This window comes from Bradyrhizobium manausense (assembly GCF_018131105.1).
Lineage (GTDB): Bacteria > Pseudomonadota > Alphaproteobacteria > Rhizobiales > Xanthobacteraceae > Bradyrhizobium > Bradyrhizobium manausense_B.
In genome coordinates this window covers 168,702-210,798 of sequence record NZ_JAFCJI010000005.1, presented here as the reverse complement: position 1 = coordinate 210,798, position 42,097 = coordinate 168,702, and the positions used below count along the sequence as shown (strand labels likewise).

At 59.7% G+C, this 42,097-nt stretch carries 34 protein-coding genes (1 of these 34 running past the window's edge); 19 read left to right on the top strand and 15 right to left on the bottom strand.

Translation table 11 applies throughout. The features are described from left to right. Positions 1–1,510 precede the first annotated feature (1,510 nt). Genes JQ631_RS30060 through JQ631_RS30050 form a run of 3 tightly spaced genes read left to right on the top strand, consistent with a single transcriptional unit; the run spans position 1,511 to position 8,792 of the window. Positions 1,511–3,607 carry a DUF8426 domain-containing protein gene (locus JQ631_RS30060; protein ID WP_249161253.1) on the top strand — a complete coding sequence of 699 codons (2,097 nt, stop codon included), beginning with the start codon at positions 1,511–1,513 and terminating at the stop codon, positions 3,605–3,607. After that, the gene (locus tag JQ631_RS30055; protein WP_212333129.1) at positions 3,604–4,893 is read left to right on the top strand and encodes an McrC family protein; all 1,290 of its coding nucleotides are present in this window, start codon (positions 3,604–3,606) and stop codon (positions 4,891–4,893) included. The genes JQ631_RS30060 and JQ631_RS30055 overlap by 4 nt, the downstream gene beginning before the upstream one ends. A 26-nt stretch (positions 4,894–4,919) precedes the next feature. After that, positions 4,920–8,792 carry a hypothetical protein gene (locus JQ631_RS30050; protein WP_212333127.1) on the top strand — a complete coding sequence of 1,291 codons (3,873 nt, stop codon included), beginning with the start codon at positions 4,920–4,922 and terminating at the stop codon, positions 8,790–8,792. 42 nt (positions 8,793–8,834) lie between these two features. Here JQ631_RS30050 and JQ631_RS30045 read toward each other — a convergent pair whose 3' ends face one another. The 3 genes from JQ631_RS30045 to JQ631_RS30035 all read right to left on the bottom strand — a co-directional run bounded on the left by JQ631_RS30045 (position 8,835) and on the right by JQ631_RS30035 (position 12,078). Next, positions 8,835–9,269 carry a DUF6641 family protein gene (locus tag JQ631_RS30045; protein WP_249161251.1) on the bottom strand — a complete coding sequence of 145 codons (435 nt, stop codon included), beginning with the start codon at positions 9,267–9,269 and terminating at the stop codon, positions 8,835–8,837. Positions 9,270–9,495: 226 nt separating this feature from the next. Next, the gene (locus JQ631_RS30040) at positions 9,496–11,385 is read right to left on the bottom strand and encodes a recombinase family protein (protein ID WP_283841834.1); all 1,890 of its coding nucleotides are present in this window, start codon (positions 11,383–11,385) and stop codon (positions 9,496–9,498) included. Between the two features lie 330 nt (positions 11,386–11,715). Beyond that, a complete protein-coding gene (locus JQ631_RS30035) occupies positions 11,716–12,078 on the bottom strand; it encodes a hypothetical protein (RefSeq protein WP_212333123.1) in 363 nt (120 codons plus the stop codon). 273 nt (positions 12,079–12,351) lie between these two features. Here JQ631_RS30035 and JQ631_RS30030 point away from each other — a divergent pair, with 273 nt between their 5' ends. Continuing rightward, positions 12,352–12,768, top strand: a complete 417-nt coding sequence (locus JQ631_RS30030; RefSeq protein ID WP_212333121.1) for a hypothetical protein — start codon at positions 12,352–12,354, stop codon at positions 12,766–12,768. Positions 12,769–12,802: 34 nt separating this feature from the next. Continuing rightward, complete coding sequence (locus JQ631_RS30025; RefSeq protein ID WP_212333119.1) at positions 12,803–13,864, top strand: hypothetical protein; 1,062 nt, start codon at positions 12,803–12,805, stop codon at positions 13,862–13,864. Between the two features lie 330 nt (positions 13,865–14,194). Here the strand turns inward: JQ631_RS30025 and JQ631_RS32650 are convergent, their stop codons facing one another. From JQ631_RS32650 to JQ631_RS30005, 5 genes are all read right to left on the bottom strand, one after another. Next, positions 14,195–14,695, bottom strand: a complete 501-nt coding sequence (locus JQ631_RS32650) for a rolling circle replication-associated protein (RefSeq protein ID WP_433995535.1) — start codon at positions 14,693–14,695, stop codon at positions 14,195–14,197. Between the two features lie 222 nt (positions 14,696–14,917). Further along, on the bottom strand, positions 14,918–15,979 hold the full coding sequence (locus JQ631_RS30020) for a hypothetical protein (protein WP_212333117.1): 1,062 nt from the start codon (positions 15,977–15,979) through the stop codon (positions 14,918–14,920). Then, complete coding sequence (locus JQ631_RS30015; RefSeq protein WP_212333115.1) at positions 15,969–16,268, bottom strand: hypothetical protein; 300 nt, start codon at positions 16,266–16,268, stop codon at positions 15,969–15,971. The genes JQ631_RS30020 and JQ631_RS30015 overlap by 11 nt, the downstream gene beginning before the upstream one ends. 1,732 nt (positions 16,269–18,000) lie before the next feature. Next, positions 18,001–18,336, bottom strand: a complete 336-nt coding sequence (locus JQ631_RS30010) for a GYD domain-containing protein (RefSeq protein ID WP_212333113.1) — start codon at positions 18,334–18,336, stop codon at positions 18,001–18,003. Positions 18,337–18,609: 273 nt separating this feature from the next. After that, positions 18,610–19,044: a MarR family winged helix-turn-helix transcriptional regulator gene (locus JQ631_RS30005; protein WP_212333110.1), complete on the bottom strand. Its 435-nt coding sequence runs from the start codon at positions 19,042–19,044 to the stop codon at positions 18,610–18,612. A gap of 179 nt (positions 19,045–19,223) precedes the next feature. On the opposite strand from JQ631_RS30005, the gene JQ631_RS30000 reads away from it, so the two are divergent. The 7 genes from JQ631_RS30000 (at position 19,224) to JQ631_RS29970 (ending at position 26,777) form a co-directional block, all read left to right on the top strand. Beyond that, positions 19,224–20,408 (top strand): substrate-binding domain-containing protein, encoded by a 1,185-nt coding sequence (locus tag JQ631_RS30000; protein ID WP_212333108.1) that lies wholly within the window; start codon positions 19,224–19,226, stop codon positions 20,406–20,408. A 152-nt stretch (positions 20,409–20,560) separates the two neighbouring features. Next, complete coding sequence (locus JQ631_RS29995) at positions 20,561–22,075, top strand: amidase (RefSeq protein ID WP_212333106.1); 1,515 nt, start codon at positions 20,561–20,563, stop codon at positions 22,073–22,075. 99 nt (positions 22,076–22,174) lie between these two features. After that, complete coding sequence (locus JQ631_RS29990) at positions 22,175–23,032, top strand: branched-chain amino acid ABC transporter permease (RefSeq protein ID WP_212333104.1); 858 nt, start codon at positions 22,175–22,177, stop codon at positions 23,030–23,032. Between the two features lie 4 nt (positions 23,033–23,036). Next, positions 23,037–24,254 carry a substrate-binding protein gene (locus tag JQ631_RS29985; RefSeq protein ID WP_212333103.1) on the top strand — a complete coding sequence of 406 codons (1,218 nt, stop codon included), beginning with the start codon at positions 23,037–23,039 and terminating at the stop codon, positions 24,252–24,254. 19 nt (positions 24,255–24,273) lie between these two features. Next, positions 24,274–25,368: a branched-chain amino acid ABC transporter permease gene (locus JQ631_RS29980; RefSeq protein WP_212333101.1), complete on the top strand. Its 1,095-nt coding sequence runs from the start codon at positions 24,274–24,276 to the stop codon at positions 25,366–25,368. Continuing rightward, a complete protein-coding gene (locus JQ631_RS29975) occupies positions 25,355–26,089 on the top strand; it encodes an ABC transporter ATP-binding protein (protein WP_212333099.1) in 735 nt (244 codons plus the stop codon). Before JQ631_RS29980 ends, JQ631_RS29975 begins: the two co-directional genes overlap by 14 nt. Beyond that, positions 26,082–26,777 carry a branched-chain amino acid ABC transporter ATP-binding protein gene (locus tag JQ631_RS29970; protein ID WP_212333097.1) on the top strand — a complete coding sequence of 232 codons (696 nt, stop codon included), beginning with the start codon at positions 26,082–26,084 and terminating at the stop codon, positions 26,775–26,777. The genes JQ631_RS29975 and JQ631_RS29970 overlap by 8 nt, the downstream gene beginning before the upstream one ends. Before the next feature lie 22 nt (positions 26,778–26,799). On the opposite strand, the gene JQ631_RS29965 is transcribed toward JQ631_RS29970, so the two are convergent. The 4 genes from JQ631_RS29965 to JQ631_RS29950 all read right to left on the bottom strand — a co-directional run bounded on the left by JQ631_RS29965 (position 26,800) and on the right by JQ631_RS29950 (position 31,060). After that, positions 26,800–28,320, bottom strand: coding sequence for a L,D-transpeptidase family protein (locus tag JQ631_RS29965; RefSeq protein ID WP_249161247.1), 1,521 nt, complete (start codon positions 28,318–28,320; stop codon positions 26,800–26,802). Between the two features lie 367 nt (positions 28,321–28,687). Continuing rightward, positions 28,688–29,650: an acetyl-CoA carboxylase carboxyltransferase subunit alpha gene (locus JQ631_RS29960; protein ID WP_212333094.1), complete on the bottom strand. Its 963-nt coding sequence runs from the start codon at positions 29,648–29,650 to the stop codon at positions 28,688–28,690. A 277-nt stretch (positions 29,651–29,927) separates the two neighbouring features. Continuing rightward, the gene (xerD, locus tag JQ631_RS29955; protein ID WP_212333093.1) at positions 29,928–30,896 is read right to left on the bottom strand and encodes a site-specific tyrosine recombinase XerD; all 969 of its coding nucleotides are present in this window, start codon (positions 30,894–30,896) and stop codon (positions 29,928–29,930) included. A 17-nt stretch (positions 30,897–30,913) separates the two neighbouring features. Continuing rightward, complete coding sequence (locus JQ631_RS29950; protein WP_057747440.1) at positions 30,914–31,060, bottom strand: hypothetical protein; 147 nt, start codon at positions 31,058–31,060, stop codon at positions 30,914–30,916. A 170-nt stretch (positions 31,061–31,230) separates the two neighbouring features. Here JQ631_RS29950 and JQ631_RS29945 point away from each other — a divergent pair, with 170 nt between their 5' ends. The 3 genes from JQ631_RS29945 to JQ631_RS29935 all read left to right on the top strand — a co-directional run bounded on the left by JQ631_RS29945 (position 31,231) and on the right by JQ631_RS29935 (position 34,385). Further along, a complete protein-coding gene (locus JQ631_RS29945; protein ID WP_212333148.1) occupies positions 31,231–31,854 on the top strand; it encodes a shikimate kinase in 624 nt (207 codons plus the stop codon). After that, on the top strand, positions 31,851–32,999 hold the full coding sequence (aroB, locus tag JQ631_RS29940) for a 3-dehydroquinate synthase (RefSeq protein ID WP_212333092.1): 1,149 nt from the start codon (positions 31,851–31,853) through the stop codon (positions 32,997–32,999). The genes JQ631_RS29945 and aroB overlap by 4 nt, the downstream gene beginning before the upstream one ends. Positions 33,000–33,080: 81 nt before the next feature. After that, the gene (locus JQ631_RS29935) at positions 33,081–34,385 is read left to right on the top strand and encodes an HlyC/CorC family transporter (protein WP_212333091.1); all 1,305 of its coding nucleotides are present in this window, start codon (positions 33,081–33,083) and stop codon (positions 34,383–34,385) included. 202 nt (positions 34,386–34,587) lie between these two features. Here JQ631_RS29935 and JQ631_RS29930 read toward each other — a convergent pair whose 3' ends face one another. Next, entirely contained in the window at positions 34,588–34,857 is a 270-nt protein-coding gene (locus JQ631_RS29930) for a BolA family protein (protein ID WP_212333090.1), read from the bottom strand. 105 nt (positions 34,858–34,962) lie between these two features. Between JQ631_RS29930 and JQ631_RS29925 the strand changes: the two genes are divergently transcribed. Further along, positions 34,963–35,601, top strand: a complete 639-nt coding sequence (locus JQ631_RS29925) for a J domain-containing protein (RefSeq protein WP_212333089.1) — start codon at positions 34,963–34,965, stop codon at positions 35,599–35,601. Positions 35,602–35,808: 207 nt separating this feature from the next. On the opposite strand, the gene JQ631_RS29920 is transcribed toward JQ631_RS29925, so the two are convergent. Continuing rightward, on the bottom strand, positions 35,809–36,903 hold the full coding sequence (locus tag JQ631_RS29920; RefSeq protein WP_212333087.1) for a citrate synthase/methylcitrate synthase: 1,095 nt from the start codon (positions 36,901–36,903) through the stop codon (positions 35,809–35,811). 82 nt (positions 36,904–36,985) lie between these two features. Here JQ631_RS29920 and JQ631_RS29915 point away from each other — a divergent pair, with 82 nt between their 5' ends. Next, entirely contained in the window at positions 36,986–38,203 is a 1,218-nt protein-coding gene (locus JQ631_RS29915; RefSeq protein WP_212333085.1) for a citrate/2-methylcitrate synthase, read from the top strand. Positions 38,204–38,208: 5 nt separating this feature from the next. Here JQ631_RS29915 and JQ631_RS29910 read toward each other — a convergent pair whose 3' ends face one another. Further along, on the bottom strand, positions 38,209–38,868 hold the full coding sequence (locus JQ631_RS29910) for a DedA family protein (RefSeq protein ID WP_212333083.1): 660 nt from the start codon (positions 38,866–38,868) through the stop codon (positions 38,209–38,211). A 297-nt stretch (positions 38,869–39,165) separates the two neighbouring features. Here JQ631_RS29910 and cobS point away from each other — a divergent pair, with 297 nt between their 5' ends. Continuing rightward, a complete protein-coding gene (gene cobS / locus JQ631_RS29905) occupies positions 39,166–40,164 on the top strand; it encodes a cobaltochelatase subunit CobS (protein ID WP_212333081.1) in 999 nt (332 codons plus the stop codon). Between the two features lie 142 nt (positions 40,165–40,306). After that, positions 40,307–42,097, top strand: partial view of a cobaltochelatase subunit CobT gene (cobT, locus tag JQ631_RS29900; RefSeq protein WP_212333079.1) — the 5' portion only. It continues 111 nt past the right edge of the window; 1,791 of the gene's 1,902 nt are visible here — the first part of the coding sequence; its start codon is at positions 40,307–40,309; its stop codon lies off the right edge, out of view.

The window sequence follows — 42,097 nt, the reverse complement described above, 5'->3', positions numbered from 1 at the left end:
GCGTACCGCCCGTGGCAGTGCTTGAACTTCCAACGGAAGTAAAATTGCGGAGTAGTTTCAACAGCCTGCAGTCCTGCCACGGGCGCTGTCAATCTTTTGTCGAGAACCCTGCGCCTTCTTCTGTGCATCTTGGGCTGATGGAGTGCCCTTGCTCTCCCAGAGTCTCTGATGCGTTTCGGATTGGCCCCAGTGTCTCGGACCCCGCAGCTAGCTCGAACACATCGTCGGGCTTCGTCTTGGGTGCGGGGTAGCTTTAGCGTTTTGGGGTGCGGGTAGCGACCGGGAGTTTCACCGGGGAAATTGGGGCAGCCCTTCAGTGGTGCGTACGATCATACTTGCCGCCTGAGGTCGTTGCTATGGTCGCTCGGACGGTGATGAGGCCGAAAGCCCATTAGAAAAATGGCTGGCTTGATGGCGTTCTATACATGCAGACCTGCATGGCAAGACTGTTCGTCTGCAGTGCCGAGCAGGACTAAATAGCAGCGACAATCCCGGTAGCCCTACAACCTGGCTGCCCAGCATCGGCATCTCAACCGGTGCACCATCACTCGCATTATCGACTTGGCGTGGTCTATCTCGACGCCCTGTTACGTCTGGCGTGAGACGGAATACAGAATGTTCGGCGAGAACAAACCCAAGCAACAACTCAAAGCAAAGGCCTTGGCCCGAGCACGATGAGGGCAACGCAACGCTGCGACCCTCGAGGATGTAGACGTCGACCAATTGGCTCTACAGACTAGCGTTGGAACTGAACGTAAACGGGAGATCGCTCAACCGCCCCGTACCAGCAATGGTGATTCAAATTGGTGTGTGACGGGGCTATATGCAAGCTTCTCGATCGTGCTTTGGCCGTCGTCGGCTGAAGTGTGATTGAAGGCAACTGCAAGATAGACCACGGTACTTGATCATAGATTTAGATTCCAACATCAAAGCCACGAACGTAGTGAGTATCGTCCGTAGGACGATTGTTGACGGTTAGATGATGGTGACGGTGATGGTGACCGATGTTGCTTCGGTCGCCGAGGTGAACGACCGGCCGCCAATTACACAGAAGCCAATAAGAGCTTCGCAGCGGCTTCGCCGCTTACACCATGGTGATGGTTCGGCTGAACGATTGATTGAAGGTCTACCGCAGGATTGTACCTTGGCACTTGGGTCTTGATGACTCGTCGTTCCAATTAGAACACCTGGCCCTAGCGGCCCCGAACGCAGCGAGCATCGCCCGGAAGGACGATCTGGTTTGGATCGGTCGCTTCCATTGGCGATAGAGCCTGGTGCAACGCGGTGTGACACCCGTCGCACCGAGCGGGTTAGTTGGCTGCCGGCCTGGAGGCGGGATATGGATAAGTGTCATCACAGCTTCTAAGTGCACTCAGGTTTTGAGTCTGACTGCCGCCCTCCAGCGCCCGATACTTTAGTTGCATTGCGAGTATAGCGCTCGAAACGATTGAAGATCGCACACGAATCAAGCGAGTTTAGAGCAACAAGCGCCAGATTGTGGTTACAGCAAATGCTCAATCAAATTCTCTATGGCCCGCCAGGAACAGGCAAGACATTTGCCGTCATTGAGCTAGCGCTCGACATCTTGGATCCGGCCTACCTGGAAGCAAATCGGTCCAATCGGACCGCCTTGAAGAGGCGATTTGACGAATTGTCATCAGACGGAGAGGTTCGCTTCGTTACCTTCCATCAAAGCTTTAGCTACGAAGATTTCGTTGAGGGTCTTCGGGCTGATCATGATGCTGACGGGCAGATTCGATATGCCGTGGAGGACGGCATATTCAAAATACTCTGTGACACCGCTGCTGCCAAGGTAACACAGCAGGCAACGGCCCCTGTGTCCATCGAGGGGCGCCGCATATGGAAAATGTCATTGGGCAACACTCTGGCGAGCGATGCGTACATCTACGATGAATGCGTCGAGAATAACTACATTCTTCTAGGGTATGGAGGTGATACAGATTTCACCGGCTGCAAAAGTCGAGACGAGGTATTTGATCGCTCACAGAAGGCGGGAAAATCTGACGAAGCGGATTCCTATGCTATTACAGCTGTGACCAATTTTCTGCTCAAGATGAAGAAGGGCGACCTCGTGGTCGTCTCCGACGGCAATACAAAGTTCAGAGCCATAGCCGAGGTAACTGGCGACTACCGCCAAATAGCACGAGAACCTCAAGGAGATGGTGATGACAAGTATGGGCAATGCCGCAATGTAAAATGGCTGCGGGTCTATTCACCGTCCCTACCGTACGAACAGCTTATGCAAAATCAATTCAGTCAAATGACTCTGTATGAGCTGAAGTCACACTCGATCGACAGAACGAAGCTCGCCGGCCTCCTGAGCAACACCGGCAATCACGCTTCTACGATCGCTAGTGCGGCTCAGGCATTCCGCATCGGAGACACGTTTGGCAGTGGGTACGAAGTTGTTTATGCGTCCAGAGACGTTCTCGAGCTGATCAAGCCAAACAAAAAGCGCCTCCCCATCGGAATGAGCTTGATTCGAGACCTAGCTGACTGTGTGAGAGACGGAAAGCTTACTGTTGCAAACATTCGGCAAAAGGAAGTGTTCGAGAAGATGCCGGGTTCTCTGTTAGAGCCGTACCTCGTCAATGGGTATGAAAACATACTATCGGTTCTTGTAGAGCGCTATCTTGGCTTCGCAAGTCCCACATCGGTCGATGCACCCGCAGTCAGTCGTCCGAAGGTGCTGATCATTGATGAAATCAATCGTGGGAATGTCTCAAAGATATTCGGAGAGCTCATTACACTAATTGAGCCGTCGAAGCGAAAGGATGCGGAAGAAGCGCTGGAGGTGATTCTTCCTTACTCTAAGTCACGATTCAGCGTGCCCGCCAACGTTCACATCATCGGGACGATGAACACCGCTGATAGGTCTCTAACCAGCTTAGACATTGCATTGCGAAGACGGTTTCATTTCAGAGAGATGCTCCCTCGCCCAGACCTATTAAGAGAAATCGAGCTGCAAGGGCTCAATGTAGGGCAAATGCTGTCGGTCATGAACGAGCGGATCGAGGTGCTGTTGGACCGAGATCATCGCCTTGGCCACGCATACTTCCTCCCCCTGCGTGAGGACAAAAGTATCGAGTTGCTCGGCTCTATATTCCGCCAGCAGATTATCCCTCTGCTGCAAGAGTATTTTTTCGACGACTGGGAGCGCATTCAGATCGTGCTAAATGATTCTCGGAAGGCGCCTGAGAACCGGTTCCTACACAAGCCAGACGTTAATATCTCAGCGCTCTTTGGGGACGACGTGTCTGTCGCCGAGCGAACTAGCCGCTGGATGATCAACGACCTCGCCTTCGGTCGGATCGAAGCTTACCTTGGCATAGTCGATCATCAGCTAAAGCCTGTGGCGTTGACGACAGAACGGGAGGCCACTCACGGCCCTTATACGATAAGGCAGCTGTCCAGCGGCACGATCGAAGTGTGGAATAGCGGCCAAAAGGAAGAAGTTGCGAAGAAGCCCCTGCTCGACATTGCGAGAAAATTGGGAATACCCATGACATGGACGACGGGTGCGACCATGAATACTCGGCACTTGGGAAAGAAGGTCATTGAGGCGCTTGGGAAAGCCAATCGGTGACCACTCTCATCACGGTTCGTGAGTATGCCCGGCTGACATCCAGTATGCTGGCCGAGCCATCGCTCGATCGACAGCAAGTGTCTCAGTCTGCATTCGATTGGCTTTGCAAGTTGAGTTCCAAGCTCAGCAAATCGGGCGCCTCGCTTATTGAGTTGGAGGACCGGAAGTGGCTACGTCTCGACAACTACGTAGGCGTGATTGAGACGCCCTGCGGGACTCGTATTGAGATCCTCCCAAAGCATCTTGAGGAGGGTGAAAGCCTCGACACAGCGAGATCTCTCCTCGTTAAAATGCTAAGCACGGTGCTCGATCTGCCTGTAAGGGAGGTTGGAGTGTCGAGTTTGCAGAAATTCGATGCTCCTCTCAATGAATGGATCATGAGGCAATTCCTAGTCTCGCTAGACCGCCTAGTTAAGCGAGGAATTAGGTGCGAGTATCAGTTGGTGGAAGAGGAGCAGCGCTTCCTCCGTGGTCAATTGAGCCGTGCTAAGCAGATGAGGCAGCGGCTGGATCGCCAACACTTCTTCCACATTCGACACGACGTGTTCTCCGCCAATCGATCCGAGAACCGATTGCTCAAGCTTGCGGTCGAGCAAGTCTGCCGAGCAGCTCAAGTGCCTTCAAATTGGAGGCTCGCTCATGAACTAAGGGAGTGTCTATCTGACGTTGATGCCAGCCGGAACGTCGCTGATGATTTCGAAAGATGGCAAGACGACAGATTGATGGCGCATTACAAAGATATCAAGCCCTGGTGCGAGCTAGTCCTCGGCAAAGAGATGCCCACATCTGTGGTTGGGGCTTGGGAAGGTGTTAGCCTTCTCCTCCCCATGGAAAAGCTCTTTGAGAGGTACGTAGCAAGATGTCTGGGGCGAGCGCTGCGGCCCGATACGAGACTGCGCACGCAACCTAAGCAACATTTCCTTTGCGAGCACGACGATCGCCGCTTGTTTTGTCTTCAACCCGACATCGTCATTGACTGCGGAACAGCCAGATGGGTGCTCGATACTAAGTGGAAACTAGTCGATGCCGCCAACTCACAAGACAACTACAACCTCAAACAAGCAGATTTCTATCAGCTACTGGCCTATGGCAAAACGTACTTGCGAGAATCGACACAGGGCGTCCTTGTGCTGGTCTACCCACAGCGGCAAGCGTTCAAATCGGCGCTCCAAAAGTTCACGTTGGCAGACAAGCTCGACCTGTGGGTACTTCCGTTCGACTTGAATAGCGGCACCTTGATTAACACGGAATTATGCGATCTTCCGGTGAGTATTCGTCATTTTTAGGAATTTAGAACGACATTGCAACCCCAATGATATTCGACGTTTCGCCATCTCAAATTGAAAGTCTTGACCAGAACGAGCTTGTCCAATTGCTCGGAAGACTTCTGCATGCGGAAGCGCAGAATGCAGGTATCGCCTTGCGTGGAATTACTGTGCCTATGCAGATCACGGTCGCTGACGGCGGCGAGGATGGCCGTATCAGCTGGAGTGGAGGGCTCCCTAGAACGGACTATATCCCAAGTAGATTTGCGGTATTCCAATCGAAGGCCACCGACCCGGGCGCAGCTGGTTGGAAGAAAGAAGCCTGGACAAAGGCTACACAGAAAAAGGGGGCAGTTCGGAAGCTCAATGCCGCCCTGACGAAGGCGATTCGTGAGCGAGGATCGTATTTAGGATTTACATCAGCTGCTTTAGTGGGCGAAAAGCTCGACCAAAGAATCGAAGCAATTCGAGCTGGCATTTCAGAGACCGGTGCCGATCCTGATCGTTTGGCAGTATTGGACATCTATGACGCGAACAAGATCGCTGAATGGTCGTCCCGACATCCCGCTGTCGCGGTCTGGCTAAATGAGCATCGATCAGGGCTAACTCTTGGTGGCTTCCAAACGGTGGACAGTTTCGGAAAGCTGGCTGAGGTTGGCTCAATACAGTATGTTCCAGATACAGATCTGCGATACTCACTTGGGTCTGCACAGGATGCCGACGGTAGGGCGACCAAAGCTATCGACGGCAATACGCTAACGTCGGATCAGGCTAAAGAACGAATCTACGACCACCTATGCGAGCCGCGGCGCTCTGTCCGGCTTATAGGTCCATCAGGACTCGGCAAGACACGGTTTGTGTTTGAACTACTCCGAGACATATCCACCATCGTGAAGCAGTCACGATCCGTATCTGCACTATTTTGCGACTATCGTACGTTGGGTCAACAATTGCTGCCCGTCGTGCAACGGATGGCCGAACGAGGAAGTCCTACCCTTCTTGTCGTGGACGAATGCAGCCGAGAATCCGCTCTGCAGCTTAGCGCAATCGTGTCGAACGCCGGTAGCGTTCTGCGGCTTCTGACCATCGATATAGATGATCGCCCCCTGCAGCATGAATACTGCTTGAACATCTCTTTAAAACCAAGCGGTTCGAACCTGGTGGAAGGCATCATAAAGCAGCGCCTTCCCCAGGCCAGCGCAGTAGAGGTATCCTATATAAGCAATCTTTGCGGCGGGTTCCCCAAAATAGCTGTGCTGGCGACGCACAATTACGCACAGAACACACCAGTCTTGAGATCAATCGAAGATGTGGTGAGCCGGGTGCTGTCCGGAGCGGGAATACGAGATCGAAATCAGGTCAAGGCAATAGAATGCCTAGCGCTCTTTGAGCGACTTGGAAGCGATGATGATTTCGCGGAGGAGTTTGATCTGATCGCCAACGCTCTTTGTTCGCTAGCTGGGGACGAGATGCATGAGCATCTCGCAAGAGCGGCTTCGCACGACATTGTAGACCGGCGCGGACGTTTCTTTTCTGCGCAACCAATTCCGATAGCGGCCTATCTAGGTGCCCGCCGATTGGAAGTCCTTCGTGTGAAAACACTTTTGTCTTTTATATCGACTGCCTCCCCTTCCGCACTGACATCGTTCTTCGCACAGTGGCGGTACTTTGATACGAGTAAAACTGCAAGGGAAGTCGCACGGCGACTGCTCGGCCCTGGGGGAATGTTCGCCTCCCTTGAAACGCTGAACACAGAGCATGGTTCGAAATGCTTTGACGCTTTGGTCCATGTTGATCCTGACGCTGCGACAGATGCACTGAAGCACGTACTCGGCGATTTGTCGCTTGACGATCTTAAGCGGTTACGTGACGGAAGGAGACATATCGTCTGGGCTTTGGAAAAGCTCGTCTTTCGTCACGAATCATTCGCGATCGCCGCTCGGCTATTGATGCGGCTGGGCGCTGCCGAGACGGAACGCTTCTCAAATAACGCCTCCGGGCTGTTCATACAACTTTTTCAGCTCCATTTGAGCGGTACTGAAGCAGAGCCAGCAGAACGCTTTGCAGTGTTGGACGAAGGCTTAGCGAGCAACGATGAGCAAATGGTCGACCTGTGCATCGGTGCACTGGAGAAGACGCTTAGACAAAGTCATTTTACCCGATCGGGGTCCGCTCAACAAATCGGCACTCGCCCGCCGTTGAGCGATTGGCACGCCAAGATTTGGGGCGAGGTATTCGACTTTCATAGAAACGGCATGAACCGTCTTCTAGCTCTCCGATCTCGGAAGGAGCTCTCAACGAGATGCGAACGCATAGTTGCGAGTCACCTCCGAGAGCTGATGGGCGAAAATCTATTCTCAGATATTGAAGCCGCCGTTAAGACGGTGGCGAGTGAGAAAGGCCTGTGGTTGGAAGCATTAGAGTCGCTCGGTGATTGGCTCTACTACGATAGGCGAGCTGCGCCAGAAGAGTTGGCTAGAAAGGTGAGAGAGCTATACAACCTACTTCTTCCAACTGATTTGGTAGACCTCGCACTGCTCTATACAAAGTTCTGGGCCGCGGACATTCGAGATCCGGATCTAAACTACGACTACAATGCCAGCAGTACTAAAGATTTCGAGTACTCTACTCGCATGGCGCAAGCCATAGCTCGTGAAATCGCTAGAACCCCAGAAGCCGTTCGCCGAGCCATCCAGGTGATGGCGATTGAAGAATTGCACAACGGCTTTCCATTCGCTCGGGAGCTAGCTCAATATGTTGGTGATCCTATAATTCACTTCAAAGAGGCCGTTTCAATTTACGAGAGATCTGAAGAACGCCATGGGGCGCAATTTATTCGAGGCTTCTTGAATGGGGTTGACGGTAGGAGCGTAGAGCTGGGAGATCAGTGTGTAGCAATTGCACTTGGTTCGAGCGCACTTAGTAAGCAGGCAATAAACGTGTACACCGCGGTTGGCGTGACGCCTGAACGATTAGACGATGTTATTGCGAGCCTCCGTCGTAACGAAATTTCGGCCCGGGATTGTGCCTATCTGTCTTATGGTAGGGGAATCGACCATCTCCCTCCGCCGGTAATCTTGCCACTACTTAGCGAACTTGCCACCAATCATGGCGCTGAGGGAAATTGGACTTCTCTTGAAATCATATCGATGTATCAGCACAGCCGTGCTGAACTAGACGCTTCTCTGGCTGAAATGATAGAGACTTTGCTGACCTCGCCGAAGCTGCTCGAAAAAGTTGGCAGCAACAACCGAGATTCCTATCTTTTTGAGCAAAGTGCTGACCTGCTGGTTCGTTCGGGGAGAGCAGGATCACACTTTATTTCGGCGATGGGGGACCAACTTTCACGTATTTGCCAGTCGAGCGACTCGGACGTGATTTTTGCACTGGACGGACCAATCAGGAAAACAGTCAAGAAGCTTCTGGCGATTGACGCATCGGCAATGTGGACATCAGTCTCTCGGTTTTACGAGATCGCCACTGCCACCGAGCGGTACTGGCTCGAACGTATCGTGGGCCCTCCGAACTACAGATTTGACGGCGAGGGACACAATGAAGAAGGCATTCTATTCGCAGTTCCCCACGCGGAATTGGAATCGTGGGCGAAGATAGATCCAACAAATAGGGCAGCATTCCTCTGCGACTTCTACCCAATAATCAAAGGGAACGGATGGCATCCTGCGTTTGACTCGCTGGCCAGCAAGTTTGGTGATATTCGCGAATTCCGTGACGCCCTTAGCCGGCGGCTGTACCCCACTTCCTGGTCCGGCTCAATGGTTCCTCTTTTAGAGGTCTATCTCTCACCATTGCAGTCCTGGTTTGGCCATCCAATTCCAAAGCTTGCGCTCTGGGCAAGAGAATCCCACCGCTCGCTTGAGAAAAGGATAGCTGCGGAACGTCGGGATGACGAGGAAGAGTAGCCTACGGAAGCGCCATCAGTCATTGACGCTTCCGTAGTGCAGTCAAGCGATCTTCCGAGTGGGCACCGATCTCGGTCCCTTGCCTTCGCTCAGCTGAGGGTCAAGCTCGCCCGCCCGCACGGCCTTGATGAGCGAATCGATCACCGCAGGCAGCTTCTCCAGCGAGCCTACAGCGATGGCCGCCTTACCCTTCTCGAACTCGATGCGCTTCGAGCCGACCTTCATTGTCATGACCACGCTGCCGCTCGGGTCCTGTTGCCACCACTTGCTCGCACGGAGCGGCTTCTCGACGAGCACCTTCTCCCCGTCTTCCCTCTTTTCCCAACGCTTGATACGCCGCTGGTAGGTCGGATCGGCGAGCAGCTTCTTTTGATCTTCCAAGCGGGAAACCATGCGTTCCCGCTTGATAATCAATGGGTCAGAAATGACCTTGGGCTGCGGGACGAACGTGAGCGACTTGAGGATTGAGGTCGACATAGCGGGCTCCTGGCTGTTGGATTGCACTAACGCCAATCCGACATACAGCCTTCGATCGAACGGTCGAGCCAGAAAAGGCAGTCGGCAGCAAGCTGGTTGCCCAGATACAAGAGAAGCTTTGCTCTAGCACACGCAGGCATTTCTTTTGCTACTCTAAAGTGTGAGGAGTGCCTGCTGGTTGCTTTCGGGCCGGCTTTGGAGCCATCGGAGACGTCCGAACGAGCAACTAACTTGTCTTCTCTGACATTTCTTGGAGCGGCAAACCAAAACGAACAAGCTTGCCCTTTAAGGCGACTATGCCCGCAAGCCGGTACGCTTCCCGGAGCGAACCGAAATGGTTGATGACGCAATCTGCCGAAGGCAGTGACGGCTCCGCATTAATCAGAAGAGCCGAAATCACTCCTTTCTTCTGCACCAAGGATTTTAGGCCGGCCAGAATATCATCCGACCGGTAGTGAAGTCCGATGCGTTGATCTGGATGACGGCGTCGCCTCCCAATAGTTGGCTTGCCATCTCGCTTCCTCTTGCAAGCAGCCAACATGCGCTCCGAATGGGTTGGGACCGGTATGTCGGCAAACCTCCTTGCGTTATCGAGAGAGCCAAATCGTTTGCAGTAATAGTCAGCACTGGGTGCGGCTTCATTTTGATTAATCACATTTGCAGTTAAATACCCAGCCTTTCTGTGCAGTTTGCGCAGGGCCCGGGCCAACTCCTCCTTTGTCCAACGAACTCCTTGATAGAGTTCATCGCATCCTGCCGCCCTTCGCTGCTTCCACGCACGCTTTTGCGTTTGGCTATGAGGAACAATGGGCAAACCGGCTCGCCGGGTCGCTTCAGACAGAGTACCGAACCGTCTCCTAACAAACGCCGCGGATGGCAGATAGGCACAGCTGTCGATTAGGCGGTTCGAAACAAATCCATTGGCTGCATGAATCTTTTGCAAGCCGGCAAAGAGCGCCTTTTCGCCCCAGAACTTTCCGTTCATCCCAAACTGCTGTTTAAACTCGGGCACGTAGCCGATCGCAGCATAAGCAGCGTCGAGTGATCCATAATGATTCACCACCGTTTCGTGACACGGTGCGTTCTCCGATTGATTGATTATTAGTTCAGTAAGACGACCTTTCTCAGCAAGTAGGGTCCGCAAGGAAGCCGCTATCGATTGCTTATCCCATCGCACCGGGAGCTGAGCGAGTCGCTGTTGAGCTTTTTTGAATTGCCTGATCGAAACAACGGGCTTGAAAGCCGCGAACCTCGCCCACAGCTCCTCAGGGTTCTTCTTAGAGGGAGCCTGCAATCGCGTCGTTGTCACATTGTAGGTCATTTGACCAATGCAAAGTTCGCAAGAAAGAATATGCCGGACAGCCTGATGGCCCAATGGTTTTCCTCCGTAGCCGGGTATTCCTTTCTTAGACAGCCTCCTCGCAATCTCGGCAACCGATAGCTTTTGCTGCACAAACAGTCTGAATATCCGCCGTATTACGGCGAGCTCTTCGGATGGTCCGGGGACAATAACCACCTTGTCTGAGCTAAGGGCTTTCCTTTGTCCTGCATTTAGGATCTGTCGGGGATTACGAGAAGCGTCGACAAGAAGCCTACGAAATCCATACGTGAGGCTTCCACCTTGGCGAAAGCCTAGCAAGGCTTGCTGACGGTGAGCACGGCAGACCTTTGCAGACAGCTCACGGCTATATTCGCTGGCCATCACCCGCTTCAAATGCTTCACAATGGTGGTGGCGGGTACGACGTCGTTTTCGAATGGCTCACCGCAATAGATTACGGGAACGCCAGCTTGCCGGCAGAGAAACTCATAGTGACCGGCCTGATCTGGATTCTGAAACCGTCCCCATCGGCTAACATCGAGGACCAGAATAGCATCAAAGGGACGTCGCGGTGAAAGCGCATCGGAAAGCAGTTGCCGTAAAGCTTCCCTACCTTTTAGCGAAAGACCGCTCTTTCCAGCATCTCTGTACGATGCCACGATCTTATAACCATGCTTCTGAGCGTACTCGGCAATGGCGTTCTGCTGGTTTTCGGTAGAATAGCGTTGGACGTCGGAAGACATGCGCAGATACTGCGCCGCTCTTGTGAGATCCGGGACCTCTGGTCTATTGGTCATTGAAGGGCGCATGCGGGCATGATTTGCCGCCAACACAAGTCTAAGTAGACTACGCCCGATCGGCCAAGGCGTCTAGCAACTCTAAGCGAGCTTCTGCTCAAGCCCGGGCCTGGGGGGACCGCCTGCCTTGTGAAGCCGACCTCAAAGATTGTCGAACCTGGCTACTCCGCCGGGTGAGCCATCGTCTCAAATCATAGCGACGAAGCTGGAACTCCGAGGATCGGAGAACTCCAGGGATGGAACTTACGGCTCCAGCTGTCCCTCAAGCGCCATCAACTCACCTGCCAAACAGGCCATTCGACTGAAATGTTGGCGGAAGTCGCTGGGGGTCTAGGTGAATATCTTGTGCTCCAATTTGTCCCGTGCAGCTGTTCTAATGAATGTTACGTCGCTGGTCTCTGTCGCCAAAAAGCGGGAGTGAATAATGTTCTGTCGATGTGGGTCATTCTGGCCTCTAACACGCTTCAGCAGCTTTTGCGTAGCGTCGAGGTTGTCCTTCGAAAAGTTGGCATCGATGGCGGCAAGCACTAGAGCCACCTTCTTAGCAAAATCGAGTGTGCTGGTAACTACGGCAGCTGTCGTGCCATCAATGCCTAGCACCTTCGCTACACAGGAGTTGAGAGCTCCCTCTATGTTGGCGAAATGGAACTGAAACTCGCCCACGAGGGCAAAGGCGTTTTCACAGCCCGGCATCGATCTCGTCCTCCGAAAGTACTTCGAACTCCCCACTGAACTCTAACTCAATGCCGACCAAGACTGATAACTTCCGGCTCGCCGGCGGAAAGTCACTTCACGGATACACGTTGTTGATTTCAGCTGGGGGCGCCATGGATCAACCACATCAGTGGGCTGCGGTAGTACAGCCGAATGAACAGCACACTTCACCGTGATCCACACAGCCTGCCCGATTTTAAATGAGCGCTAAATAGTCTCGTAAGCGGCACTCCGCCGCTATGGAGACTCAAAATGAAATATGAAAGAACGGCATGGCCCGAAGAGGTGCCGGCGGCAATCAAGCTGCCGGCTATCGCCAATAAGGCCATATCCAAGCGCAGCAACCACAAACCGGTTTTCCCAACTGACCAGGACATTATCCTTTGGCTTAGCAAGAATGCACCTTCGAACTTCGACGAGCTTATCGAGATCCGCTACTCGCTCTATCACCGATGCAATGGGGGCGGATACCGTGTGAAGAGATTGGACGACGAGGAGCTCAGGATCGCAGGGCGCAATGGCTCGTTGCACATCATTAGCAATCAGGCCCGGCGATTCTTGCTTACTAAGCTGCGAGAGCTAGCAAAGGAAAGTGGATGGCGAGGCGCCTTGCCAAAGATCCGCCCCGCAAGGACAGTGCTTCAGCCTAAACCAACCAATATCTGCTAGTCTCGGTTTTATGGATGCAACCCGGGATGATTCGATGTTCAGGGGAAAAACCGCCTTTGTGATCGGTGCAGGTGCCGGCGTAGACATTTCGATGCCAACTGGTAAGGCGTTGATTGAAGAGATTGAGAAGCGGCTCACGTTCGGGCGAGCCGAGCAAGGGAGTAGGCGAGGGCTGAACGGCGAGCGTCTAAATGATGCGATACTTAGAGCATCTGCAATGCGAAAGATCGATACCAAGCAGCTTTTTGGTGCCGCTGCATCAATCGCCCAAGGGGCCCACCACATGGGCTCTATCGATACTTATATCCATGCACACGGTCATAATGAGCTAATCAAGCTCGTTGGTAAAATGGCTATCGTGGACGTGATTTTGGACTATGAGAGGAAGTGTGACGTCTTTATCGATTGGACAAAGCATCCGTTCAATTTCAAGAACGAGGAGAAGGTGCGCAAGTCCTGGCTGGCCACCTTCATGAACAGCCTGGTCCAGGGTGTGACTGTGCAAGGAAGCCTTGACAGCATTTTCAACAGCATCGCCATCATCAATTTCAACTACGACCGATGTGTCGAACAGTACCTATGGAAGTCGCTTCAACGGAGCTTCGGTGTGCCTGAGGAGAGAGCATCCGAGCTTATGTCGAAGCTGGTGATCCACCACCCTTATGGCGCAATCGCCGACTTAAAATGGAAGGGCGTCGCAAACGGGTTGCATCTTGGTGGCGATCCTCATGACGAGTACTGCGTCGATATCGACCTGCTATCGCAGGGCATCAAGACCTTTAACGAGGAAGTATCGGGTGGCGGTGCGATAGAAGAAGTGCGAACGTTCCTGGAAGAAGCCAAGCACGTCGTATTCCTTGGCTTCCACTTTCATCGGCAAAATGTTGAGCTTATTGCGCCGAAATCTCACGGCAGGAAGATCGGAGTGAAGCACGCTTACGCTTCGACATACGGACGAAGTGCCCCCGAAAAAGCTGTCATCGAGAGCCAAGTCAACGCAATGTTCCACGAGACGGCGCAGGAGGTATGGTCACATCTCGACATTCTCGAATGCGGCAAGCTATTGGCCGACTACGGCACCACATTCGCCGCATAATTTGGTAGCCGCTTTTGGCCGCCTAAACTCATCAATCGACGTCTACCGAAGTTCACCTAACGACGGTCGTCATCATCAATGGATGGCAACTTAGGTGTCCTAGTCAACAAGGCGCCAAGAAGCATTCGCTCACGGCGCTCGCTCATGTTCACTGCCGTTCACGGAATCCGTGTTTACACCACTTTGGTAAGCAGCCATTGGGCCATCAGTATCCTGTGGATACGATGGCCGTGGCCAGTCATGATGTCTACGGAAGTCATGGACCATCAATAAAGCCGAACGGCTGCTCGGCCTTTTGATGGCGACGAAACGAACGGTCCGAGGGAGCGACTAAGCGCTTGCAATCGGGTTGTGGAGTGCCTCGACGTCCAGGCAGTCCAGGAAATCCTCAAAAACTTCCTTAGTTCGAAATTTGGTCATGTAGGGGAGCCAACCGCTATCGGCCTGGGCGCAAACATGGCCATGACCATAGCCAAGTGGAGTTTGCTCCCATTGCTTTACTGCCCGTTCGGCTAGGGATTCCCCGTCCATAAACTCGGGTGGTTCGATTGCAACGTGATAATGCCATCGGCCCGATGCAGGGTGCTCCAAGATGGGAATGATTCGGAGACGTTTCTTATGATGCCGATGTGCGGCTCCGTAGACCTCCCTATTTAGAGAGTTGCAGAACCGCTTGAACGTCTTCTTGCAAGCCTGTTCGTCGACAAGAGCGAAACCGCCATTTGGCGTAGGCACTGACTGCTTCAGATTCAACGTTAGTGCGACGACCGCCCGCCAGTGCGTGGTGTCGCATACAGCCGTCAAGGCTTGTTGTTTCTCTCTGCTCTTCATTCTGCCTTGTCGGTCTTGACTTGCCATATTTATGCGGAACGGCTGCTTGCCGGCGCCGCATAAAACAGCCCTACGCACAAGCGAAGATGAAGGAGTACTCAAAGCCGATCTTTTGGGACAGACGAGCTTCAGAAGGCATCGGTTGGCCAACTCTCTGCTACCCATGATCGAACCGCCGAATGGTGCCAAGGCTCGTACCGATATTGTACTACCACGAGCTCATTAAATCGAGCTTTCGTCCTTATCACCCGACTGCTCCACAACACCCTCCGTCTCAGCAGTGCTCGGAGGATCTTCGGCAGGAGAACGTTCGCCGCTCTCGTCAGGAATGCCGTAGACATCAAATGCGGCTGCTCGGATCAACTCGAATTCCTTTTCCCGCCCGATATGTGCAAGCACGCTTTGCACCCGTTCGATGTCAGCGCTGTGGTCGATCCAGATGTCCCCAAAGGCGGCTGCAGGGTTCTTCTTGAGATAGGAGGGAGTCTCGCCGCTGTATGATTTCAGCTTCTGCCGCTTTTGGCTGACGAAATGATCAACGACCTTTCTGCCCTCCTCCCGGATGTGCTGCAGAGCGTGCTCTCGATCGGTCATGTATTTGTCCGTTGGAAACACGACTTCCATGCTGAATTCGGCGCCCATCATCTTCAGCCTGTTCCGAAACTCTTCCTCCACCTCTTTGTCGAGCGGCAAAACTGAGAGGGGCTTAAGAGCTGCGGCAAACGCTCTCGGCAGCTTTGAGACCTTCGGCTTGCCTATCTTCGGCTCTCTACGAACCTTAATCCACTGCTCCAATTCGCTCCGTCGCAATCCGCACCTCAAGATGCCGTCCTGGACAACTGCAGCAAAGTCGTCCTGGCTCAATTGCGACAGCAGATACAGTACCGTGAACTTCGGCGGGAGCTTATTGCGAATGTTTGGATCGTGGAGCCGGCAGTCCTGCCCAATCCTCACGTACTTCGAGAAACTTGGTGGCCGAAAAGGAAGATCCTTCAACAGCGCCTGTTTCTGGGCAGGGTCGAGCTGTGTCTCTGCCTTCAGACAAGCCGTTGCGGTTTCCATTATAGGTCCCAATCCGCCATTGTAAGCAGCAAATATTGCTGCTCGGTGATTGGGCACGGTGAATGATGACCAGAAGTCGTCTTCATCGCTGGTTCGATGCAACTCTCCTTCCGGTTCTGCCCCTGGCGCCACGCCACTTGGCCCGACTGCTTGAGCGGCCGTAGCGTCGACGTTTTCCTGACCCCTCTCAGCGATGCCTCGGGACTGATCCTCAGAGTACATCTTCACCGTACTCCTTCATGACTTGCACCCTCGCTCTATTTAGATCGCCAGCCTTTCCAGCCAGCTTGAGAAGGCCCTCGACCGTCTCAGGGGCGATATGTGCGACGACTTTCAGTCCGTAGAACATGCCACCTGCTTCAGTTTCCTTCAGCAGGAGCCTTTTGGCTTGTTTCTCGATCTCACAAATGCCTTGCTTCTTGGAGCGGGAGATCGAACGTTGCTGCACCTTCGATCCGCTCTCTTGAGTAGCCACAGCTCCGCCGTGGCCAGAATCGTTACCTCTGGTCATGTCAGTCCTCTGATCCGGTTGAATTGTGGTGTTGCGTCCTAACAATCACAGTGGACGATCACCATCGCCGACGAAAAGGATAAGGCGTCTCACGTAATCCGCAACCGGCCGATAGTTCGGCAAATCAGCAATAATGAAAGATCTTGACGACTAGTGGTTAGCGAGGGCCGATTTTCAGCGCCGCATTTTTGAACTCACCGGTGGCCTTCCTAAGGGCTTCTGCGACCCAATGAACTTTCTACCGCAGCCATATTCTCACGATTTTGTGATGAATGAATATTGCTTTAAAATCAACCAGAAGGGCCAAAAACTGGCGTTTGGCATGGGCGACCGAGAATATTTAGATCGAGCGAAGGATGGAGACATGGCGAGGTCCTCGTATCATCGATCTAGCTCGCCATGCGGGCGCTGTACAAAATGCCTGGCGGTCATCCTTAGTTGACATTTTACGTGGGGACATCACTTCAGAGAGACGAGCGGCAGAAGACCCAAGTGCCAAGGTACAATCCTGCGGTAGACCTTCAATCAATCGTTCAGCCGAACCATCACCATGGTGTAAGCGGCGAAGCCGCTGCGAAGCTCTTATTGGCTTCTGTGTAATTGGCGGCCGGTCGTTCACCTCGGCGACCGAAGCAACATCGGTCACCATCACCGTCACCATCATCTAACCGTCAACAATCGTCCTACGGACGATACTCACTACGTTCGTGGCTTTGATGTTGGAATCTAAATCTATGATCAAGTACCGTGGTCTATCTTGCAGTTGCCTTCAATCACACTTCAGCCGACGACGGCCAAAGCACGATCGAGAAGCTTGCATATAGCCCCGTCACACACCAATTTGAATCACCATTGCTGGTACGGGGCGGTTGAGCGATCTCCCGTTTACGTTCAGTTCCAACGCTAGTCTGTAGAGCCAATTGGTCGACGTCTACATCCTCGAGGGTCGCAGCGTTGCGTTGCCCTCATCGTGCTCGGGCCAAGGCCTTTGCTTTGAGTTGTTGCTTGGGTTTGTTCTCGCCGAACATTCTGTATTCCGTCTCACGCCAGACGTAACAGGGCGTCGAGATAGACCACGCCAAGTCGATAATGCGAGTGATGGTGCACCGGTTGAGATGCCGATGCTGGGCAGCCAGGTTGTAGGGCTACCGGGATTGTCGCTGCTATTTAGTCCTGCTCGGCACTGCAGACGAACAGTCTTGCCATGCAGGTCTGCATGTATAGAACGCCATCAAGCCAGCCATTTTTCTAATGGGCTTTCGGCCTCATCACCGTCCGAGCGACCATAGCAACGACCTCAGGCGGCAAGTATGATCGTACGCACCACTGAAGGGCTGCCCCAATTTCCCCGGTGAAACTCCCGGTCGCTACCCGCACCCCAAAACGCTAAAGCTACCCCGCACCCAAGACGAAGCCCGACGATGTGTTCGAGCTAGCTGCGGGGTCCGAGACACTGGGGCCAATCCGAAACGCATCAGAGACTCTGGGAGAGCAAGGGCACTCCATCAGCCCAAGATGCACAGAAGAAGGCGCAGGGTTCTCGACAAAAGATTGACAGCGCCCGTGGCAGGACTGCAGGCTGTTGAAACTACTCCGCAATTTTACTTCCGTTGGAAGTTCAAGCACTGCCACGGGCGGTACGCGTAATGGCGCGAGCTTGTCTCGGCGTGATGCCCCGGCTCGACTTGATCGGGGCATCTGTTACGCCACTTCATGAACCCATGCGCGATCTCTAGCTGCCGGGCGGCCGATACTTGCCCCGCAGTTCGGTCGCCTTCAGCCGAACCTGCATGATTTCGTCCTGCGTCCACAGGCGCTTGAGGGTGACGTTGTGGATCGCACCCGATGCGACCACGGTGCCCGAAATGGCCGGCGCAGCAGTGGGGTCCGGCACGTCGAAGATGACCAGCACGCCGGGGCCTTCGGCAGCTGTGCTGTACATCGAAATCAGTTTACCGCCCGCAGCTTCGATCAGAGCCTTGGCCGCCTCGTAGCGATTGGTCTTGGGATTCTCCATGATGCTGTTGAGCGATTTTGGCGTGTACTGTCCTGTCATACAGAAATGCATGATGACTTCTCCTCTCGGGAGCGAGTGATGGATGAAATGTATGCAGTCCATCCGGCGCGATGAAAAAGCGCCGGTTCAAAACAGATCAATGAAGGATTGCGTGCCCTGCCGTGGGCAAATTGCCGCTAACAATCTATCGGGCCTTCGGCACTGCCCTGTGGCGGCTGCGGCAAACGTTACATCAGTCAATCATCATGCGGAAGGGCGACGAAATGTCCCTGCGTACGCCGGCCGCCATTTGCATGCCGGCACGCTCCTTTGCGCGGTTTCGCCTCAATTCGAACTGTCGATCAAGCTCTCCAGCAACCGCTTGAGTTCGCTGGTCGACTTGTCGCCGTAGCTCTCCAGGATGTGCTCCTCCTGGTCCACCGCGAGCGAGTTGAGCTTCTTGCACAGCACCTTGCCGCGGTCGGAGATGAACATCAGCACCTTGCGGCGGTCGTTCGGATCCTGCACGCGATAGACCAGCGCGTCCGAGACCATGCGGTCGATCATCTTGGTCAGGGTCGGATGATTGAGCAGCACGGCGTCCGCGAGTTCGCCCATCGAATGACCATCGCCATCGGAGAGAACTTTCAGGATGCGCCACTGCTCGACGGGAACACCTTCCTTGCTCAACCTGAGTTCGAGTTGCCGGTTGATCTCGCGGTTAGCTTGCGCGAGCAGATAAGTAAGGTGTTCGGTGATGGGGGTGTTCGGTTTTGCCACGGCTAAGACTTCGGCTTGACCCAAATGAGTGAATGTCTTGCAATCAATGCTGCTTCTATATGCACTTCAATTGTTGAATATTCAATATTTTCAAAATAGGATGATTGCCTAACAAAAGGGCGAAGGCCGCGGTCGCCCGAAGAATATGCTTTCAGGTCTGGTGCCAGACAGGAGTTGGCGTGCGCGCGACGGTAAACTTCCCGGCTCACGACGGCCCGGCGTTGCCGCCGTCGATGCTGCTCAGGAATCTGTCGTCATCGGCGGCTGGTGGTGCGTTGTCGCCGAGCGACGACGCGCTTTTCCGACGACGCGGCACCAACAAGCTGCGGGTCGGCTGTTTCATCTGCTGCAGCGGTTCGCCCGGCATCTGGGGGCCATGCGCCACCAACACCGCGCAGCTCGCCGTCGCCGAGATCAACAAGCGCGGCGGCATTCTGGGGCGCGAGATCGAGTTGTCGATCTATGATGCCGGCGGCCCGCTTGATGGTGTCCTTGATCGTGCCGAGCAGGCGGTGGTCGACGATGAGATCGATCTCATCATCGGCATGCACACCAGCGCGGTTCGCGTCGCGCTCCGCAAGATCACCACCGAGAACCGCATCCCCTACATCTACACGCCTGTCTATGAAGGCGGCGAACTGACGCCGGGCGTCATGGCGATCGGCGAGACGCCGCGTTGGCAGAGCCGGCCATCGATCCACTGGCTGGCCGACGTCAAGAAAGCGGCGCGCTGGTACCTGATCGGCAGCGACTATGTCTGGCCCTGGCAGTCGCATCGCGCGGTGAAGCGCTACATCAAGGAAACCGGCGGACGGGTTGTGGGCGAGGAGTTTGTGCCGCTCGGCGAGGACAATCACGAGGCTCATCTGGAGCGCATCCGCGCGGCCCGACCGGACGTCGTCCTGATCTCGCTGATCGGTACCGACAGCATCACCTTCAATCGCGCGTTCGGCGAGTGCGGACTTGCGGCAACGACGCTGCGGCTCGCCGGCGCGATGGACGAGACCGTGCTGCTCGGCATCGGTGCGGACAACAGCGAGAACATGTTCTGCGCCTCCGGCTATTTCCCCGGTGTCGGTTCGCGCGCCAACGATGATTTTCAGATTCGCTACCACCAGATGTTTGGGCCGAACGCCGCGCCGATCGGCTCGCTCGGCCAGTCCAGCTATGAAGGCCTGCGCTTTCTCGAAGCGGTCGCAAACAAGGCCGGCTCGCTGTCGATGACGCCGATGCTCGCGGCCGGCCGCAACATCGTCTACGGCGGCGCGCGCGGCCCGGTCGTCATTCGCAACGGTCACGCCCGGATGCAGATGTATCTCGCCGAAGCCGACGGTCTCGACTTCAAGCTGATCAAGCCGGTCTGACTCCGGCGCGGCGATCTCGCACACGGCTCAATCCAAAACAATACTTGAAAAGGAAAATATTTCCGTTTTGAATGTTTTGGCGAGGCCCGTGTGTGCGTCGCGCCGGGCCGGCCACGCCCAATGTTCGTTTCAAGAAACTTCAGGAGAGCGCCGTGACAGTTGTCCTTCCCACGCCCGCCCAGCTTCGCGATGTCGCCAGGCAGTGCGGCCTTTCGCTCACCGACGACGATGTCGCCTCGTTCCGTGGCCTGATGCAAGGCTCCATCGAAGCCTACAATCTCGTTGGCGCGATGCCGGACGAGGTGCCGGAGGTCAAATATCCGCGCACGCCCGGCTACCAGCCGTCGGCCGAGGAGAATCCGCGCAACGCCTGGTATCGCAAGTCGACGGTGAAGGGCGCAGCCAGCGGCAAGCTCAAGGGCAAGACCGTCGCGCTGAAGGACAATATCATGCTCGCCGGCGTTCCCATGATGAACGGCTCGACGACGCTCGAGGGCTACGTTCCGGATTTCGACGCCACCATCGTCACGCGCATGCTGGACGCCGGCGCCGAGATCGCAGGCAAAGTGCATTGCGAAAACTTCTGCATGTCCGGCGGCAGTCACACCAACGCGGTCGGCGCCGTCCATAATCCCTACAAGATGGGCTATTCGGCCGGCGGCTCCTCCTCTGGCAGCGGCGTCGTCGTTGCGCTCGGCGAGGTCGACATGGCGATCGGCGGCGACCAGGGTGGCTCGATCCGCATGCCGTCCTCGTTCTGCGGCACTTACGGCATGAAGCCGACCTGGGGCCTCGTGCCCTACACCGGCATCATGCCGATCGAGATCTTCGTCGATCATACCGGCCCGATGACGGCCACCGTCGCCGACAACGCGCTGTTGCTCGAAGTGCTCGCCGGCGACGACGGTTACGATCCCCGCATCAAGGCCCCCAAGGTCGAGGAATACACCAAGGCTCTCGGCCAGGGTGTCAAGGGCATGAAGATCGGCATCCTGAAGGAAGGCTTCGAGCAGGCCACTGCGGAAGCCGCCGTCAACGAAAGCGTGCGCGAGGCCGCCAAGCGCTTCAAGGATCTCGGTGCCACCGTCGAGACCGTATCGATCCCGATGCACCTCCTCGGGCCCGCGATCTGGACGCCGATCGGCACCGAGGGCATGACCCAGACCATGATGTATGGCGACGGCTACGGCCTCTCCCGTGCCGACCTCTACTCCACCACGCTGATGGATTTCCATCGCGGCTGGCGGCGTCAGGCGGACTCGCTGTCCGAGACCACCAAGCTGTTCCTGATGCTCGGCACCTACATCAACAACACCTTCGGTCCCCGCTACTACGGCAAGGCGCTCAATATCTCGCGGCGCCTGACCGCGGCCTATGACAAGGCGTTTGGGGATTACGACCTCCTATTGCTGCCGACGACGCCAATGAAGGCAACCAAGCTGCCGGAGCCCACGGCCAGCCGCGAGGACTACATCGCCCGTGCGCTGGAGATGATCTCCAATACCGCGCCGTTCGACATCACCCATCATCCCGCGATGTCTCTGCCCTGCGGCATGGTCGACGGCTTGCCGGTCGGCCTGATGCTGGTCGGTCGCATGTTCGAGGAATCCACCATCTACCGCGCCGCCCATGCCTTCGAGCAGATCGGCGACTGGAAGAAGATGTAAGGGGCGTATTGATGCAGGCGGGGTGGGCTGCGGAGCGTTTTCGAGCGAAGTGGATGCCGGTTCGCGTCAAGAAAACGCGTCAAAACAAGAATCCAACGTATGGCTAACGCATTCGTCGCGGCCTTCGAAATCCTGAGCTTCGGCGCGATCATCGTCCTGATCGTGCTGGGGCTCGGGATCATCGCCAGCATGATGGGCATCTTCAATTTCGCGCAGGGCGAGTTCGTCCTGCTCGGGGCCTACATCACCTACCTCGCCTACGCCAACGGCCTGCCGATCTGGGCCGGCATGGTTGCTGCGCCCTTCCTTGTCGGCGCGCTCGGCTTCGTGCTGGAGGCATTGATCATCCGTCGCTTCTACGCCGCACCGATCGTGGCGATGCTCGGCACCTACGCGCTCGGCCTGATCATCCGCGAATCCGTGCGCGGCCTGATCGGCGGCTTCTATCTCACGGTGCCCGAGCCGATCGGCGGCTCGATCGACATCGGTACCATGCACATCTCGGCGTGGCGTTTCACCATCATCGTCATCACGACGCTGGTAATGGTCGGCTGCTATCTCCTGCTGTCGCGCACCAGCTTTGGCCTGCGCATGCGCGCCACGCTGGAGAACCCGTCGCTGGCACGGGCCTCGGGCATCTCCACGCCCTTGATGTATGGCGCCACCTTTGCGTTCGGCTCCGCGCTCGCGGGCCTTGCCGGCGCGCTGATCGTGCCGGTGTTCAGCCTCTACGCCGATCTCGGCATCCGCTTCCTGATCCAGGGCTTTGTCGCCGTCATGGTCGGCGGTGTCGGCTCCTTCATCGGCCCCGTCGCCGGCGCCGGCGTGATCGGCACGCTCAGCGCCGCGTTGCCGTGGATCATGGCGCCCGTGGTCGCCGACGTCCTCGTCTTCGTTCTCGCCATTGCCTTCATCAAGTTCCGGCCGCAGGGCCTCATCGCTGGAAAAGGGGTTTAATCACATGTTTGATCGCACGCAGCTTTCACGCCGCCGCTTTCTGTCCAATTTCGCTTTCGCCTCCGGCGCGGTCGCAACCGGTGTCGGCAGCTGGGTGATCCCAGCGCCCTGGGCCAATGCCGCCGAGGCTCCGATCAAGGTCGGAATCGCGACCGACCTCACCGGTCCGATCGCTTACGCCGGCAATGCCGACGCCAATGTCGCGAAAATGGTGATCAAGGAGATCAACGGCGCCGGCGGCCTGCTCGGCCGTCCGCTCGAGCTCTACATCGAGGACACCGCCTCGAACGAGTCGGTCGCGGTCGGCAACGTGCGAAAGCTGATCCAGCGCGACAAGGTCGACATGGTGCTCGGCGGCATCACCTCGTCGATGCGCAATGCGATCAAGGACCCGATCGTCGCGCGCGGCAAGACGCTCTACATCTACCCGCAGCTCTACGAAGGCAAGGAGTGCACGCCCTACCTGTTCTGCACCGGGCCGACGCCGGCGCAGCAATGCGACGAGTTCATCCCCTGGCTGGTCAAGAACGGCGGCAAGAAGTTCGCGCTGCCGAGCGCCAACTATGTCTGGCCGCACACGCTCAACGTCTATGCGCGCAAGGTGATCGAGGCGAACGGCGGCGAGGTGGTGTTCGAGGAATACTATCCGCTCGACCAGATCGACTTCTCCGCGACCGTCAACCGCATCATCTCCAACAAGGTCGACGTCGTCTTCAACACCGTCATTCCGCCCGGCGTCGGTCCGTTCTTCAAGCAGCTCTATGAAGCGGGCTTCCTCAAGAACGGCGGACGTCTTGCCTGCGTCTACTATGACGAGAACACGCTCAACATCAACCAGGCCGCCGAGATCGAGGGCCTTGCGAGCTGCCTCGACTATTTCAAGGTGCTGACCAAGGAGAACCCGTTCGACGCCAAGATCCAGACCGCCTACGAGAAGGATTTTCCGGGCAACTTCCTGTTCGCCGCCGGAAGTGCTGCGACCGGCACCTATCGCGGCCTCAAGCTGTGGGAAGCCGCCGTCAAGGAAGCCGGCAAGATCGATCGCGAGTCGGTCGCGGCGGCGCTCGACCACGCCAAGATCGCCGAAGGTCCGGGCGGGCCGGCCGAGATGGTGCCGGGCAAGCGGCACTGCAAGATGAAGATGTACACGGCGGTCGCCAAGGGCGGGAACTACGAGATCGTCGCGCGCAGCGAAGGTCTGGTCGATCCCAAGGAATGCTGAGAAGGAATGTTACGCTAGAATGCCGAAGTCGATGGGCGCAGTAAAGCAGGCGATCCCCGCCGAGATCGGCGGGGAGATGGACGTCGCAATGACTGAACACGGAGCGGCGGCGCAAGCCGTCGCGGGACGAAAAGTGTTGCCGATCGTGGAGGGCGTGGTGCTGGTCGCCGCGCTCGTCGCGCCGCTGGTGCTGCAGGATTACCTCACGGTGTTCGCGACACGCGTGATCATCCTCGCGCTGTTCGCGCTGTCGTTCGATCTGGTCTGGGGTTATGCCGGCATCATGAGCTTCGGCCAGGCCCTGTTCTTCGGCTCGGCAGGGTATGGCGTGGCGCTGCTCGCGCGCGACCTCGACATCACCAACATCCTCGTGGTGCTGCCGGCGGGGACGCTGATCGGCCTCACCTTTGCGCTGTTGCTCGGTGGATTCCTGCTGCTGGGCCGGCACCCTTCCAGCGTGATCTTCGTCTCGCTGGGGACCTTGACCGGCTCCTACGCCGCCGATCGTCTCGCGCGCGGCTGGTATTATCTCGGCGGCCAGAACGGCATCCCCTCGATCTCGTCGATGACGCTCGGGGGCTATGAATTCTCGGAAGGTCCGGTGTTCTATTATCTCGTGCTCGGCATCCTTGTCGTGGTCTACCTGCTCTGCCGCTTCCTGGTGCGCTCGCAGTTCGGCCTCGCGCTCGCCGGCCTGCGCGAGAACGAGCAGCGCATCGCCTTCTTCGGCTACAAGGCACAGCATTTGAAGGCGATCATCTTTGCGATCGGCGGCGCCATCGCAGGGCTCGCCGGCAGCCTCTATGCCTTCCACGAAGGTTTTGTCTGGCCCAACATGGTCGGCGTCGTCGTCTCGACGCAAGTGGTGCTCTACGTGCTGTTCGGCGGCTCCGGCACGCTGATCGGCGCCGTCATCGGCACCGTCATCGTCGAGGGCGTCAGCTTCTGGCTGTCGGATAATTACCGCGACGTCTGGCCGATCATTCTGGGATTGCTGCTGCTGCTCGTGATCCTGTTCCGGCCGCTCGGCCTGATCAGTTTCGTCCTCGGCGAGCGCGAGCGCGTCGGCAGCTTCGGTGCCAGGATCAAGGAGAATCGCGATGCCGCTCCTTGAGGCTGCGGGCATCTCGAAGATCTTCGGCAAGCTCACCGCGCTCGACGGCGCGGCGCTCACGGTCGGCGAGAACGAGTTTCACGGCCTGATCGGCCCGAACGGTTCCGGCAAGAGCACGCTGATGAAGTGCATCGCCGGCGCCGAGGCGCCGACGCAAGGCAAAGTCTCCTTCGTCAACGCCGACATCACCACGTTCACGCCGACCGAGCGGGCGCGCGCCGGCATGAGCCTGAAATTCCAGATCACATCAGTGCTACCGTCGCTGACGCTCTACGACAACATCCTGCTCGCGCTGCAGGCGCAGTCCTCACTGTTCGATCTCGTGTTCTCGCGCACGCGCGGTGCGCTGCACGATCAGGTCATGACCATGCTGACGCAGTTCCGCCTTGCGAATCGCGCCTTCGATGCGGCGGCTGCGCTGTCGCATGGCCAGCAGCAATGGCTGGAAATCGCGATGGCACTCGCCGGCAAACCGAAGCTGCTGCTGCTCGACGAGCCGACCGGTGGCATGAGCCTGGAGGAGCGCCGCGTCACGGGCGAGTTGCTGCAGCCGATCAAGCAGCATTGCTCGCTCGTCATCGTCGAGCACGATCTCGATTTCATCCGCGACATCTGCGATCGCTTGACCGTGCTCGACCAGGGCAAGGTGCTGGCATCGGGCACGGTGTCGGAGATCCAGGCCAACCAGTCCGTCCAGGAGATCTATCTGCGCCGTGCCTGAATTTTTGGACATCAAGCATCTCGACGCCGGCTACGGCCGCAGCCAGGTCCTGTTCGACGTCAACCTCGGCATTCCCTGGCGCGGCGGCGTCGCGGTGCTCGGGCGCAACGGCGCGGGCAAGACCACGCTGATGAAGACCATTGTCGGCGAACTGCCGGCATGGAAGGGCGAGGTCGGTTTCGACGGCCGCGACATCAGCCGCAGGCGGCCCGAGGAGCGCGTGCGCGCCGGCATCGGCTATGTGCCGCAGGAGCACTCGGTGTTCGCGCGCCTGTCGGTGCGCGACAATCTCGCGGTCGGCTCGCTCTTCAACAAGGATGCCGGCGCGGTCGACCGCGTGCTGACCATCTTCCCGAAACTCGGCCAGCGCCTCGACCAGCCCGCCGGCACGCTCTCCGGCGGCGAGCGCAAGATGCTCGCGATCGGCCGCGCCATGCTGGGCGATCCAAAACTGCTGCTGCTGGACGAGCCGACCGAAGGTGTCTGGATCGGCGTGATCGAGGAGATCACCGAACGCCTGATCGAGCTCGCCAAGACCATCGCCGTCATCATCGTCGAGCAGCACCTCGACCTTGCGCTGCGTGTCGCCGACTATGCCTATGTGCTGGATCGTGGCCGCGTCGCGCTGCAGGGCGCGGCGGGCGAGGTGAGGGGCAATCCGGAGCTGATGCGCTACCTGGCGCCGTAGCGGTTTAGCGCCGAGCGTCGGCCTATTTCACCGCGCCAAAGCGGCTGTCGAACGAGTTCGACGACACCACCGGGGCCGCGCCGGCCATCTGCGAGCCGCCAGCCGCGGCGTCGTTCGCCGGGAGCTTCGGCGCGGGACGCGTTGCGGCGACGACCTTGGTCTCGGCGGGCTTTGCCGGCTCAGCGGGCTTCGTGGCGACGGCGGGCTTGTCCTTCGCAGTATCGCGATGGATGAGGTGGCTCACTGCGGTCTTCAGCTTGGAGGCTGTGCTCGGTGCTGCGGGCGCTGGGGCGACCGAGGCGGTCGCTTGCGGCGGCGGCGTGGTCGCCGTCGTGTCGGCGGTGCCCATGCCCATCTTGCGGCTGAGATTGGAGAAGAAGCCGCCGGACTTCTCTGCAGGCGCTGCGGTCGCGACGCGGGTGTTGGTCGCGGGTGCGGCGACTGCGACGACCGGCTCTCCTTGCGGGGCGGCGGCGGTCGGCTCGAAGTTCGGCTTCGGCGGGTTGACGGTGCCGGGGATCGTGCCCGGCGCCTTCGACATCGCCAGCATCTGCAGCGTATTGCCTTCGGCGCCGTCCGACAGGCCGGTCGAGCCTTCCGGAATCTTCGCCGCGAAGACCTTGTTCATGCCGCCGTCGATGCCGGTGTTCATGCGCGCCACCGGCGTGCCCCTGGCGACGAGCTTGTTGTACTCGGCTTCGTCGCGCTGCTGCTTCTCGCGCACGGCGCTGGCGATGTCCTCGGGGACGATATAGGCCGGGCACTTGGCGGAAGCGTCGAACACGGGATCGCGCTTGGCGTCGGGGGCCTTGGCCGCGTCGAACACGTACTTCTTCTCGCAGAAATCGACCTTCGGCTCCTGCCGCGTCACCTCGAAATGATCATAGCCTTCCTTGATCATCTTCCAGAAGGCCATGTTCGGATTGTTGCGGTGCTTGGCCATGTTCACCGGCGTCATCCGGAAAGGATAGGCCTGGAACTGGAACGCCTTCTGACCGCCGAAGAAGGACTCGCGGCCGAGCGAATAGATCTCCGCGATCTGCTCGTCCGTCATCGCGTAGCAGCCGCGCGAGGAGCAATCGCCATGCACCATCAACTGCGAGCCGGTGCGTCCCAAAGCACGGTCGAACGCGTTGGGGAAACCGGTGTTGAACGAGAGGTAATAGGCCGACTGCGGATTCATCTGGCTCGGATTGATCGAGTAGAATCCTTCCGGCGCCTGGCGGTCGCCTTCGCGCACCTTCGGGCCGAGGTCGCCCGACCAGCGGCAGATCGGATAGGTCTTGAGCAAGGCGAACTGGCCGGAGCGGGTCTGCTTCCAGATCTCGAGCTCGGCTTCTGATTTGAACAGGCGGATCAGGATCGGCGAGTTCAGATCCATGTCCTTCTCGCCCATCGCAGCGACGAGCTTTGGGGGGACCGGTTGGTTGGCCTTGGCGTTGGTCGCCAGCGACACCTGATCGGTATCGCAGCCGGCAAGCACAATGCTGGCGGCAAGCGCAACCGAAGCCAAGAGCGCGCGAGCAAGCGAACGAGAATTCAAGATGGACCCCACAACGTGCCGGGCAAGGAGCGCGAACCCCAATCGTCGGGCATGGGCTGACCGGAATATCCGGACTTTGTCAGACCAAGCCCCAGCGCTTATGCCCTGAAGCCATTGATTAAAATTCTAACCTCCGGGCCTTGGGGTCGCAACCCGACCGGGGATCACGAGCCCGTTGGCCGACAGGCGTGGTCAACGAAGACTTAAACTGGGCCGGAACTTGGGCTTTGCAGCCAAACAGCTACTGAGATCGCTGATTTGGGCAAAAAAAGGGTTAATGCGGGGTTACCGGAACGGTCTGAGCAGGTCCGGTAGGGTGAGTTACGCCGACGGCGAGCCCACCCTACGGCATTAAAAACCGTCCGAATCAGCCCAGTTTCCGGCCGATATCGAGGAATTTCTGGCGGCGCTGCTTGCGGATGGCGTCGCCATCCAGGCCGCGCATCTCGTCAAAAGCCTTGGCGATCGCGTCGCCCGTCGTGGCGATCATGGCGGCGGGGTCGCGATGGGCGCCGCCGACCGGCTCCTTCAGGATGCTATCGATCACCCCGAAGCGCAGCATGTCCTGCGCGGTGATCTTCATGTTGTTGGCGGCTTCCTGCGCCTTGCTGCCGTCGCGCCACAGGATCGAGGAGGCGGCTTCCGGGGAGATCACGCTGTAGATCGCGTGCTCCAGCATCAGCACCTTGTTGGCGGTGGTGATGGCGATGGCGCCGCCCGACATGCCCTCGCCGGTGATGATGGCGACGTTCGGCACGGTCAGCGCCATGCAGGCATCGGTCGAGCGCGCGATGGCTTCAGCCTGGCCGCGCTCTTCAGCGCCGATGCCGGGATAGGCACCGGCGGAATCGGCGAGCGACAGCACCGGCAGGCCGAACCGCTCGGCCATCTCCATCAGCCGCACGCATTTGCGGTAACCTTCCGGCCGCGCCATGCCAAAGTTGTGCTTGATGCGGCTCTCGGTGGAATCGCCCTTTTCCTGGCCCATCACGCAGATGGCTTCGCCGCGGAAGCGGCCGAAGCCCGCGACCAGGGCCTCGTCCTCGCCGAACTTGCGATCGCCGGCGAGCGGGGTGAATTCGGTGATCAGGCCCTTGATGAAGTCGTTGAAATGCGGCCGCTGCGAGTGTCGCGCGACCAGCGTCTTCTGCCACGGCGTCAGGTTGAGATAGAGGTCGGCCAGCGCCTGCGCCGCCTTGTCCTCGATCTTCCCGATCTCCTCAGCGATGTCGGTGCCGTTGGCCGCAAGCGTCCTGAGCTCGTCGACCTTGGAATCGAGCTCAGCGACGGGCTTTTCGAAGTCGAGATAGCTGCGCATCTGGTCTGGCATCAACTCAATATAGGGGGACGGGGCGGAGAGGCGAAGCGAGGTTGGCTTCTCGTCAAGAAGTGTAGCTTCTTCAATGGGTTGACCTGTGCGCTCCCGGGAGCGCGCCAAATCACTGACAGGGCCACGGCTCTTTCTGCGGAGATGTGGCCGAAGTCAAGGCGGTTTCGGTTGTCTTCCCGGTTGGGATCTCGTGTCCCGGACGCGCTGCAGCGCTTCTATAGCGCTGCTGCGCAGAGCCGGGACCGCAAGCGGCATGTGCCCGGGGCACGAGACCTGCTTACTTCTCCGCCAGCGGGTGCAGGTCCCGCACCAGGCTCTTCAATCGCTCCTCGACCACATGGGTGTAGATCTGGGTGGTCGAAATGTCAGTATGGCCGAGCAGGGTCTGCACGATGCGCAAATCCGCGCCGTTGTGCAGGAGGTGGCTGGCGAACGCGTGCCGCAGCACGTGCGGGGAGACCAGGCGCGCCTGAAGCCCCGAGGCGACCGCGAGCTCCTTGAGGTCGCGGCCAAAGTGTTGCCGCGTCAGGTGCCCGCTCTCGCCGAAGGAAGGAAACAGCCATTTCGCTGTGGCGACGCTGCCCTTCTTCTCGCCCTTCGCCGCTTCTGTCGCCGCGAGATAATCCGCCATCGCCTGCCGCGAAGCTTCGTTCAGCGGCACCAGGCGTTCCTTGTCGCCCTTGCCGCGCACCACGATCATGCGGGCGTCGCGCTTCGCCGCCGAGCGCGGCAGCGACACCAGTTCGGAGACACGCAGGCCCGTGGCGTAGAGCACTTCGAGCAGGCAATAGAGCCGCAAAGCGCGCAGCCGCTGCGACGGCGAGGCGTCCGCCGCTTCACTCATTTCCTTGGCACGGCGAAGCATGCGGTCGACATCTGAAATCGACAGCACCTTGGGCAGGCCGCGGCCGCGCTTGGGGCCCGACAGGATCGCTGCGGGATCTTCGGCTCTGATGCGCTCGTTCAAGAGGAAGCGGAACAGGTGCCGCATTGCCGAGAGCCGCCGCGCGACGCTGGAGGATTTGAAGCCGCGCGCATCGAGATCACCGAGATAGTCGCGCAGGACTTGCGTTTCGGCGTCAACAAAGCCGTGGCCGGCGCGGCCGAGAAACTCCGAGAAATCGGTGAGGTCGCGGCGATAGGCGTCGAGCGTATTGGGCCCGGCACCCTGTTCCGCCGCGAGCATGTCGAGGAACAGGCCGGTAAGCTTGGCGTCGGAGGGCTTGCTGGCGGAGGATTTGCGCATGCCCCGGAGGCTAGCTCCTATTTCTTGAGAAATTTATCCGGCGGGATCGTCACCGTCATTTCTCGCGGCTTCGGATTGACGAAGTTGGCCAGCGCGAACACCGCGCCATAGACGATGCCGGCAATCACGGCGACGACCGTCAGGAAGCGGAACAGGCTGGGCATCGGGCAAGGTCTCGACGAGGTCTCAGGTTTGCAAATTAATCAATGAAATCATCCAACATGTTCGCCGTTTCGTGGCAAGAGTCCTCTGGCGAGGGCCCCGAGGGGGTCGTATAGGTGGCCGGGATGCCGCCCCTGGCGGCAGTTTGAGCGAGATCCAATCGAGCAAAATGATGTCTGACGCCGAGATGCCAGCACAAGCGAACCCGGAGGCCGACATCCTGTCGGCCCTGGGCACGCGTTCGGTCGTGCTGGTCGGCATGATGGGCGTCGGCAAGTCCACCATCGGTCGCCGCATGGCTGTCAGGCTCAAGCTGCCGTTCGTCGATGCCGACACCGAGATCGAGGCGGCGGCCGGCATGACCATACCGGAGATCTTCGAGCGCCATGGCGAGCCGCATTTCCGCGACGGCGAGGCGCGGGTGATCGCGCGCCTGCTCGACGGCGGGCCGTTGGTGCTGGCGACCGGCGGCGGCGCCTTCATGCGCGAGGAGACGCGCAGCCGCATCGCGGCCAAGGCGATCTCGATCTGGCTCAAGGCCGACCACGACGTCATCATGCGCCGCGTGCGCCGCCGCGCCGACCGTCCGCTGCTCCAGACGGCCGACCCCGAGGGCACCGTGACGCGCCTGCTCACCGAGCGCGAGCCGGTCTACAGCCATGCCGACCTCACCATCGCCTCGCGCGACGTGCCGCACGACAGAATTGTCGATGAGACCCTCGAGACGTTGCACGCGCATCTCTGCGGCGAGCCGGCCACACAATCTCCTGCCGACGTCGCGAGTGCCGTTCGATGACTGCGCCTCTGAAACATTCCGATCCCGTCAACGTCGGCGTCGCGCTGGAGAATCGCGCCTATGACATCGTCATCGGCCGCGGCGTGCTGTCGTCGCTCGGCGAACGCGTTGCCGCATTGCGCCCCGGCGTGCGCACCGCCATCGTCACCGATCGCACCGTTGCAAGATACTGGCTCGAGCCGACGGAAGCCTCGCTCGCGGCCGCCGGCATTCCGACCTCGCGTGTCGTCGTCGAGGAAGGCGAGATCTCCAAGACTTATGCGGGGCTGGAAAAAGTCAGCGAAGCCCTGATCGCGGCCAGGATCGAGCGCAACGATCTCGTCATCGCGCTCGGCGGCGGCGTGGTCGGCGATCTCGCCGGCTTTGCGGCCGCGATCCTGCGTCGCGGTGTCGATTTCGTGCAGGTACCGACATCGCTGCTGGCGCAGGTCGATTCCTCCGTTGGCGGCAAGACCGGCATCAACTCGCCGCAGGGCAAGAATTTGCTCGGTGCCTTCCACCAGCCGGTGCTTGTCGTCGCCGACACCGCTGTGCTCGACACGCTGTCGCCGCGGCAATTCCGCGCCGGCTATGCCGAGGTCGCCAAATACGGCGTGCTCGGCGACGAGGCCTTCTTCACCTGGCTGGAGAAGAACCACGCGGACATCTTCCAGGGCGGCTCTGCCCGCGAACATGCGATCGCGACCTCCTGCCGCGCCAAGGCCGGCGTCGTCTCGCGCGACGAGCGCGAGACCGGCGAGCGGGCGCTGCTCAATCTCGGCCACACCTTTGGACACGCGCTGGAAGCCGCGACCGGCTTCTCCGACCGTCTGTTCCACGGCGAAGGCGTTGCCATCGGCATGACGCTGGCGGCGCAGTTCTCGGCCAGACTCGGCATGATCGGTGAGCTCGAGGCGGTCCGCGTCGAGCGTCATCTGATCGAAGCCGGCCTTCCGACGCGCCTGCAGGACATCGCGGGCTTCGCGCAGGAAGGCCTCGCCGATGCCGACGCGCTGATGGCGCTGATGGCGCAGGACAAGAAGGTCAAGCGCGGCAAGCTCACCTTCATCCTGCTCGAGGCGGTGGGCCGCGCGGTCATCGCAAAGGACGTTGAGCCGACCCCGGTGCGCGACTTCCTCAAAGAGAAGCTCGCGCAGAAGGCCTGATGCGCTAGAGAGCGTTTCCAGGCGAAGTGGGTATCGGTTCGCGTAAAGAACACGCGTCAAGGCAAGAAATTCGAGTGGTGCATGGACTGGCTCGGCTTCACCATCGTCATCGTCTGCCTGCTGGTCTCGGGCTTCTTCGCCGCGAGCGAGACAGCGCTGACCGGCGCCTCGCGCGCCAGCATGCTGCGGCTATCCAAGCAGGGTAATCGCGATGCCGACGTGGTCTCGCAACTGCTCGACATGCGCGAGCGCCTGATCGGCGCGCTGCTGCTCGGCAACAACATCGCCAATATCAGCGCCTCGGCACTGGCTACCAGCATCTTCACGGCCTGGTTCGGCGATGTCGGCGTGCTCTACGCCACTGGCGTCATGACCGCGCTGGTCGTGATCTTCGCGGAAGTTCTGCCCAAGACCATCGCCATCAACGCGCCGGATCGCATGGCGCTCGCGGTCGCGCGCCCGATGCGGCTGACGATGTATGTGCTGGGGCCGCTGCTGCGGGTGGTGGAAGTCATCGTGCGGCTGTTGATGCGCTTGTTCGGCCTCGCCGGGGAGCACCAGGCGATCCTGTCGCCGACCGAACGCCTGCGCGGCGCGGTCGACCTGCTGCACCATGAGGGCAAGGTCGAGAAGCAGGACCGCGACATGCTCGGTGGCCTGCTGGATCTGCGCGAGCTGCAGGTCTCCGACGTCATGATTCATCGCACCGAGATGATGTTGATCAACGCCGATCTGCCGGCGGAGGATCTGGTGCGCGAAGTGCTGGCGACCGAATACACCCGCATTCCGCTCTGGCGCGAGAAGCCGGAAAACATCATTGGCGTGCTCCACGCCAAGGACCTCTTGCGCGCGATCCGCGCTTCCGACGGCGACACCTCGCGTATCGATGTCTCCACCATCGCGCTGCCGCCGTGGTTCGTGCCGGAGATGCGGCCGGTGTCCGAGCAGCTCAAGGCATTCCGCCGCCGAAAGACCCATTTCGCGCTCGTCGTCGACGAGTACGGCGAAGTTGAAGGCCTTGTGACGCTGGAAGACATTCTGGAAGAGATCGTCGGTGACATCTCCGACGAGCACGACGTGGTGGTCGCCGGCGTGCGCGCCCAGCCGGATGGCTCCGTCGTGGTCGATGGCTCGGTGCCGATCCGTGACCTCAACCGCGCCATGGACTGGCGCCTGCCTGATGGAGAGGCAACCACGGTTGCCGGCCTCGTCATTCACGAGGCGCGCTCGATCCCCGACCGCGGCCAGAGCTTCACCTTCCACGGCTTCCGCTTCCGCGTGCTCCGCCGCGAGCGCAACCGCATCACCGCGCTCCGTATTTCACCGGTCCCGCGCGATGCGGAGCTGGAAGAGGCGAAGCCGAGACGGGCCGGGACGTCGTTTTGACGCGGCGGTTGATGGCACTTTCGCCTCCACATCGTCATGGCCGGGCATAGCCGTCCGAAGGACGGCGTCGCTTCCGCTCGCCTATGACCCGGCCATCCACGTCTTACTGTTTCGAACGAAGAACGTGGATGCCCGGGACAAGCCCGGGCATGACGACCATCCTTGATGAGGTGCTGGACCCTCAACGGGAGGGTAAGCGAAGTCAGCCTTCCCCCGGCGCCTGCGCGTGGATTGCCAGCGCGTGCACGCTGCCGGAGAGTTCCGCGGCCAGAGCCGCATTTATCATGCGGTGACGGTCAACCCGGCTCTTCCCTTTGAAGGCCTGAGACACGATATAAACGCGGAAGTGCGTCTCGCCGCTCGGCCGATGGCCGGAATGGCCCTCATGCAAATGTGACTCGTCGACGACCTCGAGGCTTTCCGGTGTGAAAGCTTCCTGCAACTTGTTGCTGATAGTATCTTTGGTAGCCATGTTTGCCATTAAAGCGCGCGATCGCTCTCCGTCAATTGCCGGGGTCTCGTCCTAATTGCAATGTCAAGACTTGAAGGTTTTTGCATTGCGTAGTCAAAGTCAGCCATGCCGATCGATTCATCAAAGTTCTTCGACTCCATCCGGGTCAAGCCGCGGGGCAAGCAGCCCGAGGTGAAGCCGCGCGACACTGTGGTCGCCTGCGAATGGACCGGGTGTCAGAACAAGGGCGCGCATCGCGCACCCAAGGGCCGCGATAACCAGCGCGAGTACTGGCACTTCTGCCTGGACCACGTGCGCGAGTACAACCAGAACTACAATTTCTTCTCCGGCATGAATGCCGACGCCGTCGCGCGCTATCAGAAGGATGCGCTGACCGGTCACCGTCCGACCTGGAAGATGGGCGCCAATGGCGGCGTCAAGAAAGGCGCGGAAGCCGAGATCGACGGAGCCTTCGATCCCTTCAGCATGTTCCAGGAGCTCAACGGCCGCACCGGCTGGCGGAAGGGTCCGGAGTCCGCCCAGCCCAAGGTCGAAACGCGCAAGGTGATGAACGCCGAGCGCAAGGCGCTTCAGGTGATGGGCCTCGGTCCGAGTGCCACGCTCGCCGACGTCAAGAGCAAGTACAAGGCGCTGGTGAAGCAGCACCACCCCGACGCCAATGGCGGCGACCGCTCCACCGAGGATCGCCTGATCGAGATCATCAAGGCGTATAATTATCTGAAGACGGTGGTGCGGGAGGCGTAACGCCTCGCGCAGTATTCTCTGGTGTCGTCCCGGCGCAGGCCTGGACCCATAACCCCAGGGAGCAGTTTGGCGAAGATTCGTAGTGAAGAGTCTTCCCGCGGTACTGTCACCATCCCTTATCGATAGATCGCGCGGTATGGGTCCCGGCCTGCGCCGGGACGACAGTGGAGTATTGGCTCCGCTGTCGTGTTTTACCGAGCTACTTTGTCACGCCTCCGGCATCGCCCCCACATAGGACGAACTCGGCCGGATCAACCGTCCCGTCCGCTGCTGCTCGCGTGCATGTGCGGTCCATCCGGCGGCACGTGCCACCGCGAAGATCGGCGTGAACGCCTGTCTTGGAATTGTCAGCGAGTCGAGCAGGATCGCGGTGAAGAACTCGACATTGGTCTCCAGCGGCCGCTCCGGGTTCTTCTTGCGTAGCGCTGCGCGAATATAGGCCTCGACCTCGCCGGCAAAGGGCAGGTCGGTGCCGTTGGTCGCGAGCGCCTCGACCGCGGTCTTGAGCACGTCGGCGCGCGGATCACGCACGCGATAGACGCGATGGCCGAAGCCCATCATCCGCTCGCCGCGCGCAAGCGCCGCATCCACCCAAGGCTGGATGCGTTCGCGCGAGCCGATCGCATCGAGCATTTCCAGCACGGGCTCCGGCGCGCCGCCATGCAGCGGACCGGTCAGCGCGCAATAGCCGGCGGTAACGGCTGCGAACAGATCGGCCTGCGTCGAGGCCACCACGCGCGCGGTGAAGGTCGAGGCGTTCATGCCGTGGTCGCTGGCGGTGACGAGATAGGCGTCCAATGCGGTGACCTCGCGCGCGGCGGGTGCGCGCCCCTGCAGCATGCGCAGCGTATCGGCGGCGTGGCTCACGGTCGGATCGGGCGCGACCGGCTCGAGCCCCTTGGCACGGCGCACCAGCGCGCCTGCGATCACCGGAAACGCGCCGACGATGGTCGCTTCGTGCTCGAGGCCGTGCTCGGCGCGCAGGCCCGCGACCGCGGCACGAAACCCGTCGATGATGCCCATGCCCCGGGTCGCCGGCAGCAGTTCGGAGAGCCGCGCGAAAGCGCGCTCGCGCGCCGCGCCCAGACTCGCCCGCACATTGGCTTCCGTGAGGTTGGTCTTGCTGGCCCCATTCCAGAGCCGGGCGGTGACGCCCTCAAAGCTCGACTTCGCGGCGAGGGTACCGACGTGCTCGCCGGCGATGATCAGCTCGCCGCGCTCGCCATCTACATGGCTCAGCACGGTTTCGGCCGCGGGAACGCCGTCCAGCCCGATCTGGCTTTTCGTAAGATGGATGTTCATGGCCCGAATCTCCCTTTTGCAGTGCACCAAGGGAAAATCGGTCCTCTCGACAGATTGATCAATCTTGATTACATAAATCAATATGAAAAATTATGATGGCCTCTATCTCTCCGCCCGGGAAGCAGCGGCCGAACTCGCGATCTCGCCGGCCACGCTCTACGCCTATGTCAGCCGCGGCCTGATCCGCTCCGAGCCGACGCCGGACTCGCGCAAGAACCGCTACCGTGCCGAGGACGTCCGCGCCCTCAAGGAACGCCGGGTCCCCTCGCCGGAGCCGCGCGGCCTGCGCAGCTTCGATGCTGACCTCCCGGTCATGGACACGGAGATCTCGACGATCACCGAGGAGGGCGCGATCTATCGCGGCGTCAACTGCGTCGATCTCGCCGAGAACGACACGCTGGAGCACACCGCAACGCTGCTCTGGGACGTCTCGGACGTCGATCCGTTCGCGCCCGACAATCAGCCGAAAATCTCCGACGAGATGCGCGCGATTGCGGACGCTGCGCGCCGCGCCGCGCCGATCGACCGCGCCATCGCCGTGCTCGCGCTGGCGACGAGCGCAGATTCGCGCGCCTTCACGCGCGCGCCCGATGGCCGGGCGATGGTCGGCGGACGCATCGTCCGGCTGCTGGTCGCGACCATGCTCAATGCCGAGGCGTCGCCGGAGCCGCTGCATCAGCAGATCGCGCGCGCCTGGGCGCCTGACAACAAGCACGCGCCTGATCTCATCCGTCGCGCGCTGGTGCTGCTGGCCGATCACGAACTGAACGCCTCGACCTTCACTGCGCGTTGCGCGGCCTCGACGGGGCTCAGTCTTTACGACTCCGTCATTGCCGGCCTCGCTGCGCTGAAGGGGCCGAAGCATGGCGGCGCCGGCGTGCTGGCCTCGCAACTCGTGAAGACGCTGGTCGACCGTGACGTCGAGCCGATGGTGCGCGAGCGCGTTGCGCTCGGCGAACGCTTTCCGGGCTTTGGCCACGGCGTCTACAAGCACGGCGATCCCCGTGCGCAGTCGCTGTTGAACGCGCTGGCGCGCGCCGGTGCGCCGCGCAAATTCACCCGCGAGGTCCCGGAGCGGATCGCGGAGGCGACTGGCGAGTTCGTCAACATCGACTATGTGCTCGCCGTGCTCGTGCACGCGCTGCGTCTGCCCGCCGGCAGTGAGCTTGCGGTGTTCGCCATGGCCCGCAGCGTCGGCTGGATCGCGCATGCGAGCGAGCAGTTGCAGTTCGGCAAGCTGATCCGGCCGCGGGCGAGATATGTGGGACCGGCGCCGGGAAGAAGGGCGGGGGCTTCTTAGGCCAATCAGGCCTGCGGCTTGGCCGCTGCGACAACGCCGTTCTGCCGCCGGCGATAATACAAGACGCCCAGGCCGGCGATGATCGCCACCCCGACCACCGTCAAGATCCAGAGATGCTTGCCCGGATGCCCGTGGTGCGCCACGCCGAAATATTCGTGGAAGGCCGAGACCGCCAGCACGCCCGGCAGCACATGGGCCGGCGCCCAGACCAGGATCGCGGGGATATTGACCGCGTAGAATTTCGCCGGCGGCATATCGAGCGCACCGGCGGTCACAGGCACGAACGCGCGGATCGGCGGCACGAAGCGGGCGAAGAACACGGCCCAGGTGCCGAAGCGGTTGAAGAAGGTCTCGCTCTCCTCGATCACGCGCGGATATCTGGTCAGCGGCCAGGTGTTGAGGATTTTGCGCTGCTGCAGGTGCCCGAGCCAGTAGGCCGAGCCGTCGCCGAGCACGGCCCCGATGACGGCCGCCAGCAGCACCCATTGCAGCTTCAGGTCGCCGCCGGGAACCAATGCGCTCAGCGCCAGGATGATGGTCGAACCGGGGATGACCGACCCCACCACCGGAACCGCTTCGAGAAGCGCCGCCAGGAACAGGGTCAGGTAGGCCAGCCACGCATGGACTGAAACGAAGGAGATCAGGGGATCGAGAAAGGACGTCACGAGGTTTCTGTAGCGGGCTGGGGCTTTCGGGTTCAGACCCTTACATAAGTAGGGTGGAGCGTTGAAGGTGCCACTCGCGTGGGCACGCCACCTCATCGGCGCGAAATTTGGGCGAGATTTGCAGGGCAGCCTTCCCAAAATCGCGTTCCTTGCCTATCTAAATGAAAAGACAACGGAACTTTGATTGGGGCGCGGGCTTCTGCCGGCACGTTGTCTCTGATAGGTTCGCGACCGCACCCAGCCGCAGCCAACGTGCAAATAACTGGTCTCGGGACCGCCCGGGGCCTCGGAGGATTGATGACGACCGCCGCCATGTCCAAAGTTGAGGAAGTTTCCGGTTTGCCCGACATGAAGGTGTCGGTGCGCCAGGTGTTCGGGATCGACAGCGATCTCGAAGTGCCGGCCTATTCCGAAGTCGATCCTCACGTCCCTGAAGTCGATTCCGACTACCGTTTCGACCGCGCCACCACGCTTGCCATTCTCGCCGGCTTCGCCCGCAACCGCCGCGTGATGGTCACCGGCTATCACGGCACCGGTAAATCCACCCATATCGAGCAGGTCGCCGCCCGCCTGAACTGGCCCTGCGTGCGCGTCAACCTCGACAGCCACATCAGCCGCATCGACCTCGTCGGCAAGGACTCCATCGTGGTCCGCGACGGCAAGCAGGTCACCGAGTTTCGTGACGGCATCCTGCCCTGGGCGCTCCAGAACAATGTCGCGCTGGTGTTCGACGAATACGACGCCGGCCGCCCGGACGTGATGTTCGTGATTCAGCGCGTGCTGGAGGTCTCGGGACGCCTGACGCTGCTCGACCAGAACAAGGTGATCAAGCCGCATCCGGCGTTCCGCATGTTCTCGACCGCCAACACGGTCGGCCTCGGCGACACGTCGGGCCTCTATCACGGCACCCAGCAGATCAACCAGGGCCAGATGGACCGCTGGTCGATCGTCACGACGCTCAACTACCTCAGCCACGACGAGGAAGTGGAGATCGTGCTGGCCAAGGCCAAGCACTACCGCACCCAGGAAGGCCGCGACATCGTCAACAAGATGGTGCGCCTCGCCGATCTCACCCGTAACGCCTTCGCCAATGGCGATCTGTCGACGGTGATGAGCCCGCGCACGGTGATCACCTGGGCCGAGAACGCCGACATCTTCGGCGATATCGGCTTCGCCTTCCGCGTCACCTTCCTCAACAAGTGCGACGAGCTCGAGCGTCCCCTGGTCGCCGAGTTCTACCAGCGCTGCTTCAACGCGGAGCTGCCGGAATCGGCAGTCAACGTGGCGCTGTCCTGATCTCTCGTGGTGTGTCGTCCCGGCGAACGCCGGGACCCATACCGCGTGATGTCTCGATGAAGCGACGCCGATCGTTTTTCTGATCCAACGACGGCCGGTGGTTATGGGCCCCGGCCTCCGCCGGGGCGACGGATAGGGCGAGATGACCACCTCCAACTCCAAATTCCGCAACAGCAAGGAAGCCCCGACCGAGCCGTTCAAGCGCTCGGTGGCGTCCTGCCTGAAGGCGATCGCGAAGACGCCGGAGCTCGACGTCTCCTTCGCGGCCGAGCGCCCGGGCCTCGCGCCCGGCAAGGCCCGTTTGCCCGAGCCCGCGCGAAAAATGACCAGGCGTGATGCTGCGATCGTGCGCGGCCACGCCGATTCGATCGCGCTCAAGATCGCCTGTCACGACGCCAAACTGCATCGCAAGCTGATGCCCGGCAATCCGCAGGCGCGCGGCGTGTTCGAGGCGGTCGAGCAGGCCCGTGTCGAGGCGATCGGTGCGCGCCGCATGGCGGGCGTTGCGAAAAACCTCACCGCGATGCTCGATGATCATTTCCATCGCGGCAAGTTCGACGAGATCACCGATCGCGCCGATGCGCCGCTCGCCGACGCATTGGCGATGCTGGTGCGCGAGCGCCTCACCGGCATGGCACCGCCCGCCGCCGCGAAGAAGATGGTCGATCTCTGGCGGCCGATCCTCGAAGACAAGATCGGGAAGCGGCTCGACCGGCTCGACGGCGTGGTCGAGGACCAGACCAAGTTCAGCGACGCCGTGCATGACCTCCTGACCGCGCTCGAACTTGGCGACGAGCGCAGCGCCGACAGCGAGGATGACGAGGACAACGACGAGAACCAGGACGGCGACAACGATCAGTCCGGCGCCGAGGGCTCGCCCGATTCCGACGCCGCGCAGGAGATGAGCGCCGACCAGGCGCAGGCCTCCTCGGAAGAGATGAGCGACAGCGCGATGGAAAGCGCGCAGGCCTCGACCTCCGACACCTTCGACGACGGTGAGCTCGGCGACGACGAGACGCCGGGCGAGGCGACGCGTCCGAACTCGCACGGCAAGAACGAGCCGCGCGGGCCGGAATATCACGCCTTCGCGCCGAAATTCGACGAGGTCATCGCCGCCGAGGATCTCTGCGACCATGACGAGCTGGAGCGCCTGCGCGCCTATCTCGACAAGCAGCTCGCGCATCTGCAGGGCATCGTCGCCCGCCTCGCCAACCGCCTTCAGCGTCGCCTGATGGCGCAGCAGAACCGCGCCTGGGAGTTCGATCTCGAGGAGGGTATCCTCGATCCCGCGCGCCTGTCGCGCGTGGTCACCGATCCCTATCACCCCCTGTCCTTCATGCACGAGAAGGAGGCCACGTTCCGCGACACCGTCGTCACGCTGCTGCTCGACAATTCCGGCTCGATGCGCGGACGCCCGATCACGGTCGCCGCCACCTGCGCCGACATTCTCGCGCGCACGCTGGAGCGTTGCGGCGTCAAGGTCGAGATTCTGGGCTTCACCACGCGCGCCTGGAAGGGCGGGCAGTCGCGCGAGGCGTGGCTGGCCGCCGGCAAGCCGGCCAATCCCGGCCGCCTCAACGATCTCCGCCACATCATCTACAAATCCGCCGACGCCCCCTGGCGCCGTGCGCGGAAGAACCTCGGCCTGATGATGCGCGAGGGTCTGCTGAAAGAGAACATCGACGGCGAGGCGCTCGACTGGGCGCACAAGCGCCTGCTCGGCCGCCCCGAGCAGCGCAAGATCCTGATGATGATCTCGGATGGTGCGCCGGTCGACGATTCCACGCTGTCGGTCAATCCCGGCAACTACCTCGAGCGGCATCTGCGCCACATCATCGAGGAGATCGAGACCCGCTCGCCCGTCGAGCTGATCGCGATCGGCATCGGTCATGACGTGACGCGCTATTATCGCCGCGCGGTGACGATCGTGGAC

Coding starts and splice junctions, on each gene's coding strand:
- JQ631_RS29990 (WP_212333104.1), top strand. CDS start 22,175: ATGGCTAACGCATTCGTCGCGGCCTTCGAAATCCTGAGCTTCGGCGCG.
- JQ631_RS32650 (WP_433995535.1), bottom strand. CDS start 14,695: ATGAAGAGCAGAGAGAAACAACAAGCCTTGACGGCTGTATGCGACACC.
- JQ631_RS29945 (WP_212333148.1), top strand. CDS start 31,231: ATGTCTGACGCCGAGATGCCAGCACAAGCGAACCCGGAGGCCGACATC.
- JQ631_RS29975 (WP_212333099.1), top strand. CDS start 25,355: ATGCCGCTCCTTGAGGCTGCGGGCATCTCGAAGATCTTCGGCAAGCTC.
- JQ631_RS29925 (WP_212333089.1), top strand. CDS start 34,963: ATGCCGATCGATTCATCAAAGTTCTTCGACTCCATCCGGGTCAAGCCG.
- xerD (WP_212333093.1), bottom strand. CDS start 30,896: ATGCGCAAATCCTCCGCCAGCAAGCCCTCCGACGCCAAGCTTACCGGC.
- JQ631_RS29930 (WP_212333090.1), bottom strand. CDS start 34,857: ATGGCTACCAAAGATACTATCAGCAACAAGTTGCAGGAAGCTTTCACA.
- JQ631_RS30025 (WP_212333119.1), top strand. CDS start 12,803: ATGTTCAGGGGAAAAACCGCCTTTGTGATCGGTGCAGGTGCCGGCGTA.
- JQ631_RS30035 (WP_212333123.1), bottom strand. CDS start 12,078: ATGCCGGGCTGTGAAAACGCCTTTGCCCTCGTGGGCGAGTTTCAGTTC.
- JQ631_RS30030 (WP_212333121.1), top strand. CDS start 12,352: ATGAAATATGAAAGAACGGCATGGCCCGAAGAGGTGCCGGCGGCAATC.
- JQ631_RS29980 (WP_212333101.1), top strand. CDS start 24,274: ATGCCGAAGTCGATGGGCGCAGTAAAGCAGGCGATCCCCGCCGAGATC.
- JQ631_RS29960 (WP_212333094.1), bottom strand. CDS start 29,650: ATGCCAGACCAGATGCGCAGCTATCTCGACTTCGAAAAGCCCGTCGCT.
- JQ631_RS29935 (WP_212333091.1), top strand. CDS start 33,081: ATGGACTGGCTCGGCTTCACCATCGTCATCGTCTGCCTGCTGGTCTCG.
- JQ631_RS30060 (WP_249161253.1), top strand. CDS start 1,511: ATGCTCAATCAAATTCTCTATGGCCCGCCAGGAACAGGCAAGACATTT.
- JQ631_RS29985 (WP_212333103.1), top strand. CDS start 23,037: ATGTTTGATCGCACGCAGCTTTCACGCCGCCGCTTTCTGTCCAATTTC.
- JQ631_RS29915 (WP_212333085.1), top strand. CDS start 36,986: ATGAAAAATTATGATGGCCTCTATCTCTCCGCCCGGGAAGCAGCGGCC.
- JQ631_RS30020 (WP_212333117.1), bottom strand. CDS start 15,979: ATGTACTCTGAGGATCAGTCCCGAGGCATCGCTGAGAGGGGTCAGGAA.
- cobS (WP_212333081.1), top strand. CDS start 39,166: ATGACGACCGCCGCCATGTCCAAAGTTGAGGAAGTTTCCGGTTTGCCC.
- JQ631_RS29920 (WP_212333087.1), bottom strand. CDS start 36,903: ATGAACATCCATCTTACGAAAAGCCAGATCGGGCTGGACGGCGTTCCC.
- JQ631_RS30010 (WP_212333113.1), bottom strand. CDS start 18,336: ATGCATTTCTGTATGACAGGACAGTACACGCCAAAATCGCTCAACAGC.
- JQ631_RS30050 (WP_212333127.1), top strand. CDS start 4,920: ATGATATTCGACGTTTCGCCATCTCAAATTGAAAGTCTTGACCAGAAC.
- JQ631_RS30040 (WP_283841834.1), bottom strand. CDS start 11,385: ATGACCAATAGACCAGAGGTCCCGGATCTCACAAGAGCGGCGCAGTAT.
- JQ631_RS30045 (WP_249161251.1), bottom strand. CDS start 9,269: ATGTCGACCTCAATCCTCAAGTCGCTCACGTTCGTCCCGCAGCCCAAG.
- aroB (WP_212333092.1), top strand. CDS start 31,851: ATGACTGCGCCTCTGAAACATTCCGATCCCGTCAACGTCGGCGTCGCG.
- JQ631_RS29950 (WP_057747440.1), bottom strand. CDS start 31,060: ATGCCCAGCCTGTTCCGCTTCCTGACGGTCGTCGCCGTGATTGCCGGC.
- JQ631_RS30015 (WP_212333115.1), bottom strand. CDS start 16,268: ATGACCAGAGGTAACGATTCTGGCCACGGCGGAGCTGTGGCTACTCAA.